The organism is Streptomyces sp. NPDC039465, assembly GCF_055639315.1.
On the sequence record NZ_JBVKAP010000009.1, the window covers coordinates 111,695 to 168,393 of the forward strand.

Here is a 56,699-nt window from a genome sequence, read left to right on the forward strand (position 1 = left end):
GCCTACGCCGCGGCGCGCCGGGCGCTGATCGGCGCCGAGGCGTCGGAGGTGCTGCGGCCGGGTGCGCCGGGCGGCCGGGAGCCGCTGCTGCCGCCGCTGTGGGACGCGTCCACCGCGCCGGCCGAGCCGGAGTGGTTGGCCGAGCTGGAGCAGGGCATCCCCGCGATCGTGAAGCTGACCGCGGCCAAGGGGGACACGTGCTGTGTCACGGCCACCGACGCGGACGGCAACATGGTGGTGGCGACGCCGAGCGGCGGGTGGCTCAAGAGCTCTCCGGTGGTGCCCGGTCTCGGCTTCCCGCTCGGGACGCGCGGCCAGATGGCGACGCTGACGCCGGGGCACCCCAACACTCTCGCGCCGGGCAAGCGTCCGCGCACCACGCTCAGCCCCTCGCTCGTGCTGCGCTACGGGCAGCCGTATCTGGCGTTCGGGACGCCGGGCGGTGACCAGCAGGACCAGTGGACGCTGCAGTTCTTCCTCAACCACGCCGAGCACGGCATGAGCCCGCAGGCCGCCATCGAGACCCGGACGTTCCACACGGAGCACGTGCCCACGTCGTTCACGCCGCGGGAGTACCGTCCCCGGTCCGTGGTGATGGAGCGCGGCTGCTCACCGGAAACGGTGGAGGGTCTGCGCCGCCGCGGGCACGAGGTGCGGCTGGTCGAGGACTACTCCCTGAGCAAGGTCTGCGCGACCGGCCTGACCAGCGACGGAATGGTGTTGGGGGCGGCGAGTCCACGCGGCGGGCAGGCGTACGCGGTCGCCGGGTGAGGGGGCGCACTGCTACCATAGGTTTCCAATTGGAAACCACTTTGGGTGCGTAAGAGAACGCGCAGGGAAGAGGCTCGTCATGACGGCTGACCCGGAGGCGGACCGGGACGACTACATGGTTCTCGGGGACGCGCGGCAGAACAACCTCAAGGGAGTGAGCCTGCGGATCCCCAAACGTAAACTGACCGTCTTCACCGGCATGTCCGGCTCCGGGAAGTCCTCGGTCGTCTTCGGCACCATCGCCGTGGAGTCGCAGCGCCAGCTCAACGAAACCTTCCCGGCCTTCATCCGCAACCGTCTGCCCAAGTACGAGCGGCCCGCCGCCGAGGTGATGGAGAACCTCTCCACGGCCATCGTGGTCGACCAGCGGCCGGTCGGCGGCAACGCCCGCTCCACGGTCGGCACGATGACCGAGATCCACCCGATGCTGCGCGTGCTCTTCTCCCGCCACGGCACCCCCAGCGCCGGCCCGTCGCACATGTACTCCTTCAACGATCCGCGGGGCGCTTGCGCGGAGTGCGAGGGGCTCGGCTCCACGGTCCGGCTGGACCTCGACCGGCTGCTGGACGAGGACAAGAGCCTCAACGAAGGCGCCATCGGCTTCCCCGCCTTCGCGGTGGGCACCTTCCAATGGCAGCTGTACGGCGAGTCCGGCCTCTTCGACCCGGACCTCCCACTGCGCGAGTTCAGCGCGAAGGACCGGGAACTCCTGCTGTACGGCGGGGGGTTCAAGGTCGACCGGGCGGGCCGCAACGGCGTCTACAAGAACGAGTACGAGGGCATCGTCACCCGCTTCACGCGCCGGTACCTCAAGTCCGGTCTGAACTCCCTCAAGGCGGGCGAACGCGCCGCCGTGGAGCGGGTGGTGACCCAGGGCCCCTGCGCGGTATGCGGGGGCGCGCGGCTCAACAAGGCAGCCCTCGACTCCCGGATCGACGGCGAGAACATCGCCGACCACGCCGCGCTCGAGGTCAGCGATCTGATCGGGCGGCTGGCCCGGATCGAGGCGCCCTCGGTCAAACCCGTGGTGGACGGGGCCCTCGCCGCGCTGCGCCGGGTCGAGGCGGTCGGCCTCGGCTATCTGAGCCTGGACCGGCAGACCACCACCCTCTCCGGCGGCGAGGCGCAGCGCCTGAAGATGGTGCGGCACCTGGGCAGCAGCCTGACCGGACTCACCTACATCTTCGACGAGCCCAGCGTCGGCCTGCATCCGCGCGATGTGCGGCGGATGAACGAGATCCTGCTCGCCCTGCGCGACAAGGGGAACACCGTCCTGGTGGTGGAGCACGACCGGGACGTGATCGAGATCGCCGACCATGTCGTCGACATGGGGCCGGGCGCCGGCAGCGACGGCGGCGAGGTGATCTACGAAGGCGGGCTCGCGGGGCTGCGCGCGTCCGGCACGCCGACCGGCCGCAGCCTGCAGACCGTACCGGGGCTCAAGCCGGCCGTACGGACCCCGACGGGAGCGCTCACCGTCCGCGACGCCGGCCTGCACAATCTGCGGGACGTCACGGTCGACATCCCGACCGGGGTGCTGACCGCGGTGACCGGGGTCGCGGGCTCGGGCAAGAGCACGCTCGTCTCGAAGGTCTTCACCGCGCAGTATCCGCAGGCCGTCGTCGTCGACCAGTCGTCGGTCGGGGTGTCGATGCGGTCCAACCCGGCCACGTACACGGAGGTGATGGACACCGTACGGCGGCTGTTCGCGCGCGCGTCCGGGGCCGATCCGGGGCTGTTCAGCTTCAACTCGGCCGGGGCCTGCCCCGAATGCCAGGGCAAGGGCGTGATCGAGACCGATCTCACCTTCATGGATCCGGTCACGACGGTGTGCGAGCGGTGCGAGGGCCGGCGCTTCAACGACGAGGCGCTCGCGCACACCCTGAACGGCCGGACCGTCGTCGACGTCCTCGCCATGACCGCCGACGAGGCCGCGCGGTTCTTCACCGACCCCGGCATCCGCCGCAAGCTGGCCCTGCTCACCGAGGTGGGGCTGGGCTACCTGACCCTGGGGCAGCCGCTGTCGACGCTCTCCGGCGGCGAGCGGCAGCGGCTCAAGCTGGCCCACCGCCTCAAGGAGACCGGCAGCGTCTACGTCTTCGACGAGCCCTCCACCGGACTGCACATGGAGGACGTCAAGCGGCTGCTGACCCTCTTCGACCGGCTCGTGGACGGCGGCAACACCGTCGTCGTGATCGAGCACGACCTCGATGTCGTCAAGCACGCGGACTGGGTCATCGATCTGGGACCTGAGGCCGGCCGGGGCGGCGGGCGGGTCGTCTTCGAAGGCACCCCCGCCCAGCTGCTGCACACGGACGGATCCCACACCGCGCGCTCCCTCGCCGAGGACCTCACCCACTACGCCCCGTCCACCACCCCGTAAGGAGACGCCCCGTGCCGCTCATCCACGTCACCCTGCTCGAAGGCCGTACGGCTCAGGAGATCGACGCGCTGGGCCGCGCCGTCACCGAGGCCGTGCACGCCTCGCTCGGTACGCCGAGGGAGGCGATCCGGGTGACGATCGGTGAGTGCGCGCCGGAGCGCTGGTTCGTGGGCGGCCGGAGCGTGGCCGAGGCGCGGCGGGAGGCGGGGGCCGAGGCGCAAGGGGAGAGCCGCGCCTGACCTCCCCTCAGGCCCCGCCCCGCCCCGTGTAGAGCGCCTCGGCGACCTTCTCGCACAGTTCCGTGAACAGGCTCCGCTCCCCCGGGGTCAGGGCGCCGGTGGCGAGCGCCGCGATCTGCCGGCGGTTGTCGGCCGCACGCAGCAGCAGCGCGGCCCCCTCGTCGGTGAGGGTGGTCGTCAGCTCCCGCCGGTCGCCGTCGGCGACGGTCTGGGCCACGAGCCCGCGGTCCTTCAGGAAGCGCAGCGTCTTGGACATGCTGGGACGCGACACCCCGAGGGATGCGCTGAGCTGCGAGGGCGCCATGCCGCCGCGCCGGCCGAGGGTGTCCAGTACGTCGTACTGGGCCCAGCTGATCGCCTGCGGATCGGCGCGGCTGCGCCGGGCCACCAGCACGCACTGCAGGTGGCAGAGGGCGTCGGCCAGGGAGCCGGGGCCGCTCTCGGGCGGCTCGGCGGTCGGCCCGCTCATCCGCCCCGCCTCACCGGGCGGCGGTGACGGCGGACCGGCCGCCGTCGGCGTCCGCGAAGCGGCGGCGGATCAGGGCGATGCGGTCCGGGTCGTGCGGCGGCAGGTCCCGGTGGGTGAGCCGCCCGCTGCGGGTGAGCAGATGGGCGTTGAAGACCTCCGGGTCGAGCCCGACGCAGCGGTCGATCTCCTCGAACCATTCGAGGCTGGTCATGGCGGTGCGCTGCATCGCCGCCACCGCCGGCTCGCGCTCGGCCTGGTAGGCGGCGAGCGCCTCGGGGACCGTGGCGTGGTCCCGTAGCGCCATGGTGAGGGCGAGGGCGTCCTCCATGGCGAGCTTGGTGCCGGAGCCGATGGAGAAGTGGGTGGTGTGCGCGCTGTCGCCGAGCAGGGCGATGTTGCGGTGGCTCCAGTGACGGTTGCGTACGACGGTGAACCGGCCCCAGCGCGATTTGTTGCCTTCGAGACCGTGCCCCTGGAGGACGTCGGCGAACAGCTCGGCGACCCTGGCGAGGGAGCGCTCGTCGCTGCTGCCGTCCTCGGGCTCGGGGCGGTGGACGGAGTCGGCGAAACCGGCGGCGCGCCACACGGCCTCGTTGACCTCGACGATGAAGGTGCTGCGCCCCGGGGCGTAGGGGTAGGCGTGGGCCTGCATCGGGCCGTACGGCGTCTCGGTGACGGCGAAGGTCAGCGCGTCGAAGGGCCGGTCGGTCCCGAGCCACATGTAGCGGGCGCCGCGCTCGCCGCGCTCGGTGCCGAACCACCCGGCGTGGCGGGTGCGGGTCGCGGAGTTGACCCCATCCGCCGCGACGACCAGGTCGTAGGCGGCGGAGAGCTCGTCCGGGTCGCGGGCCCGGGTGCTGAAGCGCAGGCGCACGCCGAGGGCGGCGCACCGTTCGTGGAGCAGCCGGAGCAGGGTGCGGCGGCTGATCGCCGAGAAGCCGTAGCCCTCGTTGCGTACGGTTCCGCCGCGGTAGTGGACGTCGATCCGCTCCCAACGGGCGAAGTGGCTGGTTATACCGGAGAAGAGGACGGGGTCGGCGGCCTCGATGCCGCCGAGGGCCCCGTCCGAGAACACCACCCCGAAGCCGAAGGTCTCGTCGGCGGCCTGGGCCTCCCAGACGTCGACCTCGTACCGGGGCAGGAGGCGCTTGACGAGCGAGGCCGTATAGAGCCCGCCGGGGCCGGCGCCGATCACCGCGATCCGCATGACACCTCACTTCCGGGGCACGGCGAAGATCGGCGGCCCCCTGGTCCCTGCATCGTGGTCAAGCTAACATCTTATCCGACAGGAAACTATCTTCCCGCGTGAATCTTGGGCGCGGCGGCCATGTCCCCGTTGGTTAAGGATGACTGAGCCATCTTGATTTCCGACTACTTCACACATGGCAAGTTCTCTGCGGTGACGGCCGCGCTCGTCGAGCGGTTGCTGAGCCCCGATCCGCCGCCGTTCGCGCTGCTGCGCCGCCACCGCCCGGGAGCCGACGGGCCGCCGCCCGTGGAGGTGCTGATCGGGGAGATGACGAGTGTCGGCACGGTCGGCGAGATCCCGCAGTCACCGCCCGCACCGGGCGGCGGGCCGTACGCGCTGGCGCTGCTGCCGTACCACCGCCTCGCCGAGCGGGGTCTTGAGTGCCACCAGGACGGCACCCCCCTACGGGTCCTGCGGATCACCGAGCATCACGCGCTGCCCACCGCCGAGTTGGCGGCCGCCCTGCCGCCCACCACGCTCACCCTCGACGACGCGGGCTTCGAGACGGACGACGGGCAGTACGCCGCACTCGTCCGGGACGTCGTCTCCACCGAGGTCGCCCGCGAGGGGCTCAGCGTGCTGATCCGCCGGGACTACACCGCGCGGCTGCGGGACCACCGGCCCGCGCTGGCCCTGGAGTTGTTCCGCCGACTGCTCACCGCCGAGGCGGGCGCGCACTGGACCTTCGCCGTGCACACCGGCGGCCGGCGGGGCCGGGCCCTGGTCGGCGCCACCCCGCAGGGACACGTACGGATCGAGCGCGGCCGGGTCGTGATGAACCCGATGTGCGGGACGTACCGCTACCCGCCCGGCGGGGCGGACCTCGCCGGTCTCCTCTCCTTCCTCCAGGACCCCAAGGAGTCCGAGGAGCTGGCGACCACCGTCGACGCGGAACTGGCCCTGCTCTGCCGGGTCACCGGGCAGGGCGTCCGGGTGGACGGCCCGCGGCTGCGGCCGATGGCGCACCTGCTGCACAGCGAGTGCCGGATCAGCGGACCGGCGGCGCTGTCCGCGCGGCAGACCCTGGCGCGGACGATGTTCGCCTCGACCGCGGTCGGCCGCCCGTTCGCGGAGGCGTGCCGGGTCGTCCGGCGCCGGGAGCCGACGGGCCGCGGCTACTACGGCGGCGCCATCGCGCTCCTCGGCCATGACGCCCAGGGCTGGGAGGAGCTGGATTCGGCCGCCGTGATCCGGACGTTCGACATCGACGGGAACGGGCTGCTGCGGCTGTCGGTGGGCGCCACGCTGGGCCCCGGTTCCAGCCCGGAGGCGGAGACGGCGGAGACCCGCGCGAAGGCGGCCGCCCTGCTGTCGACCCTGCGGCCGGGCCCGCCCGGCCCGGCCGCCCCCGAGGAGACCGCGGCATCCGACCGGGACACCGCCGCCGCGCTCGCCCTGGACGACCGGGTCGCGAAGGAGCTGGATCTGCGCCGCAGACAACTCTCCACGTTCTGGAGCGGGTTCGCCCGGCCGACGGTCAGGAGGCGGGCGGCGGACGCGGTGCTGCTGGTCGACTCCGGCGAGGAGGAGACCGAGGTCCTGGCCCATATGGTGCGCGGTCTCGGCCGGGCCGTCGAGGTACGGCGGTACGACGAGGTCCAGGTGGCCTCGCTGCCCGGTGACCTGGGCCGGATCGTGCTGGCCCCCGGACCGGGCCGGCCGGACACCCCGGACGCGGCCCTGCGCGCTCTGGCCCGTACGCTCCTGGCCGGCGCGGCGGCGGGCGGGCCCGCGGTGAGCGGCATCGGCACCGGCTTTCAGGTGCTCGCCCGCGAACTGGGGCTGGCGGGCGCGCCGGTCGCCCGCTCCAGCCAGGTGGTGCGCCGCACGGTCGACGCGCACGGCCTGCGGGTCACGGCCGCCTTCAGCGACGCCTGCGCCGTGGAGCCGGCCGACCACTGCGAGAAGGTGGCCGGCCGGCTCGGCATCCGGCTCTGGCGCTCAGCGGACCACCGCGAGCTCGTGGCTTTCACGGGCCCGCGGGTGGCCGGTTATCAGTTCCGTCCGGAATCGGTCATCACGACCAACGGGGCGGATCTCCTACGGCTCCTGCTGGTCTGAGCCGCGGCCCAGTTCGAGGACGGTGCGCGCGGCCGACTCCAGGGCGAAGGTCATCGAGCCGCCGTTGGGCTCGAAGGCCGCGTGGTCACCTGCGAAGTGGATACGGCCCTCGGGGCGGCGGATGACCGGCATCAGGGCGCTGTGGCCGAGCTCGGGGAGGATGTAGGCGCCCTCGATGTAGGGCTGCTGGTCCCAGACGACCGAGGTGCCCGTCTCGTAGTGGTCCCGCGCGCCGGGCAGCACCGTCTCGACCTGGTCGAGGACGAAGCGCAGCCGTTCCTCCGCGGACATGACGGCGACCGCGCGGGCCCGCCAGCCGGTCATCAGGCATTCGAGGATCTTGCGGGGGCCGGGGAGCTGGGGCGTGGCGTCGCGGATCCAGCGCACGGGCAGGTCGGTGGAGAAGCTGGCGTTGCGCTGCGGCCAGAACTGGCTGCGCATCTGGAGGTAGACGCGGACGATCGAGGAGTACTTCACCCGGCGCATGACGTCGTGCTTGGCGTCCGAGAGCGCGGCGTCGGTGAAGTCGATGTGGCGGACGGCGCTGAAGGGGACGGTGACGACGACCCGTTCGGCCTCCATGGTCTGCAGGCGGCCCTGGTCGAGGAAGGTCACCCGAGCCCGCTCGGCGTCCTGTTCGACGCGGACCACTGGCTTGCGGTAGCGGATCCTGTCCTTCAGCCGCTCGGCGAACGCCTGCGGGAAGCGGTCGGTGCCGCCCTTCACCTTCGACCAGCGCGGGTCGGCGTTGGTCAGCGAGTGGGGGCTCGCCTCGTGGCGCAGCCAGGACAGCGCGGACGCGGTCTTGAGGTCGCCGCCGCGCATCTCCAGGAAGTGGGGCTCCATCAGGTCGACGGCGACCGCGGATGCTCCCCGGTCGGTGAGGACCTCGTAGACGGACCGCTGGTCGTAGGGCGCGAGCAGCGGGGTGACGGTCCAGTCGGGCGCGGTGATGTCGGGCTGGAGCGCCTCGTAGGTGTCGCGCACATAGCGGTCGATCATGCCCTCGACGCCGAGGGTCTTCTCGTGCGGGGCGAGCGGGAGTCCGGCCTGCTCCAGCGACTCCCGGTCGGGGGTGAATAAGCGGGAGCCCATGAAGTAGGAGAACGTCGTCCCGACCAGGTCCGCGGTCTCCAGGCCCACGCCCAGCTCCCGCAGGTAGTGCATGGCGTAGTGGCAGTGCGGGGTCAGTGTCATGGCGCCGGCCTCGGCGTGGAGCCCGTCGGCGAAGGGCTCGCGCAGGGTGTAGGCGCGTCCGCCGGCGCGGCTGGAGGCTTCCAGGACGGTCACGTCGCAGCCGCGGTTGGCCAGTTCGTACGCGACGGCAAGCCCGGAGAGCCCGGCGCCGATGACGACGACGGACCGGGGGAGCCGCAGGTCCGGCATGCCGCTGTCGAAGTCGCGGCGTACTTCCGTCGGTGTGGCCTCTCGCATACCCGTCTCCTCGCTCGCGCACACTCGTGCATCGTTAACGGCTGGAAACTATATACGCGAGAACTGACCATGGGGAAGGTGAATCATTTTCCGAACGACAAGCGATCTGCAAGCGATGGGCGAGTGAATGGCTTCAGTGGGGGTCCGCGTGCGGCGGATACGTCCGTACGTCGTCGGTGTACATCCGGGCCCGGTCCCGCACCAGTTCGGGCAGGGCCCCGGAGGCCAGGTCCGCCAGCGTGGTGCCCTCCAGGACCTGGCGCAGGCTGGTGCGCACCGCCCGCCAGACGTCCGGCATCGGGGCGGCCGCGCCCTGATAGGAGAGCCCGGTCAGTTTCAGGTCGCGCACGCTGACCAGGGGCCCGTCCATGGCGCGGATGACATCGGCGAGAGTGATCTCGGTCGGCGGTCTGGTCAGGGCGTAGCCGCCGTCGGGCCCCCGCACGCTCCGCACGAGGCGCGCCTGGCGCAGCTCGCTCAGGACGACGAAGAGGAAGCGGACGGGGATGTCCTGACGGCCCGCGACGTCCTCCGCCTTCAGCGGCCGGTCGGGGCAGCCGGCCAGCTCCGCCATGGCCCGTACGGCGTAGTCCGTTCGCGCTGAGATCCTCACCGGCTCAATGTCTCATGACTCGTCCCCGGCCCACGAGATGCCCAAGTGGCGAGAAACGACCGCCACGCCGACGCGGGGTTGTCACTTCACATTGTTCATCTACATAGTGAACTTCATGTGCACCACCCGCCTTTGAGTCGGAGGTATCCGTGGTTCCCGCTCCTCCCCGCCCCACCGTGGCCGTCGTCGGAGCCGGCGCGGCCGGTGCTCTGGTCGCCGTACAGCTCTGCGAGACGGCGGCACGCCGACGTACCCCGCTCGAACTGGTCCTGATCGACCCGGCCGCGGAGGCGGGCCGCGGCACGGCGTACGCCACCGAGGCACCCGAGCACCGGCTCAACGTCCCGGTGGGCGGCATGAGCGCCTACCCGGACGACCCCGGCCACTTCCGGCGCTGGCTCTGCCGCCACGGCGAACCCACCGTCACCGCCGCCGACTTCGCCTCCCGCTACCGCTTCGGCTCCTACCTCGCCGACACGCTCGGCCGGGCCATCATCACGGCCCATGGCACGGTCGCCGTGCGCCGTCTGCGGGCCACGGTCACCCGGTGCGCCGACGCCGGGGCCGGCGCGGGACGGTTCGAACTCGCACTCTCCGACGGATCGGTGCTGCGGGCCGACAGCGTGGTGCTTGCCACCGGTCCGGCACCCGCCACGGCCGCCTGGGCACCGCCCGGGCTGCGCGCATCCGACCGGTTCGTGGCCCGGCCCTGGGCGCCCGGAGCGCTCGACGCGGTCCCGGACTCGGACGACGTCCTGCTGGTCGGCAGCGGCCTGACCGCCGTCGACCTGGCCCTCGTCCTCGACCGGCCGGGCCGTACGGTGCACGCACTGTCCCGCAGCGGTCTGCTCCCCCAGCCGCACGCCGTGGCTCCCCTGCCGCCGCTGCCCGCCCCGCCCGGCCTCGCGGGGCTGCCGCTCGGCCGCCTGCGGACCGCCTTACGCCGGCACCTCGCCGCCGCACTGCGCGACCACGGCGACTGGCGACCCGCCCTCGACGGGCTCCGCCCCCACCTCGTGGGCCTGTGGCAGGGGCTCAGCGACGACGAGCGGGCCGAGTTCCTCGGCCGCGACGCCACCCTCTGGAACACCCACCGGCACCGGATGGCCCCCACCACCGCCGAGGCGGTGGCCCGGGCCCGGGCCGCGCGCCGGCTGCGGATCCACGCCGGGCGGGTCGCCTCCGCCCACACCCTCGACGACGGCCGGCTCGCCGTCGTCCTCGCCGACGGCCGCGAACTGAACGTGGGCCGGGTGGTCGACTGCACCGGCCCCGGCCTGCGCGCGGACGCCGCCGGCGATCCGCTGTGGGCGGGACTGCTCGCCGACGGCCTCGCCGTGCCCGGCCCGCTGGGCATCGGCGTCGCCACCGACGACGGGCGGCTGCTCGACGCCGGGCGGGTCGCCGATCGGCCGCTGTTCACGCTGGGCTCGCCGCGCCGCGGCGAGCTGTGGGAGACGACCGCGATCCCCGAGATCCGCACCCAGGCCAAGGCGGTCGCCGAGGCGGTCCTCGCCCCGCTGGCCACGCCCGTACGGCCGACGCGGCGCCGCCCCACCGACCAGTTCGGGCTGCCGCTGTCGACCCACGCTGCCGCCGCGGCCTCCTACCGCACCGGCCTCGCCCGGGTCGTCACCGTCCGCGGCAAGGCCGCCGAGGCCTTCACCCGGGCCACCGAGCTCGACCCTGGCTTCGCGCTCGGCCACGCCACGCTCGCGCTGCTCGGGCACGAGTGCGGCGCGGAGGTCGACGTGCCCCGGGCGCTCGCCGACGCCCAGCGCAGCGCGGCCGAGCGCGGCGACGAGCGGGAGCGCTCCTTCGTCGACGTGGTCTCCCGCCGGATCGGCGGCCTGGACGGCGACCAGGCCCTGATCGGCCATCTCGAACGCTTCCCCGCCGACGCCCTCGCGCTGAGCGCGGCGGTGCCCACCATCGCCTTCTCCGGCATCGGCGACCTCGACGGAAGCCTGGCCCAGCGGCTGGTGGCGCGGACCGCGCCCGCCTTCGAGGGCCACTGGTTCCACACCTCGCTGCTGGCCTTCCTCCGGCAGGAGGAGGGCCGTTTCGACGAGGCGGGGGTGCTCGCCCGGCAGGCGCTGGCGGCGGAGCCGGCCTCCGGTCACGCCGTGCACGCCCTCGCGCACGTCCATTACGAGTCCGGCGACCACCACGCGGGCCGTGACTGGCTCGACGGCTGGATCGCCGACCAGGGGCGCGGCGCGGTGCACCGCGCCCACTTCTCCTGGCACGTGGCCCTGCACGAGCTCGCGCTCGACGATCCGGCGGCGGTCCGCAGGCGCTGGTTCGCGCAGCTCGCGCCCCGGCAGGTGAACGGGGTGCGGGCGCTGGTCGACTCCGGTTCGCTGCTGTGGCGGGCCCGGATGTGCCACCACTGGAGCGGCCGGATGCCGGTGGACGGGGTGCTGGACGCGGTCGCCCGGGACGTGCTGGAGCAGCCCGCGACGGCGTTCACGGCGCTGCACAGCGCCGTCGCGCTCACCGCGGCCGGGGATCTGCCGGCGCTGCGGCGGCTGCGGGACCACGCGGCCCGGGCCGACACCGTCCAGCGGGAGGTCGTGGCGCCGCTGTGCCGGGCGCTGGAGGACGTCCTGGAGGAGCGGTGGACCGCCGCCGTCCAGGGTCTGCGGGCACTGCTGCCGTCGCTGCGGCGGGTCGGCGGCAGCGCGGCGCAGCGCGAGATCGTGGAGGAGACGCTGCTGTACGCCCTGGTGGAGGCGGGGCAGAGCGACGCCGCCCGGCATCTGCTGGAGGAGCGGCTGGACCGCCGCTCCTCGCCGCTGGACAGCCGGAGGCTTGCGGCGCTCCGCCCCTGATCCTCCGAGGATCCCGCCGGCCGCGGGGAGCGGCTGCCGCTGCGGCGGGATTCCCGGGTCCATGACGGGCGGGCTCCGTCCCGGCCGCAAGATCCGCGTTACTCCTTTCGAGTGAGGGGTTCGGGTGTCCGGCCGCTGCCGTGCGGCCGGACCACCCGTTGCCCCTTTCGGGTGAGTAGGTCCTCGATTACGGTGGTTGTGTACCTCTTCGGCCGCCGGCAGCTCTCCGCCGGGCGGTCTCCCCCCGGCCACCGAACCGGAGCACCATGCGCAGAGCCCGTCTCCTGCCCGCCGCGGCCGTCGCCGCGCTCGTCGGCTGCACCGCCCTGGACACGGGCGCGGCGGCCGACCCGAGGGCCTCGCTGACCACCGCGTCGGCGGCCGCCACGGTGGCCGCCGCGCCGCCCGCGCCGGCCCCCGACGCCAAGCCGAGCGCGCCCGACCCGAGGACCGCCACGGCGCTGCTGTCGATGCCGTCGATCGGCATCAAGGACCTGAAGGTGGTTCCGTACGAGGGAACGACCGACGACCGGGCGGGAACGGTGATCCAGGACCGGGGCGTCGCGGCGAGCCCGTACGGCAAGCGCGGCGGGGTCGGACCCGGCGAGATCGGCAACTATCTGGTGACCGCCCACCGGCTCTCCGCCGGAGGCCCGATGCGCGATCTGCCCGCCCTGAAGAAGGGCGACTCCGTCTTCGTCCGGCTGGGCGGCACGGTGTACGAGTACCGGATCACCGACACCCGTACGACCTCCTTCCGGTCCGAGCGCTCGCTGGCCGAGCAGCGGGCCGCGGTCCCGGGCAAGCCGGGCGAGCGGCCCACCAAGGCGATGATCACGCTCTCCACCTGCGCGACGCCCGAGGACAACGCGGCCGGCAACTTCTGGCGGGACGCCCAGGGCAACCCCGAGCACCGCATCGACAAGATCGGCGTCCTGGTCAGCCGCTGATCAGGCGGTGCAGCAGGTCCGCCGCCGCGCGGCCGAAGGCCGGGTCGTTGATGTGCGTGTCGCTCTCGACCACCTCCACGGCGCTGCCGCGCAGCCCCTCGCGCAGCGCCGTGAAGAGCGCCTCGTCGGCGGTCGGGTCGTGGTACGGGCCGCCCGGCGCACCCAGGGTGGACAGGCCGCGCAGCGGCAGGGCCACCGCGGTCGGCCCGGTGGCGGCCCGCAGCTTCGCGGCGACGCGTCGGCCGAGCTCGGCGCACTCGTCGAGGGTGGTGCGTACGACCGTGACGGAGGGGTTGTGCACCCGGATGTGGCGTTTGCTCATCCGGGCCGGGACGGTGTCGGCCGGGCCGAATTTCACCATGTCGAGCGCGCCGAGGCTCACCACCTGCGGCACTCCCCGGCGCCCGGCGGCGGTGAGCCGGTCGGGGCCGGCCGTGAGGAGGCCCCCGCAGAGGTCGTCGGCCAGTTCGCTCAGGGTCAGGTCCAGGACGCCCGCGAAGAGTCCCTGTCCGGCGAGCGCCTCCAGGGTGCGCCCGCCGGCCCCGCTGGTGTGGAACACCAGCACCTCGTAGCCGTGCTCTGTCATCCGCTCGCGCGCGGCGTCCACGCAGGGAGTGGTGACCCCCGCCATGCTGGCCGCGATCAGCGGCCGCCCACCCGCGCCGTCCAGGGGACCGGCGACCTCCGCGCGTGAGGTGGCGGCGAAGCCCTGGGCCATCCCGGCGACGGCGTCGACGGCGTTGGCGAGGATGGGGGCGGAGACCCGGTTGACACCGGCGATGTCGACCACGCTGTACATCATGGTGATGTCCGTGGAGCCGACATAGGCGGAGACGTCGCCCGAGGCCATCGAGGAAACCATCAACTTCGGTACGCCGAGGGGTAGTTCGCGCATGGCCCGGGTCGCGATCGACGTACCGCCGCTGCCGCCGAGCGCCAGCACGCCGTGCAGCCTGCCTTCGCCGTGCAGCCGCCGTACGGTCTCGGCCGCGCCGCGTGCCATCACGCTCACCGCGGCGCCCCGGTCCGCCTCGGTCCGTAACCGCTCCAGGTCGGCGCCGGCCGCCCGCGCCACCTCGGCGCGCGGCACGTCCGCCGGTATCCGCGGGTCGCCGATCACTCCGGCGTCGACGACCGTGACGTCGACCCCGCGCCGCAGCAGCCGCTCCCGCAGCCATCCGTACTCGAGCCCTTTGGTGTCGAGGGTGCCCACCAGCACAACGGTCGCCATGAACGTACTGTCCGGGGGAACTCCCGTCCCCCACAAGGGCGCTGGCGTCAGGACGCCACGCGGGCACGACAGCATCTGACACGGCGTCATGAAATGACAAATGTCATGCCGCTGTATGAGAAAGATCGTTCCGAGGGTGGACGGCCGGACGTTCGAGGGGCGTTGAGGATGGTTCCACGTGCACGAGCCGATCAGACAGGACCTTCTCATGCGCCTTGCCTCTCCGGGCCGCCGGCCGGCCCGCCTCGCCGCGGTGGCCTCGGTCACGCTGCTATCCCTGGCCGTCGGTGTCCTCCCGGCCCAGGCCTCCCCCGCCGCCCCGGCGCCCGCGGCCGCCGTCTCGGCCTACGCGGGGCTCGACCGGGCCGCGCTGCGCCAGTCGCTGGACGCCATCCACAAGGCCGGGATGTACGGCGCCTATTCATCCGTCCGGGACGGCTCGGACCGGTGGCGCGGTGCCACCGGGATCGCCGACCGCGACACCGAGCGCCCCACCCGGCCCGACTTCGAGCACCGGATCGGCAGCATCACCAAGACCTTCACCGCCGTCGCCGTCCTCCAGCAGGTCGACAAGGGCAAGATCGACCTCGACGCGCCCATCGGCCGCTATCTGCCGGAGCTGGTGAAGGGCGAGCGCGGCCGGAAGGTGACCGTGCGGATGCTGCTCAACCACACCAGCGGCATCGGCGACTACATACTCCCCGCCTTCCCCGGATTGCTGGAGGATCCCGGCAAGTCCCTGGACGCGCACCGGCTGCGTCGTATCGCCCCCGAGGAGCTCGCCCGCCTGGGTCTGGCCGCGCCGTCCCCGGCGAAGCGGGGCAAGCACTCCTACTCGAACACCAACTACATCCTCGCCGGACTGCTGCTCAAGAAGGTCACGGGCCAGAACCCGGAGACGTACATCACCCGCCATGTCATCCGCAAGGCGGGCCTGAAGCACACGTACTTCCCGCGTACGCCGCGCATCACCGGCCCGCACTCCAAGATGTACGAGTCGTTCTACGGCTACATCGACCCCGCCCGCGACTACAGCGTCTACGACATGTCGTGGGGCGGCACGGCCGGTGCGATGGTGTCGACGGTCGACGACCTCAACGACTTCTACCGCAAGCTCCTCGGCGGCAAGCTGCTCGGCGGCGACGAGCTGCGCGAGATGAAGACGACCGTGCCCGCCCACGAGGTCGAGCCGGGCGAAGAGGTCGGCATGCGCTACGGCCTCGGCATCTACACGCTGAAGATGCCGAGCGGCTGGTACTGGGGCCACGACGGCGGTGTCTTCGGCGCCGGCACATGGTCGCTGTCGACCGAGAACGGCCGCCGCCAGGTCTCGATCGGCTGGAACCTGATGAAGTACGAGCGCTTCGACGAGCAGGGCAAGCCCAAGCCGGACCCGATCGGCGCCGCCCTGTTCGAGTACATCGACGGCGCCCTGGCCGGGGCGAAGAAGCCCGCCGCGCCGCGCAGCTCGGCGGCGGCACTCTCCACGCCCACGCCGCTGATCCAGCAGCGGCTGGTCGGCCCCGAGCAGCTGCGTCGCTGATCCGCGCCGGGATCCGCCACCGGCCCGGTGGCGGATCCCGGGCACACGGCTCATCGTGGGAAGAGGGACGGCGAAAGCTTCGATCTGGAGAACGCCGATGGAGCCGTACCTCATCCCGGTCGTCCTCGCGGCGGTGTTCGCCGCCTTCACGGTGTCCGCCGCGGCGGGTTTCGGCGGAAGTCTGATTCTCGTCCCCACCCTGGCCCTGGTCCTCGGCACCAAGTCCGGGGTGGCGCTGGCGGCGCTGCTGCTGGCCGCCAACAATGTGGTCAAGGTCGCCGCGTACCGCAGGACACTGCCGTACCGCAAGGCCGCCCCCGTCATCGTGCTGGTGGCCCTCGGCGCCTTCCTGGGCGCCAAGTTGCTGGTCGCCGCGCCCGAACGGGCCGTCGCCATCGCCGTGATGGTCAGTTTCGTCGTCGCGTTCCTCGTCGAGTCGCTCGACCTCACCCGCTGGCGGCGGATCGGCTCCCCCGTCCTCGCCTTCGCCTCGGGCGCGACGTCCGGCTTCAGCGGCACCTCCGGGCCCCTGAAGGGGCTCGCCGTCCGCGGGCTCGGCCTCGACCGGCTGCATCTCGTCGGGGCGCTGTCGCTGACCTCACTGGTCGGTGACGTGACCAAGACGGCGATCTGGACCGATGCCTCGCTCCTGGGCGGCGGGGACTACCTGGTCGCCCTGGTCTGCGTCCCGCTGATGCTCACCGCCACCTTCCTCGGCCGCCGCTTCAACACCCGGATCGGGGAACGCGGCTACACCGGTCTGTTCTGGGCCGTGATGGTGGGCTACACGGGGCGGCTGCTGGCCACGCTCTGACCCCGTCGTCATCCTTGATCCACGGGCGGTCGCCCGGGATGGCGTCCATGGGGTGAGCGATGGTCGAGATGTCGGTGGTGGTTCCGTGCTTCGACGAGAGCGAGGTGATCGACGCGTTCCACGGCACGCTGGTCGCCGCTCTGCGGCCGACCGGGGTCGCCTTCGAGGTCTGCTACGTCGACGACGGCAGCGGCGACGCCACCGGGGAGCGGCTGCGGCGGCTCGCCGAGGCGGACCCCTGGGTGCGTTACACCTCCTTCAGCCGCAACTTCGGCAAGGAGTCGGCGATGCTCGCCGGGCTGCGGATGGCCCGCGGAGAGGTGGTCGTCCTCATGGACGCCGACCTCCAGCATCCGCCGGAGCTCGTGCCGCGCATGCTGGAGCTGCACCGGCTCGGCTACGACCAGGTCGTCGCCCGGCGCGACCGTACCGGCGAAGGGCCGGTGCGCACCGCGCTGAGCCGGGGGTACTACCGGCTCGTGCGCCGGTTCATGGACGTGGAGGTCGTCGACGGCTCGGGCGACTTCAGGCTGCTGTCGCGACGCGCGGTGGACGCCCTGCTCACCCTCCCCGAGAGCAATCGGTTCTCCAAGGGGCTCTTCTCCTGGATCGGGTTCGACACCGTCAGCTTCAGCTACCGGAACGTCCGGCGGGCCGCCGGGGCATCCAAGTGGGGCGGGCGGCGGCTGCTGAACTACGGCATCGACGGCCTGCTCTCCTTCAACACCCGCCCGCTGCGCCTGGCGATCCACACCGGCCTGTGGCTCTTCCTCTCCGCCCTCGCCTACGCGCTGTGGATCCTCGCGCGGGTGGTCCTGCACGGGGTCGACACACCGGGTTACGCCACGCTGATCACCGCCGTCGTGGCGCTGAGCGGCATCCAGCTCGCCACGCTCGGGGTGATCGGCGAGTACGTCGGGCGGATCTACCACGAGGCGAAACGCCGGCCGCACTACGTGGTCCGGGAGTCCAGCGACACGCCGGCCGCCCGCCCGCCGGCGCCGCGTGTCACGGAGTCCGTGTCCCGCGAGTGACCCGCTCCAGGTGGTAGTAGTCGGCGACGCACTGGGCCGGCCAGGCCCGGCGGCCGTTGTCGCCGAACGGCTCCAGCATCCTCGCGACCTTCACGGGCGTGTACGGCAGCACCGTCGCGCCCCGCGCCGCCCCGGCGCGCAGCGAGGCGTCCTGGCGGTCCCAGCGCTGCGCCCGCACCTTCATGTCCTGTCCCAGGTCGTACAGCGGGATGGCCAGGCCGAGGACGCAGAGCGCGCACACCGCGGCGGCCAGGGCGGTGGGGATCCCGGTCTCCGGCACGCTTCTGCGCATCGCCCGCCCGAGGAGCGCGCCGGCGCCCGTCAGCAGCAGGACGTACAGCAGGAGGTAGTCGTTCCAGGTCCGTTCGGTGGTGACCACCCGCTCCCCGAAGACGGGGTAGGTGATGACGGTGCAGAGGTAGCCGGAGACGAGGAAGGCGGCGGTACCGACGCCGGTCCACAGCCAGGGCCGGGGCCGCAGCAGGGCGGCGTGCCCGGCGCTCCGAGCCGGGCGGGCGAGCAGTCCGAGGAGCACTCCGGCCGCCACGGCGCCGGTGTACTGCCAGGTCGTCAGGACCGTTTCCAGGATCTGTCCGTAGGCGCGCAGCGAGGCGGACAGGCTCTCCGGCGCGAGCATGGAGACGGTCTCGGCGCCGTAGCGCTCGCGGCGGTTGCGTGAGCCGGGGGACGTCACCAGCAGGAGCGTGCCGATGCCGATGCCGGCCATGCCCAGCAGGGCCCAGAGCCGGGCGAATCGCCGGATCCGCTCGGCGAGGAGGCGGTGGGCAAGCAGGACGACGCCGCTGAGGACGACGAGGCAGACGAGAGACGCCTCTTCGGAGAGCGTGCCGAGGAACACCCCTGCCGCCAGGGCGGCGAGCGCCGCGGCCGCCTTGCCGCGGCGGCTTCTGGCCCGCAGCAGCGGCAGGGCCGCGGCGCAGGCGAGGACGGGGGCGAGGGTGTGGGAGACGGAGGCGGCGGGCCAGTAGAACGTCTTGTAGGTGTTGGGGGTCGCGAAGAGGAAGACGGCCGTGACCATGGCGGCGACGAGCAGGGGCACTCCGCGTGGCGCCCGCTGCCCGGCCCGGCGCAGGAGGTGGGCGACGAGGGCCCACAGCACACCGAGCGTCAGCAGGCCGCTGACGGGGGCGAACCACTCGTGCCCGGCGACGGGGTGCTGGGCGTAGAGCCCGACGAGGAGGCCGTTGGCGAGGCGGCCGTTGTCGGTGACGTAGAACTGCTCGACGAGGCCGAGGACTCCGTGGTCCCGGACGACCGGCAGGAAGCACCACTCGTCGGCGCTCGGGCGTACGTGGCGGCCGAGCCAGGAGGCCGCCGCGAGGAGCCCGAGCGGCAACAGGGACAGGGCCAGGACCCAGGCGCTCGTCGTGGGCGGCCGTCGCCGCGGGCCGGGACTCCCCTGCTGGTCCTGGGTGGGGGCGCCACTGGCTACGTCGACGGCCATCGTCCGCGTCACTTCCTCTCGGGGTCGGTCGTCCGGTCCGCGTCCGGTGGAGCGTGAACCGGCCTCTGCCGTTCTACCTCCTGGGCGGTTGACGCGTTGAAGGGCGGCCCCGGCGTGGCCTACTGGACCGCCCGTTCGACCTCGAGCCCGGGCCACGCTGTGGCACTGCTCACAGCACGGCCCGGGACCGGGTCGGGACAAACGGTCTTTGATTCGGCGTCAGGGCGACGGCGAGGGCGCGGGTGCGGTCGGCGGAGTCGTCGGCGAGGGTCCCGTGGGTGACGCCGGGGATGCCGGGGATGCCGGGGATGCCGGGGATGCCGGGGATGCCGGGGATGCCGGGGATGCCGGGGATGCCGGGGACGCCGGGGACGCCGGGGACGCCGGGGACGCCGTGTGCCGTGGCATGGTGGGCACCGGGAGGTTGTAGACGTGGTCTGGGGTCACGATGCGGGTGATCGCCTGGCCGAGGAGGGTGCTGGGCTCTATCTCGCCCTGCAGGATGTCCGTGTTGAGCATCACCGTCAGGGTCGCCTGCTCCTCCGGCAGATACATGGTGACCGCTTCGTACCCGGGCAGGGAGCCGTTGTGGCCGATCCAGCCCTGTACGTTGAACAGGCCCAGGCCGTAGCCGGCGCCGGAGATCCCCGTCGGGAGGGCCTTGAGGCGTTCGGCCTGCGTCTTAGGCGTCAGCAGGGTGCCGGTCGCGAGCGTACGGGCCCAGCTGTGCAGATCGCCGAGCTGGGAGATCATCGCCCCGGCCGCCCAGCCCCAGGAGGGGTTCCAGTTCGTGGAGTCCTCGACCTGCCCGGACTCCGTCTGGTTGGTGTAGCCGTGGGCGTGCGGCTCGGGGAACGTGGCGTCCAGCGGGAAGACGGTGTGCCGCAGCCCGGCCGGCTTCACGACGTTCGTGTCGATGAACTCGTTCAGCGGCATGCCGCCGACCTTCTCGACGACCAGCCCCACCAGGATGAGATTGGTGTTGCAGTAGTCGAACCGCGCACCGGGCTCGAACTGGTTCGGGTGCTTGAACGCGAAGTCCAGCAGCTCCTGGGGCGTGAAGGGCCGATCCGGATTCGATGTCAGCGCCTTGTAGAAGCCCTCGTCCATCGAGTAGCTGAAGAGCCCGCTGCGCATGCCCGCCAGGTTGCGCAGGGTGATGTTGTCCCCGTTGGGGACCCCGTCGATGTACTTCGAGATCGGATCGTCGAGGCCCAGCTTGCCCTGGTCGACCAGTTCGAGCATGGCGGTGACGGTGAACGTCTTGGTCAGGCTGCCGATCCGCATGTACATATCCGGCTCGATCGGCTGCCCGGTCTCCTTGTCGGCGACCCCGAAGGACTTGATGTACCGGCCCTTGCCCGGGGCGGACAGGCTCACCATCACACCGGGTATGTCGGCCTCGCGCATGACCTGGCGGATCGCCGCGTCCAGCCGTGCGGCCACAGCCGGAGTGAGTTCGGGGAAGTCGCCGCCCGGGGAGGGAGAGGCGGGGCTGGTCACGTCCGGGCTCGGTTGTTGACCGTAGGCGGTGCCGGCCGTGGCCGGCAGCATCAGCATCCCGGCCGCCGCCACCACCGCACACGCCCTGCGCAAACGTATCTGTGAGCACTTCACGGCAGCCTCCTGCCTGAAGAGGACAAACACTCTTCCCAGGCTAGGCCCGCACCGTCACCCCCGCACCGCGAGCGGCCGCGCCGAAATCTCCGTCGCCCCGTGGGGAACGGCCCGCATACCCTGTGCCGCATGGGCCATGCGAAGACCTCCTATGTGTGCCTGCCGTGCCGGGCCTCCTACAAGCAGCCGTACGACCGCGGCCGCGAGCGGGTGTGCCCGCGCTGCACGCGCACGCTGATCCATGTGGGGTCCGCGTTCGCCCCGCCCCGGCGCCGGGACACGGCGGCGTGGCGCACGCTTTCGGTGCTGCTGCACGCGGGGGTCCGCTTCCACAAGAGCTGCTGCGGCGGTCCGGGCTACCGCCCGCGCACCCTGCGGGAGGTGAAGGAGCGGATGGCCCGCGCCAAGGCGACCGGGGAACCGTTCGCCCGCTCCCTGACCCGGTCCTGACCCGGACCATGGACCGACTGACGACTGACGACCCACTGACGACCCGCACGAGAGACGCGACGGACATGAGCGGCACCACCGGCACGACGACCACCGGCACGACGACTCTGTGGCGCCCGACCGGCCCCGAGGAGCTCGCTCTGGTCGAGGAGCTCCAGTGGCGCGCGTGGCCTCCCCGGCTGCCGGACCAGCCGATCTTCTACCCGGTCCTCAACGAGGACTACGCGATCAAGATCGCCAGGGACTGGAACGTCCCTCACAGCGGCGTCGGCCACGTCACCCGCTTCGAGGTCGACACCGCCTTCCTGGCCCGCTATCCGGTCCAGCAGGCCGGTGGCCGCACGATTCTGGAGCTGTGGGTTCCGGCGGAGGAGCTCGACGAGTTCAACGCGCACATCGTCGGGCGGATCGAGGTCGTGCACACCTTCCGGTGAGGGGGGTGGGGCATCGGTCTCATGCCCCACCCGCCGTCTCCGTCTCCGACTCGGCGCTCAGGGACAGCTGTTCCAGCGCGCGGCGCGCCGCGTCCGCCGTCCGCTGCACGGTCTTCGCCTCGGCCCGGGCCTCACGCAGCTGATGGGTGGCCCGGTCCGCGTCCGTACGGGCCAGCCGGTGTTCCTGTCTGGCCTCCCGCAACCGGCCTTCCAGGTCGGCGACTCGCTCCCCGCTCTCCTCGGCCCGGCCGGTGGCTTCGGTCTGCGCCGCCTCGGCCTCCCGTACGACGCCGGCGGCACGCTCGGCCTGCTGGGCGGCCTTCTTCGCCTCCGCCCGGGCCCGCTCCAGCTGGGCGGTGCGCCGCTTGTCCGCCGCGCGGGTGGAGCGCTTCGTCCGCGCCGCGTCCGGTGCGGGTGCTGCGGGCGCCGGCTCGCCGCCCGTTGCCTTGGTCGGCGTACGGGCCGGTGCGGCGCCGGGGGCGGGTTCGAGGCCGGTGAAGCCGACCGGCGCCGCCGGGGCCTTCTCCAGGCTTCCGCCGGCCCACTGCCGTGCCACGTCCTCGTCGGTGAGCACCGCGCGCAGGATCTGCTCGATCTCCTGCACGACGCTCTCGCTCACGCTCTGCCCGGCCTCACCGGCCAGATCCCCGGCCTGGCGGGCGAGCGCGGCCATGACGTGATGCTGCTGGTGGCCGAGGTCTCTCAACTGGGCAGCGTCCAGGGACCGGTGGGCCTCCCGGAGCGCGCGGCCCAGTTGCAGGAACTGCTCGGCCTCGGCCGGACGCCGCCGTACGAGCAGGTTCGACGCCCAGACGGCCAGCGTCGGCCTGCGCAGTCCGGCGATCCGCTTCGCCGCCGCCGTGTCCCCGGCCGAGCGGGCCCGGGCGGCGTAGGTGTCACGGGCCGCGATGAACTCCGAGGGCCGCAGCCCGTAGAGCTCCCCGACGACCTCGTCGATGTCCATGTCCACGGCCCCACTGTCGGTCATGGTGGGGCGGGCGGCGCGGATCGTGGGCGTCTCCGCGCGCCGCGGTGGGCCGCGTGGGTCAGCCGCGCAGGAAGCTGTCGCCGTGGGTGGCGATGTGGGCTTCGAGGGCGGACAGCGCCTGCTGGGTGGCGTCGGCGCTGCCGCTGCCGCGCCGCTCCGCGTAGTAGGCGGCGCCGAGCTTCTTCAGCAGGTCGTTGCCCGCGCGCTGCTGCTGGACGTCGTCGAGCTTCTCCTTGCCCTGCTGGAGTGCGCTGGAGGCCTGTTCCTTGGCTCGGTCGAGGAAGCCGGGCATGTGTTCTCCCTGGGGGTGCGAAGCGTGTCGGACGTATCGAGGGTGCGGGGGCGCGGGCCCGCGGGGCGGGCGAACTGCCGCGAGCCACACCAGGCACCCCTCCAACGGACCAACCGCTCCGTGGGTTCCCGTCGGGCAGCCCCGTCAGCGCAGGGTGATCTCCTCCCCCACCCCCTGCTCGCGGGCCGCGGCGATCACCAGCGCCGCCGCGGCGGCGTCCTGCACGGCGACGCCCACGGACTTGTAGAGCGTGATCTGCTCGGCCGAGGTACGTCCCGGTCTGGTGCCCGCGACGAGTTCACCGAGCTCGGCGTGGATGTGCTCGGGGCCGATGACGCCGTCCCGGATCGGCTGGAGGAGGTCGTTGCTGCCGGCGGGGAAGGGCGCGAGGGCCACCTGCCGGGATTCGACGCAGACCAGCGCGTCGGCGATGGTCTCGTCGTCGATCTCCCGGCCCGCCGGGTTGAAGCCGACGGAGGTGACGTGGACGCCCGGGGTCAGCCACGCCCGCCGGACGACGGGCTCGATGGTGTGCGTGGCAGCGGCGACGAGGTCGGCGCCGTCGAGGGCCTGCGCGTAGGAGACCGCGGGGCGGACCTCGATGCCGAGTCTGACCGACAGTTCCTCGGCGATGGTGACGGCCTTGGCCGGGTCGCGGCCGGCGAGTCTGATCTCGCGGACGGGCCGTACCCGGCTCAGGGCGCGGGCGTGCGAGCGGGCCTGCACTCCCGTCCCCAGGACGGCGAGGACGGACGCGTCCTCGCGGGCGAGCAGCTTGGTGGAGAGCGCCGAACCGGCCGCCGTCCGGGCGGTGGTGATGACGGTGCCGTCGAGGAGCGCCGTCGGTTCGCCGGTCTCCGGGTCGAAGGCGACGATCAGGGCCTGGTGGGTGGGCAGAGCGGTGCGGGCGTTCCGTGGGAAGAGCGAGACCAGCTTGGTCATCAGCGTCCCGGTGGACGGGACATGGGCGGGCATGGTGGCCAGGAGCCCGTCCTGCTGTGGTACGAGCACGGCGATACGGTCCGGGGCGTGCGCCCGGCCCGCGCTCAGGTCGGCCATGGCCGTGGCCAGGGCCTCGATCAGCTCGTCCGGATCGAGCAGCGCCTCCACCTGCGAGGGACCGAGAACCAGCACCGTCCCACCTCCACCTCTGCCCACGGCTGTCACCATCTGATGGTCCGAGCATTGCCCCGCGAGCCCGCCGACGCGACGGCGACTCGCGGGGCGGCGCCGCGGAGTGCGGAATCGGTTGCTGCCGGACGGTGCCGGATGCTAGGGCCGTTCGGCCATGATGCCCGCGCGGGCGGCGTAGGCGAGCGCCACGTCGAGGCGGGGAGCGGGGCGGCCCTCGACGTGGGCGGGGGCCAGCAGCTCGGTCACCGCGTTCGCGTCGACCGTACGCGTCTCGGCGAGGGCCACGAACCGGACGAGGGCCTCACCGAGAAGCCGCTCCGCCTCGTACGGGAGGTCGTGCCATTCGGCGGTGCGGGCGACGAACTCCTCCTGCGAGCCGGCCCAGGGCGCGGCTCCGTCCAGCCCGTCCTCGCTCAGCTCGTCCGGGTAGGCGATGCGGTGCCAGGCCCCTCCCTCCCACCAGTAGACGAACCCGAAGAGGTTGCCCTCGGCGTCGTCCCGCAGCAGCTCCCAGGGCAGCCAGTCCGGGCCGCCCGCGAGGAAGTCGATCTGCTCGCCGCCGACATGGGTGTGGCTGCCGTCGGGGTCCTGCCCGCAGAACACGGCGCGCTCCTCCCCTACGAGGGTCAGGCGCCACCAGCCGCCGGCGCCGGTGGAGTGGCACCAGACGCCGTCGTCGTCCAGCGCGAAGTCGGTGTGGTCCGAGCAGGCCGTGTCGACGAGCGCCATCGTCACGGCCCGGGCCCACAGGCGCTCGGGGCGGTCGAGGTCCTCGGGCCGGCTGGGCTTGTGCATCGCTTGTTCCCCCTCAGGTACGTCCGCCTCAGCCTGCCACAGGCCCGGCCGCACGACGCAGGCGCTCCCCCCTGGCCAGGGCCGCCATATTCCGGTCATCGGGCCGCGCACCCATCGGTTGGCGCTCGGTTGTCCGTGGCGGGTTCCCAACACAGGTCGTGGCGGTGCTGCCTGGTCAGCTCGCCACCGCCTCCGACGCCGGGGGCGGGCTCGTCCTCGTGGTCGTACCCCTCGTCATGCTGCTGTGTGTGACCGCCGTCGTCGTCGGTCAGCAGGCTCGGCGGCAGATCCCGGTCCAGTACGCGAAACGGATGATCGGCCGCCGCGCCTACGGCGGGACGGACACGAGGATCCCGATCCCGCTCGCCCGGTCCGGTTTCACCCTGCTGATCTGGGTCACGCTGCTGTCGCAGCTGCCCGCGTTCCTCGTCCGGCTGTGGCCGGACGCCGGCTGGCTGCGTACGGTCGAAGTCCCGCTGCGGCCGAGCGGTGTCGGCTGCATGGCGGCGGTCTTCGTCCTCGTCGTGCTCTGGGCTCAGCTGCGGGCGCTGACGGCGTTCGACGTCGCCGCGGTCACCGACCGGATGCGCGGGACCGGGGCGTTCGTCCCCGGAATCCGCCCCGGCCCGCCGACGGCGGACTACCTCGGGTACGTACTTTCCCGGGTCAGCGCGGTCGGCGCGCTCCTGCTGGGCTGTGTCGCGCTGCTCCCGATGGCGGCCCTCGCGCTCCTCGGGATCGCGGACCGTGTGCCGCTGAGCGCCGCGAGCGTGCTCGTCGTCGCGGGTGCGGCGCTGCGCGCGGCCCGGGGGGTCATGGAGGAGATGCGGCACGAGCTGGTGGCGACCGAGTACGCGCGCCGGGAGACGCGCCCCGTCTGACACACACCAGGAAGACCCGAGCGCGACGTTCCCGAATTCCAGCCGTGGACACCCGGAGCACGCCGCCCACCAGGTGTTTTAGAGTGGCCCTCCATATTCCCTCCGAATGCCCTCAGTTCGGATCGCACCAGGCTGTCCGAGACGACGTCGACGGGACCGAACCATGTCTCCAAAGCAGCAACGCGGTGAGGCCACCGTCGACCGCCTCCTGACCAGCGCGCTCCAGGTCTACGCCACCTCCGGCCAGGAGGGGTTCACGGTGAACGCGGTCACCAAAGCCAGCGGGGTGAGCCTGGGCAGCCTGTACCACCACTTCGGCAGCTTCGACGGCCTCGCCGCCAGCCTCTACTGCCGTTGCCTGGAACAGCTCTGCGACACGATGAACGCCGCGCTGTACCGCAGCCGTACGCCACGTACCGCCATCCGCGCCCTGGTCAAGGCGTACTTGGGCTTCACCGTCGAACACCGCGACGCCGCGCTCTTCCTGCACGCCTCGGCCTACTCCGGCTATCTCGCCTCGCACGCCGAGGAGATCAAGGCCCTGAAGGAGGTCAACTTCGCGGGCATCACGGACTGGCTGCGCCCCAAGGTCGAGGCCGGCGAGATCCTGCCCACCCCGGAGCACCTGCTCGAATCGCTGGTGATCGGCCCGCTCGCGGAAACCGCGCGCCGCTGGCTCTCCACCACGTACGACGAGGTCGACCTCGCCGAGGCCGAGCGCATCCTGCCGGACCGCATCTGGCGAACCCTGCGACCGGACTGAGCCCGGCCCGAGACCGGACCGGCCCGGCAGCGGCGGCCGGCACCTGCGCGGTGACTGAATTGACAGGCTTTGGGCGCGGAGAGACCCTGAAATCAGAGCACGTCCCGATGGCCCATCAGAAGTTTGCCATTCACACAATCGGTGATCGTCGTGCCGAATTTCCTGCTCGTCCGTTCCGCGGATCACGTGCTGCTCGGTGTGAGCTGGTCGGGTCTGAGCATCACCGAGACGCGCGCCGACGGTATGCCGGTACTCAAGGCGGTCGGGGACGACGCTCAGCTGGTGCTCACCTTTCCTCCTCAGCATGTGGCCGAGGAGACCTCGCGGCGCGGGCAGGCGGCGCCGCAGACCCTGCCGTCGGGCTCCGGCACCCTCGTGCCGGTATGGCGGGCCGCTCTCTGCGGACCGAGCCGGCTCGCCTTCAGGCTGCCGCGCGGCACCACCTTCGTCCCGACGGTGGACGGCGTCCTGCAAGCAGTCGGACGAGGCCGGCCGATCCCGCCGGGCTCCCCTCCGGGGGCCGCTGACACGGCTCTCGAACTGCCCTGGCGCATGATCTTCTCAGTGGAGGACCGTCTGGGCGGTCACGCATGGAGCTCCGTCCATCCGGTGCTTCCCGTGACGGTCGCCGGAGTCTCCGGGCTGTGGCGGGCCCGGCTTGTCGCCGACCAGCTGGACCCGACTGCCCCGGCACAGGACGCCTGCCTAGCGCTGCGCGCCATCGACCGGGACACCGCGCAGTCGGCCGACCCCGGCTTCTCCCTTCCGCTGGGCCTGGTGGAACGGACACGGCTCGCCGACAACGCCCGCTCGCGTCCCGCACCGGCCACCCGGCTCGAACTGAGCTCCCTGGGCGGCACGTTGTCGGCCGTCGGCAGGTGGGAGGCCTTCGAGTGGGAGCACGAGGCGGTACTGGGCCGGGACGTCCGGGTCCGTACGGTGACCTCCGGCGTGCTCTACCCCCTGGGCCACCGGGCGAAGTACGTGGAGCTCAGCGAGCGGATCTTCGATCAGACGGCCGGTCATGCGGCCGTGCTGCGGAGCACGTACGTACTCACCGTCATCGAGCCGGTGCGTCACCCGCCGCCCGAAGGACCCGCCACTCGTGCCTTCCCCTTCGGGGACGTCGAGATCACGACGCTCGGGTATCCGGACATCGAGGAGGCGGTCTGGCAGGACTTCAGACACCCGGTCACGGGGCAGGTGCACCGCGGCGTCTATTTCCAACCCTGCACGCCCGCGCCGAACCGCCGGCCGGTGTCCTTTCCCGTCCGGTGCGCGGCCTCACCCGGCGACGTGCACTTCGAGCTTCCGTTGGTGTTCGTCGCCGATGTGTCCCAGCCCGGCTTCACGTCACTCACCGACCCCGCCCTGGCCAAGCATCTCTCGGACACGGTCTACAAGCCGCATCCCGTCGCCCTTCCCGGGCTTTCCCTCGATCTCGTCCGCGCGCCCCAGCGCGGCGGCGGCGATGTCCACGAGGTGCACGGCTTCACCGTCAAAGGCAGCTCCCATCCCACCGGGTACCGACCGGTGCTGAGCGCTCTCGCGGTGCGGCTGCCCGCGCTGCGCACCCTGCTCGGCAAGGACGACCTGCACGAGGCCAGCTTTACGGCGACCTACGTGAACCAAGGCGCCGGCCAGGACGTGCTGCTGGAGCTGACCACGCCGTTCGACATCAGCTTCGTCGGCCGCTCCGACCGGTCCGGTGGTCTCGTGGCCCCCTGCTTCAAGGTGAACGCGCTTTCCCGTACCGAGGGGCCCATCGATCTGGACGCCCGGCCCGCCCCGGGAACGGGGCTCATAGACCCGGCTCGCCTCTTCCCCGCCGACGCGACCCTGCTGGGATTCGCACTCAAAGATCTGATCACCGACCTCAAGGCACCGCCGACGATCACCTCTGACCTCCACCCTGGCCGGCCTCCGGAAACGACGATGAAATGGACAGGGGTCAAGCTCAAGGAGAGTGGTCCGTTCACACCGGCCGACGGGAGCACCCTCGACCTGGAAGTGACGGCCTCGGCCGACGGCTCGGACACCGCCTGCACGGTGCACGACTTCGCGCTGGTGCTGCCGACTCCGGCCAAGCCCTTGCTGCGACTTCGGTTCGCGTCGCTGTCCTTCACCCACCACAGCGGAGGCCCGCCCAGGGTTCAGGTCGGCGAGGTGGACGTGACGTTCCTCGGCGAGCTGGAACTGCTCCAGAAACTGGGCGAGGCCGTCGACCTCGGTGGCACCGGTCCGCAGATCGATGTGACACCGGCGGGTCTTGTCGCCCGCTACTCCTTGCCGCTGCCCGTGGTCTCGGCGAGTGCGTTCGTGATGCGCGACTTCGCGGTGAACACCGAGATCGCCGTGCCGTTCGACGGGCGGCCGGTTTCGGTGACCCTCGGCTTCGCGAGCCGGGAGAACCCGTTCACCCTGACCGTCCTGATGTTCGGCGGCGGCGGGTACCTGGAGCTGGAACTCGACCACACCGGGCTGCAGCGGCTGGAGGCGGCTCTGGAGTTCGGCGCGATGCTGGCCGTCGACTTCGTGGTCGCCCGCGGTGAGGTCCATGCCTTCGGCGGTGTCAGGTACGAGATGGCCGGCCGCGAGGTCACGCTCACCGGCTACCTGCGGATCGGCGGGTGCGTCGAGGTTCTCGGGCTCGTGTCGGTCTCGGTCGAGCTGTGCATCACGCTGGCCTACCAGTCCGCCACCAAGGCTCTCGTCGGCCGGGCGACCTTGGTCATCGAGATCGACCTCACCCTGTGGTCGGACAGCATCGAACTCGACAGCGGGACATGGGTGCTGGCCGGCGGCGGAAGCCGGGAGCGAAGCTTCGCCGCCGCCCCACGCGACACCGCGCAGGGGCTGGAACGCTGGCGGGCCTACCAGGCCGCCTTCGCCCACACCAGCTAGGAGCCGGAGATGAGCAAGATCGGTGAGGTCCTGGCCACGGCGACTCTTTCCTTCGCGCCGAGTCAGGTGGTGTGGAGCCGGAACGGGCAGAGCCTGGCCGCGTTCGGCTCCCATCCCACGCACACGGGGTACAGCTCTCAGGTGGGCATACTCAACGCCGCGACGGGCGAGACGCGCTGGTCGAGGGAGACGGTGGACACCAGATCCGTGGCGATCAGCTCCGACGGAGGACGGGTGGCCGTCGCGGCCCGGCTGGGGCGCAAGGAGCCGATCTTCGTACCGTACCTGGACTGCAGCGATCTGCCGCCCGATAAGCGGGAGGAATGCGAGCGGTTCAACAGGGAGGAGGCCGGCACCATCACGGGCTATGAGGTGCCTCCCGATCGCATCAGTGTGCTGGCCGCCCCGGCCGGGGCGGTGCTCTGGGGGCGGGACGACCCGGATGCGGCGGCACGGCACATCGGCTACAGCCCCGACGACAAGCTGCTGGCCGTGACAGGGCAGGGGACGCTCCTGCTCGACGCGGACAACGGCGATGTACGGTTCGAACTCGGCTCCCTGTCCTCGCCCCTGCTTCCCGCGGCCTTCAGTGCGGACTCCCGATCGCTGGCGGTGGCCGACTCCACCCGCATGGTCCTCGTCGATGTCACGGCCGGCGCGACCCGGTGGGTCACCTCGCTCCCGGAAGCCGTCGCGCAGTTCGCCTTCACCGAGAACGGCACCGCGCTGGTCGTCGTGACCGAGCGGCAGGTGCTGACGCTCAGCGCCGATACCGGTGACACCCGTACGTCGGTGCCACTCGAAGACCCGATCCTCGGCGGTCGACCGACCCTGCTGAGCGCCGACGGCCGGAGTCTGGTCAGGGTCGGGACGGAGTCGATGGCGTTGTGGAACGTGGCGGACGGCGGCCGGCGTTTCGAGACACCGGTGCAGAGCCCCGCCGAGGTCCGGTTCAACCCCGTGCTCCCGGAGATCGCGATCGTGTCGGCGAATGGAGTGAGAGTGCTGAACTCCAAGCTGGGCGCCACGGTATGGGAACACGGCACCGATCCCCTGAAGGGTCTCGCGTTCTCCCCGGACGGGCGGCGGCTCGCGCTCTGCGGAACGGCGCTCCACGGCTCCGGCTTCGTCCACGTACACGACATGAACCCCACCAGCGTCTCCCATCACGTCTGCGAAGGCCCGGTGGCGAAGATCGCCCTCACCTCTTCTCTCGGGCAGCTCGCCGTCGCGGCGAGCCATGACCCGGAGGCGAAGTCGTCGGTGTTCCACGCCGACACCGGCGAGCTGGTGCTGGAGAAGGCCCAGCCCGGGTCGATCACCTGCCTGTCGTTCAGTCCGGACGGTCGCCACTTCGCCACGGGTGGCACCGACGGTGGCGTCCGGCTCTACACCTCCCTGACCGGTAACAGAGAGTGGATGGTCGCCCACACCGCCAAGGTGAACGGCGTCGCGTTTCTCTCCGCCGACGGGGAAGACGCCGTCGTCACCGCCGGCGGGGACAAGACCGTACGTCTCCTCGCCCGTGCCACGGGCGACGAGAACTGGCAGGTCACCCACCCGCAGCCGGTGACACTGGTGGCCGCGAGCCCCGACGGGCGCTGGATCGCCACGGCCTGCGCGGATCGTTCCACCCGGATCCTGAGCCCGGCCACGGGCGCGGAGCTGTTCAGCTTCCCCCACGACGGGAAAATCAGGGCGATCGCCTTCAACCCCCAGGGCTCAAGGCTGGCCACCGGCGGCGACGACGGGGTTGTGCTGATCATCGACACCGCCACCGGACGAGAACTCGGCCGCTCCCTCCACACCCGTGAAGTGACCGCAGTCGCCTTCCGTCACGACGGAACCCTGCTGGCGACCGCGGGCAAGGACCACGCGGTCAATCTGTTCGATCTCGCGGTCGACCCACCGAGACTGGTACGAGGTCTGGCCTTTCCGCAGACGGTCACCACGCTGGTCTTCCACCCGACCGAGGCGGAACTGGCGCTCGTCAACGACGAACCGACTCCCACGGTGACGATCATCGATGCGGACGAAGGGACCGAACTCGCCCGGCTCGCCCACCCCGCGACGGTGAACGACCTGGCGTACAGCCCCGACGGGAAGCTCCTCGGGACGGCCTGCGCGGACTCGTTGGCCCGTGTCTACCCGGGACGGCGAGGACCGTGAGCACCCTTGTGTGGGTGGCGGTACCCGCCGGGCTGTCCTCGCCGTCGACGCTGCGGATCCGCGTCATGGTCGTCCCCCGGCTGGGCACGGGCTCTCTCACCGACCTCGACCTGCGGGACTGGCCGGCCGCGCTGGCCGACGCGTCGTTCTCCCTGGAGGTCAAGACCGCCGACGGCGTCCATGAGGTGGACCGTGCTCCGGGGTACGAGCACGTCGCGGACAGCGACGCCTGGCACGCGTTCTTCGACGGGGACGCGGGACTGATCGAGGAGTGGGCCCCGAAGGAACAGCCCACTCCACAGGTCCGTCCGACCTATGCGGATGCCCGGGCCGTCCTCACCGCCTACCGGGAGTGCACGAGCATCCTGGCCGACCCCGAATCCGACGGCGAGGCGGCCGTCCGGCAGCGGATCGAGCGGTGGAACAGCCCGTTGTCGGCCACCGTCCAGGAGGAGGAGCCGCTCCCGCCGCTCCCACCGGCGATCGACTTCCACCAGGCTGTGGCGACGCTGCGCGAACACCCCACCGTACTGCGGGCCCTGGGCCTGATCTTCGAGCTGACCGCCGAGGTGAACGACCTCGACATCGGCACGGCTCCCCGGTTCCTGCGCGTCCGCGGCGCGGACCTGCCGGTGGGCGTCACCTCTCCCTGGACCAAGTACGACCTCGCCGACGGCGTGTTCTGGCCCGCCCCCGCCGACGGATCGAGCGGGATCCGGCGGGGATTCCTGGATCTGAGGGGTGTCGGCCTGCTCGACTGGGCGGGCGCCACGACCCCTCGGTGGGCACTCAGTACGGTCGACGTGGACGGAGCCGTACGCGCGCTGCGTACGGAGGCCAGGGCGCTGGACGCCGCCGGCGAGCGCCGCCCCGCGCTGCCGGGCCTGCGGACACCCGGACTCATGCTGATCCGTCCCGACCGCCAGTCCGACTTCACCGCCCGCGCCGGGATAGCCGCCGGCCGGGCCGGAGCCGCCCTGTCCAACGCCGAGTTCACGGCCGAGGACCTGGTGCTCGGCTACCGGGTGGACATCCGGATCGGAGATCCCCTCGTCTTCCATCCCCTGTGCGCGCGCGAGGCCACGTACACCGTCGAGGATTCGGACGGCCGGCTGATCACCTTGGGCGAGGCCGCTCAGTGGGAGGAGGGCCACATCGCGCCCTACGCGGCGGTCAAGACCCCCGACGGGCGGCTGCACGCCGACGAGGTCGTGGTCCGTTGGGACGGGTGGGGGCTGGCGACGCCCGTCATCGACCTGCTCGACGACTCCCCCGGGCCCGTACCCAGCCCCGCGGCGGCACTTCCGTACGCGTTCCGCTGGGACTTCGCCCCGCCGGACCGCACTCTGCCGCGGCTGCGGTTCGGGACCCGCTACCAGCTGCGGATCCGGATCGCCGACCTCACCGGCGGCGGGCCGAGCCTTGAGGACACCCGTGACGACACCACTCACGCCACGAAGACGATCCTGTACACCCGGAGCGAGCCCATCCAGCCGCCGCGGCTGAGCCACGACGGCCCGTTCCTCGCCGGGTCCGCCCTCGACCGGATGGTCATCCGCAGCGACCTCGGCATGAACGTCGCTCAGTTCGCTCTCGCCAACCCGCAGTACCCCAAGGTCGAACGGCGCACGCTCCGCCCGCCGGCCACCACTTTCGCCCTCGCCGAGCAGCACGGCGCCTTCGATCCGTCGCGCGACGAGGACCCCGACCCGCAGTTCCTGGAGCGCACGTGGGAACGGGCGCAGCGCGCCCTGCGCGCCGAGACCACAGGCGACCTGGCGGACGCGCTCCCCGATTGTGCGACCAGCGGTATCAGCGCCCACATTCCCGCCGAGCCCGGCGGACTCACCACCTCGATCACCGAGCGGACCGCCTGGGAAGACTGGCCCTCCAGTGCCCCCAGATTTGTCGATCTCTCCGACCAGCCCTCCGCGAGCCCGCCCCTCTGGCTCGACTGGAACGGCGCCACGCTGGAGATCCAGCTGGCCAAGGGCGAAGAGGCGGTCCTCGAACTGTCCTCCACCGTCGGTGACAAATACATCGGCCACTTCGCCGTCACCTCCTGGCTGAAGCAGCCGGAGGGCGTGCCCCTGCCGGTCGACGAATGGCAGGTCGCCGTGCTCAACGGGCGGCATCCGCTGCTCTCACCCGTGCGCAGGATTCACCTGGTCCATGCGGTGAGACGGCCGCTGGCGCAGCCGCTCTGGCAGCTTCCGCGGGAGAACGTCGATCGTGCTGCGAACGACACCAACGCCGTTCTGCGGCCCGTCTTCTCGTCCACCGGCCTGAACACCGACAGCACCGGCAGGCTGGAGATCTCCGCGACCTGGCGTGAATGGTCGAACGACGGCGTCACCGATCAGACCGTCCCCTACCTCTACGGGGAGACGATCGCCCGCGGCGATCCGCCCCGCCTGGCGATCCGCCACGAGTTCGGCGACACCAAGCACCGGAAAGTGACCTACACGCTGAAGGCGATCAGCCGCTTCCGTGCGTACTTCGACGAGGACGACCCGGACGAGGCCTTCCAGTTGAGTGCCCCTCAGGCGGCCGTCAGCATCCCCTCCAGCGCCCCTCCGCCCGCCCTCTCGCTGTGGTCGACGACGCCTTCCTTCCGTGTGCAGCAGCAGGCGACGTCCGACCGGATCGAGCGGTCCAGGGCGTCGCGGCGGCTGCGCGTGGAACTCGCGAGCCCGTGGTACGAGACCGGTGAGGGCGAACGCCTCGCGGTCCTCGTCGCGGCCGACGGGGCCACGCCCGGCATCCCCGTGACCCGGCTCGGCAGAGACCCCCTCTTCGCGTCCGCGCCGCTCCCGACGACAGCCGCCAAGAGCTGGTTCACGGGCTTCAGCGAGCCTCCCGTCACCTCTCCGGACCTGGGACCGTCGGTCTGGATCATCCCCTACCTCGTCACACGCGATGGAGACCGGTGGTACGCGGACATCGAGATCGCTCCGCCGTCGACGGCCCCCTCCTACGGTCCCTTCGTCCGGCTCGCCCTGGCCCGCTTCCAGCCCCACACTCTGCGGAGCCTGTCCCCGCTCTCCCCCGTCGTGGTGTCGGACCCGGTACGCCTTCTGCCCGACCGCCGTCTGATCGTCGAGCGGACCGGCCCGGATCTGCGTCTGTCGCTGCTTGGAGCAGGACCCCATCCGCCCAACCGTCTGGAAGCCGTCCTGGAGGAAGCGCACACGCCTTCGGGAGCCTTGGCGCCCGACGCGATCGACCTGGTCGACCTCACCGTCCCGCCCGCCGCCGGCATCCCCGCCTGGCGACCGCTGCCGTCCGCCACCCTCGCGAGCGGTCAGCCGGAGACCCCGGCGACGCTGCGCATGCCGGCCGGCAGCCGCCCGCTGCGGCTGCGCGTCCGTGAGGTGGAGCGGCTCGACGCGCCCCCAGCCTCGACCGCACCCGTCGAGCTCCGGGACCGGACGGTGTTCGTCGACGTCGTTCCGCTCCCCGCCGACTGGCGGCCGAGCTGATCCGCGCCGGCGCCCGGCCCTAGGAGCGGCGGCGGGGCTTGCCCCGCTTGGCTGCCTTCGGGGCGCCGGAGCCGCCGCGTGCGTTCTTGGTGGTCGGCTTGCCGCCGGACCTGGCGGGCGTCTTGCCGGAGGCGGGCTTGCGCTGTGCGCCGCCCGTGGCGGGGCGCTTGGTCTTCGGCTGGGGCGGGGTCTGGGGGCGGCCGCGGGTGCTGTTCACGGTCCGGCCGCGGACGATGCCGATGAACTGCTCCACCAGGTCGGTGGTCTCCTCCTGCGGCCAGGACAGCGCGACCCGGGACTCCGGGACGCCGGTGACCGGGCGGTAGGTGAGGTCCTTGCGGTGGTGCAGGCGGGCCAGGGACTGCGGTACGACGAGGAGGCCGATCCCGGCCGCCACCAGCTCGACGGCGTCCGCCGTCGTGGCGGGCCGCTCGAAGGCGGGGCGGCCCGGCGGGGTCTCCCAGTCGAAGACGTCGTCGAGGGGGTGCAGCACGATCTCGTCGGCGAGGTCCTCGGCGGACACCTCGTCGACCGCGGCCATGACGTGGTCCTTGGGGATCACGACGACCGTGGTCTCGGTGTACAGGGGGATGGCGCTGAGGTCGTCGCGGTCGACCGGCAGCCGGACGAAGCCGGCGTCGGCGCCCGGCCCGCGCAGCGCCTCGCACGCCTCGGCGGCGGGCACGGCGACGAGGGTGAGGGGGACGTCGGGCAGCCGCTCGTTCCAGATCCGCACCCACTTCGTGGGCGTCACTCCCGGGACGTACGCGAGCCGGAACGAAGGGGGTACTTCCGAGCCTGTCACCCCGCCAGATTACCCGCCGTGGTCGGAGGTCGCGCACATGCTCGATACCCTGGAACCATGACGTCGCACCAGACCACCCAGACGATGAAGCCCGCGACCGCGGCGAAGAAGCTGGGTGTGTACCTCGAGGCCACCCCCGCAGAGTTCCAGGAGGGTGTCGTCTCACGCACCGAGCTCAACGCCCTCCAGGCCGATCCGCCCCAGTGGCTCCAGGACCTGCGGCGCAACGGCCCGCACCCTCGCCCGGTGGTCGCGGCGAAGCTGGGCATCTCCATCGCGGGCCTGGCCCGCGGTGGCATCACCGAGCCGCTGACCACGGAGCAGATCGAGGAGCTCAAGCGTGAGCTTCCCGAGTGGCTCCAGAAGGAGCGCGCCACCCAGGCCGAGGTCCGCAAGGAAGCGGTCCGGATCAAGGAGAAGCAGCAGGAGAAGGCGGCGCGCGCGGAGAACGACCCGCGGCGCTGACCCGTATCCGTACCGCTGGAACAGCGGAAAGGGGCCGGACAGGCATGTGCCTGTCCGGCCCCTTCCGTGTTCCCGGGTGCTACTTCGGGACGACCCAGACCTGGGCCTTGGCCGTGGTCGCCGTGTAGAGCTGGATCTTGGTGCCGTTGGCGGTCTGGCCGCCGGTCACGTCCAGCACCTTCCCGGACGCGATGTGCACGATCTGGCCCTTGGGGTTGACCGACCACCGCTGCGCCGGCTGCCCATGGCAGTCGTAGAGCGAGATGGTGTTGCCGTTGGTGCTGGCGTTACGGGCGTTGTCCAGGCACTTGCCCAGGGCCCGGATCGTCCCGTCGTTCTGGAGGATCCAGGACTGGGCCACGCCGCCGTTGCAGGTGTAGAGCTGGATCTGCGTGCCGTTGGCCGCCTTGCCGCCCTTCACGTCCAGGCACTTCCCGCCGAGCCCGCTGATCCTGCCCTGCGGGGGCAGTGCCGCGCCGGCGCCCTTGGCGAGGTACCGCAGGCCCTGGACGTCGAACTGCTGGACGTAATTGCCCGCCCGCTTGTCCATGTACGCGTAGGCGGGCGTGCACATGACCGGGAACTGGCCCGAGTCGGTGCCCTTGACGCAGTCACCCCGCGTCAAGGTGCGGTTCGCGTGGGTCAGCCCCAGGGTGTGCCCGATCTCGTGGCTGATGTGGTTGCGCATGTACATCTCGCCCATGGCGGCCGTCGGCTTCCCGTCCGCGGTGAAGAACGAGTCGTCGATGTACGCGTCTCCGCTGGTGACCGTGGCGGGTATGGACGAGCGGGTGAAGCCGCAGCTGAGATTGGCGGTGCCGGACCCGTCCCGGACCACCTTCCAGCCGGTGCTGCCCATGGTGCCGCTGCCCGCCGGCGGTACGCAGGGGCGATGCAGCAGACCGATGACCACCTCGCCCTTGGGCCGGACGTAGTCCCAGCCGACGGGCCGGGTGTCGACGGTGACCGGGAGGCTGGTGATCCGCTGGAGGTCGGCGGCCGACGCCTTCACATAGCGGGAGAGCCAGTCCGCGGACTTCTGGTCGTAGAACTTGATCGTGTAGCCGGTCGGGAGCCACTGAGTCGCACCGCTCAGCTTCCACCCCACGCCCTCCGGGGGCGCGGCCGCGGCGGCGGCGGCCGCCCTGGGCGCGGGTGCCGCACCCAGGGACATGACGCCGTCCTTGAAGGGGGTGTGGTCGGTGCGGAAGACACCGGAGTCCTCCGCGTGGGCGTCGGGCACCGCGGTGGGTGCGGGCGCCGGCGCCGCGCTCGCGGCCTTCGGCTCCTCCTCGGTGCCGAACGCGACGGGCGACAGCTGGAGCCCTCCGACGATCGCCGCCGCGGCGCACGCGGCGACGACGGATATTCGACGCTTACCTGTAAGACGCCTGTGTGTGGATCGCAAAGTCCCCGTTGGCCTTTCGTCGAAAGCACGATTGCCGTCCCGGGCCGTCACCAAGGGACGCCCGGGGCCGGTGTGATGATAGAGGTCACCGTCGGCCGGGCTGCGCGGGCACCCCGGCACGGACCTGGGGGCCGAATCCCGGCAGGGGCCGCAACACCCCGGTCTGCCGGGCCAGTTCGGCCGCGTAGAGGCGGGTCAGTTCGTCCATGCGGAAGGTCGTCTCGGTGACGGGTTCGACGAGCCGGGCGTCGACCAGTTCGTCGAGGGCGCCGGCGGCCCCGCGCGGGTCGGCGCCCACCAGCCGGGCGACGTCGGTGAGGCCGAACTCGTCGTGGTCGAGGAGTCCGAGGAGCTGGAAGGCGCGTGCCGCGCGGGTGCGGCCTGCGAGGGGCGAGGCGAGGAGGCGGCGGTAGCTGCGGTCGATGCAGGCCCGCACGGAGAGGCCTTCGGCCTGGAGTTCGTCGAGCCGGTGGGCCCGCCGGCTCAGCCGGTCGGCGAAGCCCCGCAGGGACCATTCGGGCCGCGCGACCAGCCGGGCACCGGCGATGCGCAGGGCGAGGGGGTGGCGGCCGCACATCCGGGCGATGTCCACGGCGGCGCCCGGTTCGCGGGCGAACCGCTCCCCCGTGCCGAGCAGCGCGAGGAGTTGGACCGCGCTCGCCTCGTCGAGGACGGGGACAGGGACGCGGGTGGCGAAGAGAGTGGGGAGGGTGGAGCGGCTGGTGGCGAGGACGGCGCAGGCGTTGTTGGCCGGGACGAGGGGCCGTACCTGCGAGGCGTCGCGGGCGTTGTCGGCGACGATCAGCAGGCGGCGCCCGGCGAGCATCGACTGGTAGCGCAGGGCGGCTTCGGCGGTGGAGTCGGGGATCTGCGCGGGTGGCAGGCCGAGGGCGCGCAGGAAGCCGCTGAGGACGTCGTGCAGCCCAGGCGGACGGCCGTACGGGGCGGGGCCGGCGAAGTCGGCGTAGAGCTGGCCGTCGGGGTAGAGCGGGGCGAGGTCGTGGGCGTGGCGGAGCGCGAGGGCGGAGGCGCCGCATCCGCCCTGTCCGTGGAAGACGACGGTGGGTGCGCCGACCGTCGTGGTGGGGGCGGCGTGCAGGGCTTCGCGCGCCAGCCCGATCTCGCGGCGGCGGCCGACGAATACCGTTGGCTCGGCCGGGAGTTGACGAGGGGCTGGGTGGGCGGTGAGGGCCGGGGACGTGAGGGGTGCTCCATGGCCCAGGGCGGGGTCGCGGTCCAGGGATGGGTCGCGGTTCAGGACGGCGCGGTGCAGCCGGGTCAGTTCCTCGCCGGGGTCCATGCCGAGTTCGTCACGCAGTGCCGTACGGGCTTCGTCGAACACGCCGAGCGCGCCCGCGACGTCGCCGTTGCTGTAGAGGGCGAGCATGAGGCGGCCGCGGAGCCGTTCGTGCAGCGGATGGAGTCCGACGACGTGGCGCAGGCGCTGGATGACGCTGCCGTGGCGGCCGAGCGCCGCCTCGACCCCGACGTGTTCCTCGACGACGCTCAGATGGAATTCGGTGAGGTGCTGGGTGAAGGCGCGCAGGGCCACGCCGTGGGTGACGTTCTCCAGGGGGAGGCCGCGCCACAGGTCGAGCGCCTCGGTGTAGAGCTCGGCGGCCTCGGCCGGGCGCCGCTGGGCGACGGCCCGGCGCGCGTCCGCGGCCTTGGCGCGGAAGCGGGGAAGGTCGACGTCGCCGTCGTCGACGCGCAGGACGTAGCCGGTGCGGGAGGTGGTCAGCAGGGCCCCGGTGGCCTGGAGGTGGCGGCGCAGCTGCATGACGTACGTGCGCAGGTTGGCCACGGCGGACGGTGGTGGTTCGTCGCCCCAGATCTCGCGTACGAGCGCGGAGACGGGTACGGGTCGCCCGTCGTGGGCGAGGAGCATGGCGAGCAGGACGCGTTGTTTGTCCGCGCCGATCCGGACCGGGACGCCTGCCACACGTAGTTCGAGCGTGCCGAGGGTACGGAAGGTGACGGCCTTGGGTCTGGGACAGTCGCTGTCCGCGGAGGCGCTCATATGCGGGTGCCGCCGAGTCTGCGGACGGCGGTGCCGAGGAGCTGGTCGCCAGGGAAGAAGCCGCGCTGGCGGGAGTCGATGCTGTCGGGGTTGTCGCCGCGTACGACGAGGGATCCGGCGGGGACGCTCGCGCCCGGGGCGGCGCCCGCGATGCCGTCCGGGACAGGCTCGCCGGGCAGCGCGGCGACCCGCTTGATGTTCCAGCCGACGCCGTGGCGGTCGGTGGCGTACGGTCCGTCGATCCGCGGCGGTTTGAGCACGACGATGTCGCCGCGGCCGACCGCGGCCAGTGGCCGGCGGCGTACGAGGACGCGTTCGCCGTCTCGCAGAGTGGGCGCCATGCTGTCGCCCCGCACGGAGACGACCACCAGCGATTTGCGCATGCGAAGGGTCGCAAGTGCGGCGGTCACAAGTGCGGCACCAAGTCCGGCGGTCAGCCGTCCCACCCGCAATTGCACCCTCCTTAGGCAGCTTTGGCGGTGATCAGGATCCTGCGTCGCCGAGCGCCGGGTGTCAATCCCTCGCCGGCACAGCCTTCGCTCGCATGCCATTGCCAATGGCCGGGCGCTGTATATCGGCTGTACGCCCGGCTGTACGGGCCGCTCGTAGGGTCCTGAGCCGCACCGCACCTGTCAGCGGTGATACGGAAGGGGCTCACATGAACAAGATGCTCAGGAAGCTCGGCGACCGCGTGCTGGAGGGCCTGGTGCCGAGCACCACCGCCCAGGCCGACACGAGTTTCTACAAGTTCTGCTACTGCAGCGGGCCGTTCTACTACCGCCGGCTGTGTCACGTCGCCAGCGGTGTGACCAGCTGCGGGGCGTGCTACCGCTCCGGCGAGTGCTGAGAGAGGCAGACCGCCGGTCCGTCGCTGGGTTCCAGCCGGCGGACCGGCACCTCCCGAGCACGTGGGGACGAGACCGTACGTCGAGGAGCTGAGGGTGTATTACATCGGGGTCGCGGCCCGTCTCCTGCTGATCGTCGTCTTCGTCGCGGCGGCCGCTGGAAAGTCCTGGCGCCGTGCGTCGTTCACCGCCTTCGCCTCGTCACTGACCGCGCTGCGGCTCTTCCCGCGGCGGTGGAGCACCGCCGCGGCGGCGGCGACGGTCGCGGCGGAGGCCGCCACGGCCGTTCTGCTCGTCCTTCCCGCGACGGCCGGTGCGGGCTTCGCGCTGGCGCTGGTCCTGCTGGGCGCGTTCGTCGCCGGGATCCTGGCCGCGCGCCGGGGCGGTCGGCAGGTGCCGTGCCGGTGCTTCGGCGCAACCAGCATGCCGCTCGGCCTGCCGCATGTGATCCGCAACGCCCTGCTCGCGGCCGTCGCCGCGGTGGGGCTCGCCGCCCTGGCCGCGCCGTCCGCACCCGTACACCCGGGCGGGCTGGTGATCGCGGGTGTGACGGCGGCGGTCGGCGCCCTGCTGGTGGTGCGGATGGACGATCTGCTGACTCTCGTGCCGCTTCCTCGCTGACCGCCGGAGCTCTCCGGTGGACCGACCCGGCCGGCCCGTTCGGCCGGACCGCTGACTGGAGTCCGTGATGGCCTTTGTCGTTGTCGCGCTGGTGCTCGTCGCCGCGCTCTGCCTCCTCCTCCTCGTGCTCGTCCTCGCGGTGCTGCGCCGGTTGCGCGAGCACGAGGAGCGGCTCGAGCAACTGGCCCGCGCCGGTGGGCCGATGGGCGCGTACGACCCGTCCGAGCTCGTCGGCCGCCGGGTCCCCGAGCTCGCCGAGCACACCGGCGGCGCGCCGCGCACGGTCGGCTTCTTCTCGGTCGGCTGCGAGGCCTGCCACGAGCAGGCGCCCGCGTTCGTCGCGGCGGCGGCGACCGAGGCCGCCTCCGCGGTGGTGGTGGGCAGCCCGGCGGACGAACTGACCGCGCTGCTCAGCGGCGTACCCACGGTCCTCGGCGGCACGCAGGGCGACGCGCTGATGAAGGCGGTCGACATCAAGGCCTTCCCGACCTTCCTCCAGGTCGACGAGGACGGGCTGATCGTCGGCGCAGGCATCGCCGTGGCGGAGCTGCCCGCCCGGGCGCCCGCGCTGTGACGGGCGGGCCGGGGGCCGGGGACGGGACGAGGGCCAGGAGCAGCGTCCGCCACCTGCGGACCGCCTGGGGCTACTGCTGGGCGGCGGCGCCGGGCGTCTGGGCGGGTCATCTGCCCCTCGCTGTGGTGGCCGGGCTCGTTCCCCCGGCCACGGCCTGGCTCACCAAGCTGCTGGTCGACGACCTCGCGGGCGGCCAGGGCACGCACACCCTGTGGTACGCGGCGGGTCTGGCGGGCGTGGGGCTCCTCAGCGCCTTCCTGCCGCAGCTCGCCGAGTACCTGCGCAGCGAACTCGGCCGCAGGATGGACCGGTTCCTCCAGGACCGGCTGCACACCGCCGTCAACGGCTTCCACGGCCTGTCCCGGTTCGAGGACCCGCGCCATCTCGACCGGCTGCGGATGGCGGCGCAGGCGTCCGGGGGCACGCTGCAGCCGGTCACCGGCGGGGCGGCGGAGACCGGACGCAACCTGATCGCGCTGATGAGCCTGCTCGCCACGCTGTTCGTGCTCAGTCCCGTGATGGCCGTGCTGGTGCTGGCCGCGGCGGTGCCGGTGCTGATCGGCCGGCTGGCGCTGTCCCGACGCCGGGTGGGCATGCTGGCCGCGACCTCGGCGGCGATGCGCAGGGAGCTCTTCTACTCGGCGCTTCTGACGGAGGAGCGGGCGGCGAAGGAGGTGCGGCTCTTCGGCCTCGGGACCTTCCTCAAGGACCGGATGCTCGGGGAGCTTTCGGGGATCCAGTCGGCTGAGCGCCGGCTCGACCGCAGGGAAGCGGTCGTGCAGGGGGCGCTGTCGGCCCTGTCCGCGGCGGTGGCCGGCGGCGGTTTGGTGTGGGCCGTGCACGCGGCGACGACGGGCCGACTGACCGCGGGCGACGTGACGGCGTTCGTCGCCGCCGTCGCCGGGGTGCAGGCCGCGCTGATCGGGCTGGTCGCGGGGCTGGCCCAGGCGCATGAGGCGCTGCTGATGTTCTCGTACCACGTCGCCGTGACCGAACTGGCCGACGACCTCGCCCCGCCGCGGGCGCTGACGGCGGGCGAGGGCGTACGGAACCTGCCGGCGCTGCGGCGGGGTGTGGAGCTGCGGGACGTGTGGTTCCGCTACGACGAGCGGCAGCCGTGGGTGCTGAAGGGGGTGGATCTCTTCATCCCCTTCGGGCGGTCGCTCGCGCTGGTGGGACTGAACGGCGCGGGCAAGAGCACCCTGATCAAGCTGCTGTGCCGGTTCTACGATCCGGTGCGCGGCTCGGTCCACTGGGACGGGACCGACCTGCGGGACGTCCCGCCCCAGGAACTGCGGGCCCGGATGGCGGTCCTCTTCCAGGACTTCATGAGCTACGACCTCACCGCACGCGAGAACATCGGCGTCGGCGCGCTGGAACTGCTGGGCGACGACGACGAGATCCGCCGGGCCGCCGCTCTCGCCGGGGCGCACGAGCTGGTCACGGCGCTGCCGCGGGGGTACGACACCCTGCTCAGCCGAATCTTCTTCGCCGACGGGGAGGGCGAGGAGGAGGACCCGGCGGCGGGGACGACCCTCTCGGGCGGTCAGTGGCAGCGGCTCGCGCTGGCCCGGGCGCTGCTGCGGCAGGGCAGGGATCTGCTGGTCCTGGACGAGCCCAGCGCGGGTCTGGACGCCCAGGCCGAGTACGAGGTGCACGCACGGCTGCGGGCCCATCGGGCGGGGCGGACGAGTCTGCTGGTGTCGCACCGGCTCAGTGCGGTTCGGGAGGCCGATGTGATCGTCGTCCTCGACGGGGGACGGATCACCGAACAGGGCACTCATGACGAATTGATGGCGGCCGGCGGCGCCTACGAGCGGCTGTTCACCGTGCAGGCGCGGGGGTATCTGCCTCAGCCCGCGGCGGCCGAGTCGTGAAAGGCGTCCGGACGCCGGCGCCGGGCACGGGGGCCGGCGCCGGCGGCCGGCACGGTCACGGCTGGGCCTGGAGCCAGTCGAGCTTGTAGCCGTAGAGGCCGCGCTCGCAGAGCGCGGTGCACGTCCCGGACCAGGCCTGCGCGCCGACGGTGGGCGCCGGGGCCTCCTGCGCCCTGGGCTCCTGGATCGTGGAGTCGGTCGCGCTCGGCGGGGTGGGCTCCTCGGCCTGGGCGGGTGCCGCGAGTCCGGTGAGGGTGAGCGTGGCCGCCGTACACGCGGTGAGCCACGCGCGGCGTATTCGACTACGGGACAAGGCTGTTCCCCTCCGTTGCATCTGCTACATGCGAATCGAACGGAGGGTTTCAGAACGTCAGCACGAAGTGCAAGATCGCACCGTCGGGCCGATCGATGGCCGGGGCATGGACATTGCCGGTGTGACGAGATTGTTCTGGTGCGCGCGCGGTCAAAAAAGGCAGCATCCGACCCGTACCGGCTCGGATGCTGCCTCCGCGAGAACGTCAGGCCTTGGCGCCGTCCAGTTCCCACGCGTGGAGCTTGAACTCCCGGCGGAAGTCGGGGTGGTCCTCCCAGTTCCGGGCGACACCGCGCAGCACGTCCCAGTTGTGCTCCAGCGCGTGGTCGATGGCCTCGCGCAGCGCCGGCTCGGCCGCCTCGCGCTGTTCGGCGAGCCCACGCACGGCCGCGGCCGCCTTGACGGTGTTGAGCAGGGCACGCAGGGCGCGCGAGGTGTCGTCCATGCCGAAGCCGTGCTCGCTGCCGGTCTCGGCGTCGAACAGCGGCCGCAGCCGGGCCTCGATGAACGCGTTGATCCGCTCGAAGTTCTGGACGTCCACCGGTTCTCCATCTCCTGCCGCCCGCGCTCGGGTGCGGCACCTCAGGGTTTCGCTCTGACCAGTGATTATCGCCGGTCACAAACCCGGCCCGTCACCCGGCGCCAAGCCGCTATGACCGGTTGTTCGACGGGCCGAAGAACTCGACCTCGGCGATGGCGACCTGCTTGTCGGCGGCGGCTCCGTAGGCCGAGCGCAGGACGAACCGGACAGCGGTGACCTCGCCCACCCGGAACGCGCGGCGCTGGCCTCCGGCGCCCTGGTCGAGGGTGAGGACATGGGTGACGGTCTTGCCGTCGGCGGTGGTGACCACGGCGTCGACGCGGTGCGGCAGGGCCGAGCGGGAGAGCTGGTCGGGGCGGGTGGAGACGCCCGGGGTGATCACGAGGTCCAGGAGGCGCGTGGGGCGGTCGAAGCGGGCTTCGAGCCATTCGCCGTCACCGGACTGGGTCACGCCCGGCCCCCACCAGGTGTTGTTCAGCTTGTCGAAGGCGAGCTGCGGCGCGTGGCCGGGGAAGGACCGCGAGGCCTTGAAGCTCTCCGGTCCGACCGGGGCACGCTTGGCGAAGTGGTCCCGGACCGCGTTCACGGCCCGTTCCGTGTTCAGTCCGGCGGTGATCAGCAGGGCCAGCACCAGCACGCCCACCACCACGTTCATCACCCGCCCAAAGCCGCGCCGCAGCCGCGGCCGGTCGCCGGCCCAGGGCGTCTCTCCCGTGCCGGGGCCGAACAGCCGCCGCCACCAAGGCCGGTGGGGCCGACCCGCAGCCTCGGGGGCACGGGACATCGGCATGGCGCAGCGTCCGCAGAAGTGCCGGTCGGGTCGGTTGGGGGTGGCGCACCAGGGACATGGCACGCCGCCTTCGGTGCCCGCTTCCTGGCCCGGGGCCCGTACCTGCGGGCGGTTCGCAACCGGGCGGCCCGGCAGTACGGGCTCCACGGACGGCCGTGCGGCGGGCCGGGGTTCGGGCTCGGTGACCGGTACGAGCAGGGACCTGGCCCGGGCGACGGTGTCGTCGGGCGCGGCCTCGGGAACCGGCCGGGTGGGGGCGGTGTCGTCCGCCGCTTGGGGCGGTACGGGGGCGGTCCGCTCCCCCGGCGACGGCTCCGCGGGCGGAGGCGCGACGGATGCTCGCGCTGTTCCCGTTCGTTCCGCAGCCGGGGCCGGGGCCGGGTCCTGACCGACGGGGGCGGGGGCCGGGGCGGTGCCGGTGCCGGTGGCCGTGCGCGGCGGCGCGGCGGCGTCCCCTCCCGGCCGGGTCTCACCGGCGGCCGGGGCCGGGGCCGTGGCACGCCCGGAGTCCGGGGCCGCCGGGGCGTGCCGTTCCGGCTCTTCGGACGTCCAGCCCAGCACCGCGCCGCAGGAGTCGCAGAAGGACTGGCCGGGTTCCGCCCGGGTCCCGCACTCGGTGCAGTTCGCGGCCCCGGGGGTTCGCCTGGTCATCTCTCGGGGTTCCTTTCGGAGGCGGTCACCTGGACCGTGTAGGGCATGTGGGCGGGGCGGGCGGCCGCCACGAGGCTGTCGAGCCGGTGCTCGTCCGCCGGGGTCGGATGGGGCAGCCGCAGGGTGACGTGGAGCCGTGGGCGGCGCTCGCCGGGGACGGGGCCGAGGGGTCGGGCGTGCCAGTCGGCGGCCCCGCTCTCGCTGATCTCCGGTTCCACCCCGAAGGCCAGCCGGATCGCCTCGGACAGGCCGCGGCGGGTGCCGCGGACGCGGTGCAGGTACGCGGCGGCGGCGACGGCCGCGCGCAGCCGCGCCTCCGGCTCCGTACCGTCGGTCTCGGCGCCGACCCAGCCGCCGAGCCATTGGGTGAAGTCGACCGGGGCCAGGGCCGGGGTGAAGTAGGCGTCCAGGCAGTCGAGGACACCGAGGATGGGCGCGATGACCTCGTCGAGTCCGGCGACGAAGCGCTGTGCCAGGTCGTCGTCGGCGAAGACGGCCGGCAGCATCGCGCCGATCGGCGCGGAGGATCCCATTCCGTCGATCGAGCCTCTCACGCGCCGTCTCCGATCACGCGGACCCGGTGGTCGAAGGAGAAGACCAGCGACGGCGCTTCGAGGTCGATGCGGTCCGTCGCCTCGCCGCGCTTCCCGGTCAGCGGGTCGGCGGGGTGAAGCCGGACCTCGTCGACGAGTTCGACTCCGGGGACCCGCTGGAGCACGGCGAAGACCTCGCCGGACTGGACCGGGCGGCCGAAGGGCCACCCCTTGCCGTCGGCGCCGCCGGTGAGCGGGTCGAGGTGGCGGTAGAGCGCGTCGTGGGCCTGGCGGCGTACGCGATCCGTGTCGACGCCGCGGAAGGCGTGCACGGTGGCGACGACGGTGACGCCCTGGTAGAAGGGCGGGCCGACCGCCAGCCGGGTCCCGATGAGGCGTCGCTCGTCGAGATGCCGGGTGATCCGACTCAACAGCCCCTTGCCGGGCACGAGTTGTTCGAAGCGCAGCCGCCCTCCCGGGTCCGGCACCGCCTGCGGGACCACCAGGACCCGTACGGCATAGGCACCGTGCTCGCCCTCGTCGCCCTCCAGGCAGGTGATGCGGGCCGTCTCCGGAGCGGCCCGGCGGGCCAGTTCCTCGTAGTCGCGCAGCGTCACGGCCCGTTCCTGCGCCCGCAGGGTGATGGGGGCACGGACCTTGGCCTCCTCGACCGTCTCGCCGTCGACCCCGCCGCGTGCCGCCTCACGGTTGACGACCTCGGACACGTACGGGACGGAGCTGCGCAGCACCTGCACGGCGCCGCGGGCGACGTTCCCGGCCCGCCCGCCGCCGGTGCGGTAGCGGCGCGCCCGGACGACGGCGCCCTTGGGGGGCGCCGCCCCGAACTGCCGCAGGGTGCCGTCGGGTTCGCGTACGGCGGGGCCGAAGGCGATCTCGCCGGTGGCGGCGTCCAGGGTGATGTGGCGGTCGTGCGGTCCGGAGGCGGCGAAGTGCGGGACGACCGTCCAGTCGGCCCACCCGTCGTGCTCGGCGGTCTGCAGGTGCAGCGGCGGGTCGTCGCCGACGACGGGCGCGTGGGCCAGCCGCAGCCGCTGGCCGGGCAGGCCGGTGGACTCGCCGAGGGCCTCGTCGTGGACCGTCTCGGCGTGTACGGCGCGGGTGGTGCCGCCGATGGTGAAGGCCTCGGCGGACCGTACGGTCGGTGACGTGGTGTAGAAGGGCTGGCCGGGCAGCGGTTCGGTGACCCGGCAGCGCAGCCAGCCGGCCTGGCGGCCGCCGGTACGGGAGACGGCGTGACCGCCCGGGACGTGGAGCACGACCTCGCCCGGCCGGTTGAGGCCGCCGGTGCCGTCCCGGTCGACCTCGCACTCCGCCCAGCCGTCCTCGGTCCACGCCTCCCACACCAGCGGCGGCTGGCGCGGGTCGACGCCGACGCCGTCGACCCGGCTGTCGAGTTCCAGCGCCACCGCGCAGTGCGGCACCGCGGCGCTGAGCCCGAGCAGCAGGCAGTCACCTGCCCGCGGCGCCTCGGCGAAGCACCGTACGTCCTTGCCCTCGGTCAGGTCAGCGGTCCGGTCCTCGACGGCGTCACCGCTGTTCTGCACCACCACATGCGTCAACTCGCAGGATATGACGTCGAGTTGCCGCTCGGTCGCGAAGACGACGGCCTCCTCGCTCTCGGTGCGCAGGGTGGCGACCTCGGTGCCGGCCGGCAGGACCACCGCCTCCTCCTGGGGGGCGGAGAGCCAGAACGTGACGTCGGCGCGGGCGGCCGAGGGCGGGAAGAGCGAGATGCCGACGAGGTCCAGGAAGGCCAGGTGGTTCTTCTCGGGCACGCGGTTGAGCCGGTAGACGATCTGGTCGGCCATGTGGGCGACGGTTTCCACGAGGGTGACGCCGGGGTCGGACACGTTGTGGTCGGTCCACTCGGGGGCGCGCTGCTGGATGTAGCGCTTGGCGTCGTCGACGAACTGCTGGAACCTGCGGTCGTCGAGGTTCGGGGAGGGCAGGGCCATCAGTGGTCGCTTTCCGGAAGGGTGCCCGGGTCGCCCGGGCCGGGCTCACCGTGGGAGGGGATGACGTAGAAGGGGAAGACGAGGCTGCGCGGGTTGTTGGTGCCGCGGATCGAGTAGCGGACGTCGATGTAGAGGACGCCCTGCTCGACACCGGCCGTCACCTCGACGTCGTTCACCTCGATCCGGGGCTCCCAGCGGTCGAGGCTCGCGTACACCTCGTGCTGGATACGGCCCGCGGTGGCTTCGTTGACCGGGGCGAAGACCAGGTCGTGGATGGCGCAGCCGAACTCGGGGCGCATGGGCCGCTCGCCCGGCGCGGTGGCCAGCACGAGCCGGATCGCCTCCTCGATCTCCCGCTCCCCGCTGACGAGGGCGATGGCTCCGGTGGGACCGATCCGCAGCGGGAACGCCCAGCCGGATCCGACGAATTGCTCGGCCATCAGCGGACCACTCTCCTTCCGGGTGATGTTCCGGCCGTCACGGCAGCGGATACGGCTTGTTGTTGACCAGCACCACGCCCTGCAGCAGGAGGGTCGCGGCCCGGATGCCGACGTTGGCGACGGAGTTGACCTGGACGGTCCCGCCCGCGCTGACCGTCGCGGCGCCGAGCGCCTTGAGGCTGAGCGCGCCCATCGCATCCACGTTGACCGCGCCGCCGAGCGATTTGAGGTTGACCAGGCCGCGGCCCTGGATGGTGAGGGGTCCGCCGCTCTTGATGGTCAGGGCCCGGCGGGCGCTCAGCGTGAGGTCGGTACCGGCCTCGATCGACACCGAGCGGGAGCCCGTGATGCTGACGGACCCCTTGCTGTCCACGGTGATCTCGGTCTTGGTGCGGTCGAGGTTGATGGTGAGCCGGTCGTTGCCGGTGGCGATCCGTACGCCTTGCTTACGAGCCCCGGTCTGCTGGCTCAGCAGGTCGACGCGGTTGCCCTGCCGGTCGGACAGGGTGTGCCGGATCGCCTGCTTCTTCAGCCCGTCGTGCAGCGGCACGTCCTTGACGACGGTCGGCTGGTCGCGGCCGTTGTAGAGGCCGCCGATGACGAAGGGATGGTCCAGGGCGCCACGGTCGAAGGCGACGAGTACCTCGTCGCCGACGTCCAGCGGAAAAAGCCCGCCGCCGCCCTTGCCGCCCAGCTGGACCGTACGCGTCCAGTCGCTGACGTACGTGTCGTCCAGCCAGGGGAACTGGAGCTTCACCCGGCCCTGCTTGAGCGGGTCCTGTACGTCGGTGACCAGGGCGTTCGCCACGCTCGGCAGCCGGGGCGCGGTGGCCGCCGCGCCGCCGGACGTGAGACCGAAGAGGGAGCGCCACTGCCGGCCGCTGACGGTCACCCACGTCACGTACTCGCTGTCGTCACCGAAGACGTGCCGCGCCGAGGTGACGGTGTACTTGCCCTCGAACGGGGCGCCCACATCCCTGAGCGTGACCGGCACACCGGGGCGCAGCTTGGGGTTGCCGCGGACCGTGACCTCCAGTTCGGCGAAGGAGGAGGTGATGTCGTCGGCGAGGGCCTGGGCGGCGAAGCGGACCTCGGACTGGCGGTCGTAAGGGGTGTCGGTCTCGACCAGTTTGGCGGCCTTGAAGCGTGCCCCCGCCTTCTTGGGGGTGGTGCCGATGGCGACGGCCGCGTTGGCCGTGGCGGGCGCGAGGGCCGTGAGCTTCCGTTTCGTGGTGACGTCCCAGCCGCGGGATTCGACCTTGCCGACCTGGTCGGCGGCGGTGACCGCGGCCCGGCAGCGCAGCACGTCCTGCCCCGCGTGCAGCACGAACGGACTCTTCTGGCCGTCGGTGCTCGCCGGGGGCGCGCCGGACGCCGGGTCGGGCCGGACGAACTGGAACATGCCCTTGCCGTCGAGCGACATCACCATCTCGTTCTCGTCGGCGAGCCGGGCCAGGAAGTCCCAGTCCGTCACATTGGCCTGGCTGATGAACTCGTAGACCGTCTTCGTGGCCTGCACCTTGCCGACCGGAATACCGCTCATGCCGGCCAGCCTCCGGGCGATGTCGGAGGCGGTCTGGTTGCGGTACGCGGCGACCCGGCGCTGCCGCATCAGCCGGTGCCCGGGGTCGTAGCCGCGGACGACGGTGAAGGTGCCGGTGCCGTCGTAGTCGGTCTCCATGCCGGTGACCTCACCGGTGAGCAGCGGGGAGCCGGCGCCCTGCCCGGCGGAGACGGGGGCCAGGACGACCTTGGTGCCGAACTGGATCTTCAGTTTGCCCAGAAGCAGCCCGTGCGGATCCCGGAAGGTGAGCCGGAAGGCGCCGGGCACCCCGGCCCCGAGGTCGACCCAGGCGCCGACGAGGTCGTTGGCGAACTCGTCGGGGAGTTTGGCACCGTCCAGGGTGAGGTGGATGACGTTGGAGAAGGAAGCCTGAACCATCAGAAGCCTCCGACCTCTTCGGCGGCGGGGAGCACCAGCTCCGCGCCGGTCCGCAGCCGCGACGGGTCGTCGATGGCGTTGGCCTCGGCGATCGCCCGCCAGGCGGTGGCGTCGCCGTACTCCCGCCAGGCCAGCGACTGAAGCGAGTCGCCCGCGACGACGCGGTGCACGCGCTGCGCGGTGAGCGCGCCCGACGTCGGGTTCTGCCCCTTGGTCTTGCTGGGGATCTCGTGCAGGTTCACCTGGCAGGTGGCCCGGATCGGCACGCCGGTCGTCCCGAAGAGGGAGTAGGTGGCGTCCACGGAGGAGACGTACGCGGTGAAGCGGGCGGTGGAGAACGCCCCCCACTGGAAGACCACCCAGGGCGTGGACGGCTGCTTGGCGGCGATGCTCTTCGTGGTCACCTCGCAGCAGGAGAAGAGGGCCTCGACCTTCTTCAGGACCGAGTTTCCGCTCGGGTCGTCCGAGGAGTCGAGGAAGATCTCCACCGTCATCTCCCGGGGCTCCGGCCCCATGAACTCGGGCAGGGCGCCGTCGCGCACGGCGGCGGTGGGGGTCGTCTTCCATCGTGCGCGACGGCTCAGCGCGAGCTGAGAGGGGTTGAAGTCGAAACTGAAGTTCTTGATGAGACCGCCGGGTGTGGTGCTGTGCCCGATCGGCGGCTCGTGGATGGCCAGCGTGGCCCGTACGAGACTCTTGCCCGCGCCACCCTTGCCGCCCTTGCCTGCCCTGCCTGCCATGTGCCGCGACCCCTCAGTCCGTGAACCCGTGGTGCGTGATCTCCAGGACCTCGGTGGCGACCCCGGGGTTGGCCGGGTCCAGGGATGGCCCTTGCCAGTTGACGGGCAGCACGTCGATGAGGCCCCAGCGGGCCACCTCGGACCCGTCCGCGCGCAGGGCGGCGATCTGGGCGGTCGGCCGGGTGACCCCGGTGGTGACGGAGGAGATCCAGGCCGCGACCTTGGCGGTGTCCGGGGTGAGGGGCCGGGTCAGCCGGATGGTGGAGAAGGTCACCCGGGACGGAAGCTGCCAGACGAACCCGTTGTTGCCGCCCTCTTGGTGCTGCTCGATCTCCACGGAGGAGGCGAGCCCCTCGCACCCGTTGAAGAATCCGAGGCTTTCGCCGTCGATGGTGAGGGTGAAGAAGATGGTGGATCCCGGGTCGAGATCGCTGGGCATCGGGTGCGCCTTTCTGGGGACGGTGGGTGGGGGTGGGGGCGTTGGGGGGCTCTAGTTGCGGGGGTCGCGGAGCCTGCCAATCCGCTCCCGGTCGAGCCGGAGCTCGGTCCGCAACAGCCGGGTCAGCGGCCCGATGAGCCTGTGGGTCAGCTCGTCGACCTGGGCGCCGGTGAGGGCGCGGGCGTCGAAGTCGACGGGGGTGTAGGCGGGCGGGGGTTCGTCGGTGGTGGGGGTGGGGGTGGGGGTGGGAGGGGAGTACGGAGGTGGGGGCTCCGCGTGGGGGGTGCGCTGGACGGTGGGGGGTGCGGCGGCGGTCGGCGAGATGGGCTGGGGTGCGGGCGGGGCTTTCACGGCACGCTGCACCGCGGGCGCGGCGCCGGGAGCAGGTACGGGTGCGGTTGCGGGTGCGGTAGTGAACGTCGGGGGCGTCAGGCTCACCGCCGGTCCAGGCTTGGCCCCTGGAGCTTGTACGGGCGTGGGCGCGAGCCCCACCGGCGGCGGAGATGTGGTGGCCGCGGCCGTACTCGCCTGGCCTGGCACGGCAGCCACTGCGCGCTGCGCCGAAGCCGCGTCCGCGACACTCCCATGCCCGGCCACCGGGGCGGACGGGACCGGACGACCGGACGGGACCGGGGGCGTCAGGCGCACGGTCGGCCGAGCCTCCGGCCCAAGCACGGGCCCTGCGGCCTGCACGGGCATCGGCCCGCCCGGCGCCGGACGGCCGGACGGCATCGGGGCCGCGAGCCCCGGCCTCGGCGAGGACGTGTTGATGGCGCCGACGCGCGGCTGGGTGGTCGGGACAGCTGCTGCGCGCTGTACCGAAGCCGCGTCCGCGACGCTCCCATGCTCGGCCGCCGGAGCGGGCGGCAGCGGACGACCGGACGGAACCGGGGGCGTCAGGCGCACGCTCGGCCGAGCCTCCGGCCCAAGCACGGGCCCTAGGGCCTTCACGGGCATCGGCCCGCCCGAGGCCGGACCGCCGGACGGCATCGGGGCCGCGAGCCCCGACCTCGGCGAGGACGTGTTGATGGCGCCGACGCGCGGCTGGGTGGTCGGGACAGCTGCTGCGCGCTGTACCGAAGCCGCGTCCGCGACGCTCCGGTGCTCGGCCGCCGGAGCGGGCGGGACCGGACGACCGGACGGGACCGGGGGCGTCAGGCGCACGGTCGGCCGATGCCCTGGAGCCTGCGTGGGCCCGCCCGGCGCCGGACGGCCGGACGGGAGAGGGGGCGCAAGCCCCGGCCTCGGCGGAGTCGTGTTGGCGGCGGCAGCGGGCGGCTGGGCGGGCGCGGCCGCAACAGCACGCTGTACCACCGGCGCTGGAGCAGTGACCGGCGCAGGGCGGACGGGCGGGATCGGGCCCGTCTGCGGGGCGGTGGCGGGAACGGGCGCCACGTCAGCGGCATGCTGCACCATGGGCGCAGGTCCGGACCCCGAAGACGGGTCCCCGGCGCCCGATTGCCCGGCTGCCGAAGCCTGTGGGGGCGCACTAATGAGCGGGGCCGGGCTGCCCTCGGCAGCGGCGAGTGCCTGGCCGGGCGCCGCGCTGCGGCTGACCGCGGCGCGCTGCACCACCGGTGCGGCCGCGTCGCCGCGGCCGGACTGGATCGGTGACGTGGAGCCGGCCGCATTCGTCACCGCGGGGGAGACACGCTGCACGTTCGACGCACGACGCCAGGGTGCGGCCGGGTCGGTGCCGCCGTCGCGGCCGGAGGCCGGTGGGTGCACGGGCACGGCTGCCGTGGCCCGAGGCCCGCCCGGATCGGCGTCACTGGTCGCCGTACGGCGAGGTACGGAGCCGTTTCCGGCAGTCGGTGACGGCTCATCGCCAACGAGCCGCCGCGCCACAGGGGCGCCGAGACCAGGCCGCGGCCGCGCGGTCGGGGCGGCGAGCCGCTGTACGCCCTGGGCAGCGGCGCGGGAGGGGCCGTCGGCTCCCGCAGTCGGTGACGCGTCGGACTGCGGGGCGGGAGAGGCGACCCCAGGTCGGGAGGGGGCAGGCGCCTCCTCCGAGCGAGGCGCGTCGGGCGTGTTCGTGCCGGTGACGCGCCCTGCTGAGGGGACGGCGGACGCCACGGCGGGGCGGCGCTGCACGGGCGGTACGGCCGGTGTCGGGCGGGGTGCCGGCGCCACCGACCGGGCCCGTCGGTGCTCCACGGACGGCGTGGCCTCCCCCGGTCGAGGCGACTCGGGCAGCGGCGAGTCAGCAGCGAACGTCGCGGGCCGGGACTCCCCCGGCCCAGACGACTCCGGAACCGGCCCAACCGCCGCTCCCGACCGACGCTGCACCGACGGCACGCCCAGGGCAGGACGATGCGGCTCGGGCGCGGGACCCGCCGGCGCTCCTGAAGCGGTCGATCGGCGCCGCACGGACGGCGCGGCCTCCGTCGACACCGGGCGCACCGGCGTCACTGACCCGGCCGGTCGGCGCTGGACAGTCGGTACGACCGCCCCCGGGCGAGGCGATTCGGGCAGCGGCAAGCCAGCCACGAGCTTCGCGGGCCGGGACTCCCCCGGCTCAGACGACTCCGGAACCGGCCCAACCGCCGCTCCCGACGCGGCCGACCGACGCTGCACGGACGGCGGCTCGGGCACGGTCGAGGCTGCCGCGGAGCCCGCCGGACGGGCCTGTGCCGAGGGAACTCGGCGCAGCGGTACGGCCGTCGGGGTCGACTGGCGGGACCGGGCAGGGGTTGGCGGCGTGGACGGCAGCGCGGGGGTGAGCGCTCGGGCCGGGGCAAGGGCCCGTACCGGAGGGGGAAGGGGAAGCGGTCGCGGCTGGGAGGGCCCCTCGGAGCCCGGGCCCACGGCGGCGCGCTGGACAGGCGGTACCGCTTCGGCCGGGGTCTGCGGTGCCGCCGGGGGGCCGCCCGCGAGCGGCCTCGCGTCCGTCGGCACGGCGGTCAAGGGCGCGCCGAGCAGGGGCCGTTGACGTGCCGCTCCCGTCGCCGACGCGGGCCTCGCTTCCTCGGGTGCCGGGGCACCCGCGCCCGTCGCCGACGCAGGCGTCGCCTCCCGGGCTGCGGGGGCACCCGGGCCCGTCACCGCTCCCTTCACCAATCCCGGCCCCGACGTGGAGCTCGCCCCGTCCCGCGCCGGGGCACCCGACCCCACGCCGGAGCCGCTCCGCCGTACCGGCGCCAGACCCGCCGCAGCCGGCAGCGTGCGGCGCTGCACAGCGGGGGCGGCCGAGCGGTGGGACTCAGGCGACAGCGGGGTGACCGTGACGCCCGGCGGGGTCCACGCCCGTACGGGTGGCGTGCCGTCCGCGTCGTCCTCCGCCGCCACCGGCAGGGAGAGCGACGGCAGTTCGAGACCGGAGGCGGGCGACGACGCCGCGGTGAGGACGCCGTGGACCAGCCCGCCCGGCGCCCCGTCGAGCACCGCGTGCGACAGCGGGCCGGCGAAGGCCGGACTCTGCCAGGTCGTGAGCCGGGCGCCGAACCCGGCGTCGGCGACCGGGCCCGCCGACGCGGCGGTCACGCGCTGGATCGGGGGCAGCGCGTACCAGCCGCCGGGCCGGGCCACATCCGGTCCGACGCCTGCACCGGGACGGGGGTCCGCACCCGCCCCCGTACCGGACGGAGCCGAGCCCGCCGCCCGTCGACGTCGCCCACCGTCCCTGAACCTGCTGAGGAGTCCCACGCCCTACCCCTTCGCCGAGGCGCGCGTGACGAGTCCCGCGATCTGTTCGGTGTACCGGCGGCGGTCGCGGTGTTCGAGGTTCAGGATCTCCTCCTGGCTCCAGTGGAAGTGGTAGGCGATGTACGCGATCTCCTCGTGGAGACGGTCGGTCGCGTACGTCACGATTCCCCCAGGCGGCTCCCGCCGAGTTCGACCTCGAACGGTTGCTCGCAGTGGGGGCAGGTGACAGCCGCCCTGGTGTGGCCCTCGGCGTTGATCTGGCGGTAGAAGTCCTGGAGGAACGCCAGGTCGGAGGCGAACATGTTCTCCACCACCCCGTCGTGCACCAGCGGCAGGGTGCCGAGCCGGGTGATCACCCGGCCGAGCAGGACCACCGACAGGTAGGCCGGGTTCTCCTGCACGCGCATGTCGCGCAGCGGCACCAGCTCGTCCCGGGCGGTGGCGAGGCGCATGACTCCGTGGCGGTGCACGGTGCCGGACTCGTCGACGTAGCCGCGTGGCAGCTCGAAGGCGAACTCCGTGAGCAGCCGCTCGGCCGCCGGGGCGGGAGCCGGGGCGGCGGTCTGCCGCTCCGGCTCCGTCCCGGTCTCGGGCGGGCCGTCCGCGAGCGCCGCGGCCGGACCCAAGCCCGCGCCCGCACCCGCCCTGGGAGCAGTACGCCGCATTACTCGATGACCAGTTCTTCGAACGTGATGGTCACGGTCTCGGTGAGCGCGGACGCCTCGCCGGCCTTCACCGTGCTGGTGTCGATCTTGCTGCACCAGGCGTTGCGCATGTTGTACCGCTTGACCGGATTGTTCTGATAGTCCATCACCATGATGGTGGCGTTCTTCCGCGCCGTGGACATCGCGCCGTTCACCGACTCGGTGATCCACTGGTTGAAGGCCGCCGACTGCGTCATACCGCGCACGACGGTGCACGTGCCGGCCTTCTTCACACCGGGCAGCTTCTTCGTCACGGGCTTGCCCTGCGCGGAGACCTGCTGGTACTCGATGACGTCCTGTTCGAGGCTGAGGCCGCTGACCTCGGCGAGGTACTCGACCATCACGCCGTCGATCTGGAGGCCGAAATTATG

General features: G+C 72.6%; 49 protein-coding genes (2 of these 49 running past the window's edge). 21 read left to right on the plus strand and 28 right to left on the minus strand.

The window, feature by feature from the left end; all coding sequences use genetic code 11:
• The 3 genes from ACZ7LT_RS27295 to ACZ7LT_RS27305 all read left to right on the plus strand — a co-directional run.
• On the plus strand, window positions 1-771 hold the 3' end of the coding sequence (locus tag ACZ7LT_RS27295; protein ID WP_471238754.1) for a gamma-glutamyltransferase family protein. Its footprint begins 1,023 nt before the window's first position; only the last 771 of its 1,794 coding nucleotides appear in the window; its start codon lies beyond the left edge, outside the window; it ends in the stop codon at window positions 769-771.
• A gap of 79 nt (window positions 772-850) precedes the next feature.
• Window positions 851-3,154: an ATP-binding cassette domain-containing protein gene (locus ACZ7LT_RS27300; protein ID WP_471238755.1), complete on the plus strand. Its 2,304-nt coding sequence runs from the start codon at window positions 851-853 to the stop codon at window positions 3,152-3,154.
• An 11-nt stretch (window positions 3,155-3,165) separates the two neighbouring features.
• On the plus strand, window positions 3,166-3,393 hold the full coding sequence (locus ACZ7LT_RS27305) for a tautomerase family protein (protein WP_471238756.1): 228 nt from the start codon (window positions 3,166-3,168) through the stop codon (window positions 3,391-3,393).
• A gap of 7 nt (window positions 3,394-3,400) precedes the next feature.
• Here the strand turns inward: ACZ7LT_RS27305 and ACZ7LT_RS27310 are convergent, their stop codons facing one another.
• Both ACZ7LT_RS27310 and ACZ7LT_RS27315 read right to left on the minus strand, forming a co-directional pair.
• Window positions 3,401-3,862, minus strand: coding sequence for a MarR family winged helix-turn-helix transcriptional regulator (locus ACZ7LT_RS27310; protein ID WP_471238757.1), 462 nt, complete (start codon window positions 3,860-3,862; stop codon window positions 3,401-3,403).
• A 10-nt stretch (window positions 3,863-3,872) separates the two neighbouring features.
• Window positions 3,873-5,069, minus strand: a complete 1,197-nt coding sequence (locus ACZ7LT_RS27315) for an FAD-dependent monooxygenase (protein ID WP_471238758.1) — start codon at window positions 5,067-5,069, stop codon at window positions 3,873-3,875.
• 153 nt (window positions 5,070-5,222) lie between these two features.
• Here ACZ7LT_RS27315 and ACZ7LT_RS27320 point away from each other — a divergent pair, with 153 nt between their 5' ends.
• Entirely contained in the window at window positions 5,223-7,172 is a 1,950-nt protein-coding gene (locus ACZ7LT_RS27320) for a chorismate-binding protein (RefSeq protein WP_471238759.1), read from the plus strand.
• Here the strand turns inward: ACZ7LT_RS27320 and ACZ7LT_RS27325 are convergent.
• Window positions 7,152-8,606: a flavin monoamine oxidase family protein gene (locus tag ACZ7LT_RS27325; protein ID WP_471238760.1), complete on the minus strand. Its 1,455-nt coding sequence runs from the start codon at window positions 8,604-8,606 to the stop codon at window positions 7,152-7,154. The two genes, ACZ7LT_RS27320 and ACZ7LT_RS27325, sit on opposite strands and share 21 nt — an antisense overlap.
• A gap of 133 nt (window positions 8,607-8,739) precedes the next feature.
• The gene (locus tag ACZ7LT_RS27330; protein ID WP_471238761.1) at window positions 8,740-9,219 is read right to left on the minus strand and encodes an RrF2 family transcriptional regulator; all 480 of its coding nucleotides are present in this window, start codon (window positions 9,217-9,219) and stop codon (window positions 8,740-8,742) included.
• Window positions 9,220-9,368: 149 nt separating this feature from the next.
• On the opposite strand from ACZ7LT_RS27330, the gene ACZ7LT_RS27335 reads away from it, so the two are divergent.
• Window positions 9,369-12,053: an FAD/NAD(P)-binding protein gene (locus tag ACZ7LT_RS27335; protein WP_471238762.1), complete on the plus strand. Its 2,685-nt coding sequence runs from the start codon at window positions 9,369-9,371 to the stop codon at window positions 12,051-12,053.
• A 266-nt stretch (window positions 12,054-12,319) separates the two neighbouring features.
• On the plus strand, window positions 12,320-13,003 hold the full coding sequence (locus tag ACZ7LT_RS27340) for a class E sortase (RefSeq protein ID WP_471238763.1): 684 nt from the start codon (window positions 12,320-12,322) through the stop codon (window positions 13,001-13,003).
• Here ACZ7LT_RS27340 and ACZ7LT_RS27345 read toward each other — a convergent pair.
• Window positions 12,993-14,234, minus strand: coding sequence for a Tm-1-like ATP-binding domain-containing protein (locus tag ACZ7LT_RS27345; RefSeq protein ID WP_471238764.1), 1,242 nt, complete (start codon window positions 14,232-14,234; stop codon window positions 12,993-12,995). The genes ACZ7LT_RS27340 and ACZ7LT_RS27345 overlap by 11 nt on opposite strands.
• A gap of 208 nt (window positions 14,235-14,442) precedes the next feature.
• Here ACZ7LT_RS27345 and ACZ7LT_RS27350 point away from each other — a divergent pair, with 208 nt between their 5' ends.
• From ACZ7LT_RS27350 to ACZ7LT_RS27360, 3 genes are all read left to right on the plus strand, one after another.
• Window positions 14,443-15,777, plus strand: coding sequence for a serine hydrolase domain-containing protein (locus tag ACZ7LT_RS27350; RefSeq protein WP_471238765.1), 1,335 nt, complete (start codon window positions 14,443-14,445; stop codon window positions 15,775-15,777).
• 97 nt (window positions 15,778-15,874) lie between these two features.
• Window positions 15,875-16,591 (plus strand): TSUP family transporter, encoded by a 717-nt coding sequence (locus ACZ7LT_RS27355; protein WP_471238766.1) that lies wholly within the window; start codon window positions 15,875-15,877, stop codon window positions 16,589-16,591.
• A gap of 59 nt (window positions 16,592-16,650) precedes the next feature.
• Window positions 16,651-17,625 carry a glycosyltransferase family 2 protein gene (locus ACZ7LT_RS27360; protein ID WP_471238767.1) on the plus strand — a complete coding sequence of 325 codons (975 nt, stop codon included), beginning with the start codon at window positions 16,651-16,653 and terminating at the stop codon, window positions 17,623-17,625.
• Here the strand turns inward: ACZ7LT_RS27360 and ACZ7LT_RS27365 are convergent.
• Window positions 17,600-19,090 carry a DUF6056 family protein gene (locus ACZ7LT_RS27365; RefSeq protein WP_471238768.1) on the minus strand — a complete coding sequence of 497 codons (1,491 nt, stop codon included), beginning with the start codon at window positions 19,088-19,090 and terminating at the stop codon, window positions 17,600-17,602. The genes ACZ7LT_RS27360 and ACZ7LT_RS27365 overlap by 26 nt on opposite strands.
• Window positions 19,091-19,309: 219 nt before the next feature.
• On the minus strand, window positions 19,310-20,650 hold the full coding sequence (locus tag ACZ7LT_RS27370) for a serine hydrolase domain-containing protein (RefSeq protein ID WP_471238866.1): 1,341 nt from the start codon (window positions 20,648-20,650) through the stop codon (window positions 19,310-19,312).
• A 186-nt stretch (window positions 20,651-20,836) separates the two neighbouring features.
• Between ACZ7LT_RS27370 and ACZ7LT_RS27375 the strand changes: the two genes are divergently transcribed.
• Together ACZ7LT_RS27375 and ACZ7LT_RS27380 are read left to right on the plus strand one after the other, a co-directional pair.
• Window positions 20,837-21,157, plus strand: coding sequence for a deoxyxylulose-5-phosphate synthase (locus ACZ7LT_RS27375; protein WP_471238769.1), 321 nt, complete (start codon window positions 20,837-20,839; stop codon window positions 21,155-21,157).
• A gap of 65 nt (window positions 21,158-21,222) precedes the next feature.
• Window positions 21,223-21,591: an ADP-ribosylation/crystallin J1 gene (locus tag ACZ7LT_RS27380; protein WP_471238770.1), complete on the plus strand. Its 369-nt coding sequence runs from the start codon at window positions 21,223-21,225 to the stop codon at window positions 21,589-21,591.
• 19 nt (window positions 21,592-21,610) lie between these two features.
• Here the strand turns inward: ACZ7LT_RS27380 and ACZ7LT_RS27385 are convergent, their stop codons facing one another.
• The 4 genes from ACZ7LT_RS27385 to ACZ7LT_RS27400 all read right to left on the minus strand — a co-directional run bounded on the left by ACZ7LT_RS27385 (window position 21,611) and on the right by ACZ7LT_RS27400 (window position 24,800).
• Window positions 21,611-22,579 carry a hypothetical protein gene (locus tag ACZ7LT_RS27385; protein WP_471238771.1) on the minus strand — a complete coding sequence of 323 codons (969 nt, stop codon included), beginning with the start codon at window positions 22,577-22,579 and terminating at the stop codon, window positions 21,611-21,613.
• 58 nt (window positions 22,580-22,637) lie between these two features.
• The gene (locus tag ACZ7LT_RS27390) at window positions 22,638-22,871 is read right to left on the minus strand and encodes a hypothetical protein (RefSeq protein ID WP_471238772.1); all 234 of its coding nucleotides are present in this window, start codon (window positions 22,869-22,871) and stop codon (window positions 22,638-22,640) included.
• Between the two features lie 144 nt (window positions 22,872-23,015).
• A complete protein-coding gene (locus tag ACZ7LT_RS27395) occupies window positions 23,016-24,005 on the minus strand; it encodes an ornithine cyclodeaminase family protein (RefSeq protein ID WP_471238773.1) in 990 nt (329 codons plus the stop codon).
• Window positions 24,006-24,143: 138 nt separating this feature from the next.
• Window positions 24,144-24,800 carry a hypothetical protein gene (locus ACZ7LT_RS27400; protein ID WP_471238774.1) on the minus strand — a complete coding sequence of 219 codons (657 nt, stop codon included), beginning with the start codon at window positions 24,798-24,800 and terminating at the stop codon, window positions 24,144-24,146.
• A 164-nt stretch (window positions 24,801-24,964) separates the two neighbouring features.
• On the opposite strand from ACZ7LT_RS27400, the gene ACZ7LT_RS27405 reads away from it, so the two are divergent.
• The 5 genes from ACZ7LT_RS27405 to ACZ7LT_RS27425 all read left to right on the plus strand — a co-directional run bounded on the left by ACZ7LT_RS27405 (window position 24,965) and on the right by ACZ7LT_RS27425 (window position 34,999).
• Entirely contained in the window at window positions 24,965-25,681 is a 717-nt protein-coding gene (locus tag ACZ7LT_RS27405) for a hypothetical protein (RefSeq protein WP_471238775.1), read from the plus strand.
• A gap of 163 nt (window positions 25,682-25,844) precedes the next feature.
• Window positions 25,845-26,444, plus strand: a complete 600-nt coding sequence (locus ACZ7LT_RS27410) for a TetR/AcrR family transcriptional regulator (RefSeq protein ID WP_471238776.1) — start codon at window positions 25,845-25,847, stop codon at window positions 26,442-26,444.
• Window positions 26,445-26,594: 150 nt separating this feature from the next.
• Entirely contained in the window at window positions 26,595-29,348 is a 2,754-nt protein-coding gene (locus ACZ7LT_RS27415) for a hypothetical protein (protein ID WP_471238777.1), read from the plus strand.
• A gap of 9 nt (window positions 29,349-29,357) precedes the next feature.
• Window positions 29,358-31,517 carry a WD40 repeat domain-containing protein gene (locus ACZ7LT_RS27420; RefSeq protein WP_471238778.1) on the plus strand — a complete coding sequence of 720 codons (2,160 nt, stop codon included), beginning with the start codon at window positions 29,358-29,360 and terminating at the stop codon, window positions 31,515-31,517.
• Between the two features lie 14 nt (window positions 31,518-31,531).
• Window positions 31,532-34,999, plus strand: coding sequence for a hypothetical protein (locus ACZ7LT_RS27425; protein ID WP_471238779.1), 3,468 nt, complete (start codon window positions 31,532-31,534; stop codon window positions 34,997-34,999).
• A gap of 19 nt (window positions 35,000-35,018) precedes the next feature.
• Here ACZ7LT_RS27425 and ACZ7LT_RS27430 read toward each other — a convergent pair whose 3' ends face one another.
• Window positions 35,019-35,804, minus strand: a complete 786-nt coding sequence (locus tag ACZ7LT_RS27430; RefSeq protein WP_471238780.1) for a LysR family substrate-binding domain-containing protein — start codon at window positions 35,802-35,804, stop codon at window positions 35,019-35,021.
• Window positions 35,805-35,861: 57 nt separating this feature from the next.
• Between ACZ7LT_RS27430 and ACZ7LT_RS27435 the strand changes: the two genes are divergently transcribed.
• Window positions 35,862-36,269: a DUF5997 family protein gene (locus ACZ7LT_RS27435; protein ID WP_471238781.1), complete on the plus strand. Its 408-nt coding sequence runs from the start codon at window positions 35,862-35,864 to the stop codon at window positions 36,267-36,269.
• Window positions 36,270-36,348: 79 nt separating this feature from the next.
• Here ACZ7LT_RS27435 and ACZ7LT_RS27440 read toward each other — a convergent pair whose 3' ends face one another.
• The 3 genes from ACZ7LT_RS27440 to ACZ7LT_RS27450 form a co-directional block, all read right to left on the minus strand.
• Complete coding sequence (locus ACZ7LT_RS27440; protein WP_471238782.1) at window positions 36,349-37,677, minus strand: ricin-type beta-trefoil lectin domain protein; 1,329 nt, start codon at window positions 37,675-37,677, stop codon at window positions 36,349-36,351.
• Window positions 37,678-37,762: 85 nt separating this feature from the next.
• Window positions 37,763-39,697 (minus strand): AfsR/SARP family transcriptional regulator, encoded by a 1,935-nt coding sequence (locus ACZ7LT_RS27445; protein WP_471238783.1) that lies wholly within the window; start codon window positions 39,695-39,697, stop codon window positions 37,763-37,765.
• Window positions 39,694-40,248 (minus strand): S26 family signal peptidase, encoded by a 555-nt coding sequence (locus ACZ7LT_RS27450; RefSeq protein ID WP_471238867.1) that lies wholly within the window; start codon window positions 40,246-40,248, stop codon window positions 39,694-39,696. Before ACZ7LT_RS27450 ends, ACZ7LT_RS27445 begins: the two co-directional genes overlap by 4 nt.
• Before the next feature lie 107 nt (window positions 40,249-40,355).
• Between ACZ7LT_RS27450 and ACZ7LT_RS27455 the strand changes: the two genes are divergently transcribed.
• The 4 genes from ACZ7LT_RS27455 (at window position 40,356) to ACZ7LT_RS27470 (ending at window position 43,614) form a co-directional block, all read left to right on the plus strand.
• A complete protein-coding gene (locus tag ACZ7LT_RS27455; RefSeq protein WP_471238784.1) occupies window positions 40,356-40,544 on the plus strand; it encodes a hypothetical protein in 189 nt (62 codons plus the stop codon).
• 94 nt (window positions 40,545-40,638) lie between these two features.
• Window positions 40,639-41,163, plus strand: coding sequence for a MauE/DoxX family redox-associated membrane protein (locus tag ACZ7LT_RS27460; protein WP_471238785.1), 525 nt, complete (start codon window positions 40,639-40,641; stop codon window positions 41,161-41,163).
• A 67-nt stretch (window positions 41,164-41,230) separates the two neighbouring features.
• Window positions 41,231-41,737, plus strand: coding sequence for a hypothetical protein (locus tag ACZ7LT_RS27465; protein ID WP_471238786.1), 507 nt, complete (start codon window positions 41,231-41,233; stop codon window positions 41,735-41,737).
• Window positions 41,734-43,614 (plus strand): ABC transporter ATP-binding protein, encoded by a 1,881-nt coding sequence (locus ACZ7LT_RS27470; RefSeq protein ID WP_471238787.1) that lies wholly within the window; start codon window positions 41,734-41,736, stop codon window positions 43,612-43,614. The genes ACZ7LT_RS27465 and ACZ7LT_RS27470 overlap by 4 nt, the downstream gene beginning before the upstream one ends.
• 55 nt (window positions 43,615-43,669) lie before the next feature.
• On the opposite strand, the gene ACZ7LT_RS27475 is transcribed toward ACZ7LT_RS27470, so the two are convergent.
• The 13 genes from ACZ7LT_RS27475 to ACZ7LT_RS27535 form a co-directional block, all read right to left on the minus strand.
• Window positions 43,670-43,927 (minus strand): hypothetical protein, encoded by a 258-nt coding sequence (locus ACZ7LT_RS27475; protein ID WP_471238788.1) that lies wholly within the window; start codon window positions 43,925-43,927, stop codon window positions 43,670-43,672.
• A gap of 205 nt (window positions 43,928-44,132) precedes the next feature.
• A complete protein-coding gene (locus tag ACZ7LT_RS27480; RefSeq protein ID WP_471238789.1) occupies window positions 44,133-44,468 on the minus strand; it encodes a hypothetical protein in 336 nt (111 codons plus the stop codon).
• A gap of 109 nt (window positions 44,469-44,577) precedes the next feature.
• Window positions 44,578-45,909 carry a zinc ribbon domain-containing protein gene (locus ACZ7LT_RS27485; protein WP_471238790.1) on the minus strand — a complete coding sequence of 444 codons (1,332 nt, stop codon included), beginning with the start codon at window positions 45,907-45,909 and terminating at the stop codon, window positions 44,578-44,580.
• Complete coding sequence (locus ACZ7LT_RS27490) at window positions 45,906-46,442, minus strand: phage tail protein (RefSeq protein WP_471238791.1); 537 nt, start codon at window positions 46,440-46,442, stop codon at window positions 45,906-45,908. The genes ACZ7LT_RS27485 and ACZ7LT_RS27490 overlap by 4 nt, the downstream gene beginning before the upstream one ends.
• 17 nt (window positions 46,443-46,459) lie before the next feature.
• Window positions 46,460-48,418 (minus strand): putative baseplate assembly protein, encoded by a 1,959-nt coding sequence (locus ACZ7LT_RS27495; protein ID WP_471238792.1) that lies wholly within the window; start codon window positions 48,416-48,418, stop codon window positions 46,460-46,462.
• A complete protein-coding gene (locus ACZ7LT_RS27500; RefSeq protein WP_471238793.1) occupies window positions 48,418-48,858 on the minus strand; it encodes a GPW/gp25 family protein in 441 nt (146 codons plus the stop codon). Before ACZ7LT_RS27500 ends, ACZ7LT_RS27495 begins: the two co-directional genes overlap by 1 nt.
• 37 nt (window positions 48,859-48,895) lie before the next feature.
• Window positions 48,896-50,800 (minus strand): VgrG-related protein, encoded by a 1,905-nt coding sequence (locus tag ACZ7LT_RS27505; RefSeq protein ID WP_471238794.1) that lies wholly within the window; start codon window positions 50,798-50,800, stop codon window positions 48,896-48,898.
• A complete protein-coding gene (locus tag ACZ7LT_RS27510; protein ID WP_471238795.1) occupies window positions 50,800-51,540 on the minus strand; it encodes a CIS tube protein in 741 nt (246 codons plus the stop codon). Before ACZ7LT_RS27510 ends, ACZ7LT_RS27505 begins: the two co-directional genes overlap by 1 nt.
• 13 nt (window positions 51,541-51,553) lie before the next feature.
• Entirely contained in the window at window positions 51,554-51,979 is a 426-nt protein-coding gene (locus tag ACZ7LT_RS27515; RefSeq protein ID WP_451483652.1) for a phage tail protein, read from the minus strand.
• A 51-nt stretch (window positions 51,980-52,030) separates the two neighbouring features.
• Window positions 52,031-52,330 carry a hypothetical protein gene (locus ACZ7LT_RS27520; RefSeq protein WP_471238796.1) on the minus strand — a complete coding sequence of 100 codons (300 nt, stop codon included), beginning with the start codon at window positions 52,328-52,330 and terminating at the stop codon, window positions 52,031-52,033.
• Between the two features lie 3,297 nt (window positions 52,331-55,627).
• Window positions 55,628-55,786, minus strand: coding sequence for a DUF6760 family protein (locus ACZ7LT_RS27525; protein WP_471238797.1), 159 nt, complete (start codon window positions 55,784-55,786; stop codon window positions 55,628-55,630).
• On the minus strand, window positions 55,783-56,289 hold the full coding sequence (locus ACZ7LT_RS27530) for a hypothetical protein (protein WP_471238798.1): 507 nt from the start codon (window positions 56,287-56,289) through the stop codon (window positions 55,783-55,785). The genes ACZ7LT_RS27525 and ACZ7LT_RS27530 overlap by 4 nt, the downstream gene beginning before the upstream one ends.
• A protein-coding gene (locus tag ACZ7LT_RS27535; RefSeq protein ID WP_019884204.1) for a phage tail protein crosses the window boundary here: on the minus strand, window positions 56,289-56,699 show its 3' portion. Its footprint extends 33 nt past the window's final position; 411 of the gene's 444 nt are visible here — the last part of the coding sequence; the start codon falls outside the window, past its right edge; it ends in the stop codon at window positions 56,289-56,291. Before ACZ7LT_RS27535 ends, ACZ7LT_RS27530 begins: the two co-directional genes overlap by 1 nt.

Excerpts from the sequence above, each read along its gene's own strand:
- ACZ7LT_RS27300 (WP_471238755.1), top strand. The coding sequence starts at position 851 with ATGACGGCTGACCCGGAGGCGGACCGGGACGACTACATGGTTCTCGGG.
- ACZ7LT_RS27310 (WP_471238757.1), bottom strand. The coding sequence starts at position 3,862 with ATGAGCGGGCCGACCGCCGAGCCGCCCGAGAGCGGCCCCGGCTCCCTG.
- ACZ7LT_RS27315 (WP_471238758.1), bottom strand. The coding sequence starts at position 5,069 with ATGCGGATCGCGGTGATCGGCGCCGGCCCCGGCGGGCTCTATACGGCC.
- ACZ7LT_RS27325 (WP_471238760.1), bottom strand. The coding sequence starts at position 8,606 with ATGCGAGAGGCCACACCGACGGAAGTACGCCGCGACTTCGACAGCGGC.
- ACZ7LT_RS27340 (WP_471238763.1), top strand. The coding sequence starts at position 12,320 with ATGCGCAGAGCCCGTCTCCTGCCCGCCGCGGCCGTCGCCGCGCTCGTC.
- ACZ7LT_RS27345 (WP_471238764.1), bottom strand. The coding sequence starts at position 14,234 with ATGGCGACCGTTGTGCTGGTGGGCACCCTCGACACCAAAGGGCTCGAG.
- ACZ7LT_RS27350 (WP_471238765.1), top strand. The coding sequence starts at position 14,443 with ATGCGCCTTGCCTCTCCGGGCCGCCGGCCGGCCCGCCTCGCCGCGGTG.
- ACZ7LT_RS27355 (WP_471238766.1), top strand. The coding sequence starts at position 15,875 with ATGGAGCCGTACCTCATCCCGGTCGTCCTCGCGGCGGTGTTCGCCGCC.
- ACZ7LT_RS27360 (WP_471238767.1), top strand. The coding sequence starts at position 16,651 with ATGGTCGAGATGTCGGTGGTGGTTCCGTGCTTCGACGAGAGCGAGGTG.
- ACZ7LT_RS27365 (WP_471238768.1), bottom strand. The coding sequence starts at position 19,090 with ATGGCCGTCGACGTAGCCAGTGGCGCCCCCACCCAGGACCAGCAGGGG.
- ACZ7LT_RS27370 (WP_471238866.1), bottom strand. The coding sequence starts at position 20,650 with ATGCTGATGCTGCCGGCCACGGCCGGCACCGCCTACGGTCAACAACCG.
- ACZ7LT_RS27375 (WP_471238769.1), top strand. The coding sequence starts at position 20,837 with ATGGGCCATGCGAAGACCTCCTATGTGTGCCTGCCGTGCCGGGCCTCC.
- ACZ7LT_RS27380 (WP_471238770.1), top strand. The coding sequence starts at position 21,223 with ATGAGCGGCACCACCGGCACGACGACCACCGGCACGACGACTCTGTGG.
- ACZ7LT_RS27385 (WP_471238771.1), bottom strand. The coding sequence starts at position 22,579 with ATGACCGACAGTGGGGCCGTGGACATGGACATCGACGAGGTCGTCGGG.
- ACZ7LT_RS27390 (WP_471238772.1), bottom strand. The coding sequence starts at position 22,871 with ATGCCCGGCTTCCTCGACCGAGCCAAGGAACAGGCCTCCAGCGCACTC.
- ACZ7LT_RS27400 (WP_471238774.1), bottom strand. The coding sequence starts at position 24,800 with ATGCACAAGCCCAGCCGGCCCGAGGACCTCGACCGCCCCGAGCGCCTG.
- ACZ7LT_RS27410 (WP_471238776.1), top strand. The coding sequence starts at position 25,845 with ATGTCTCCAAAGCAGCAACGCGGTGAGGCCACCGTCGACCGCCTCCTG.
- ACZ7LT_RS27420 (WP_471238778.1), top strand. The coding sequence starts at position 29,358 with ATGAGCAAGATCGGTGAGGTCCTGGCCACGGCGACTCTTTCCTTCGCG.
- ACZ7LT_RS27435 (WP_471238781.1), top strand. The coding sequence starts at position 35,862 with ATGACGTCGCACCAGACCACCCAGACGATGAAGCCCGCGACCGCGGCG.
- ACZ7LT_RS27445 (WP_471238783.1), bottom strand. The coding sequence starts at position 39,697 with ATGAGCGCCTCCGCGGACAGCGACTGTCCCAGACCCAAGGCCGTCACC.
- ACZ7LT_RS27450 (WP_471238867.1), bottom strand. The coding sequence starts at position 40,248 with ATGGCATGCGAGCGAAGGCTGTGCCGGCGAGGGATTGACACCCGGCGC.
- ACZ7LT_RS27455 (WP_471238784.1), top strand. The coding sequence starts at position 40,356 with ATGAACAAGATGCTCAGGAAGCTCGGCGACCGCGTGCTGGAGGGCCTG.
- ACZ7LT_RS27465 (WP_471238786.1), top strand. The coding sequence starts at position 41,231 with ATGGCCTTTGTCGTTGTCGCGCTGGTGCTCGTCGCCGCGCTCTGCCTC.
- ACZ7LT_RS27485 (WP_471238790.1), bottom strand. The coding sequence starts at position 45,909 with ATGACCAGGCGAACCCCCGGGGCCGCGAACTGCACCGAGTGCGGGACC.
- ACZ7LT_RS27490 (WP_471238791.1), bottom strand. The coding sequence starts at position 46,442 with ATGGGATCCTCCGCGCCGATCGGCGCGATGCTGCCGGCCGTCTTCGCC.
- ACZ7LT_RS27495 (WP_471238792.1), bottom strand. The coding sequence starts at position 48,418 with ATGGCCCTGCCCTCCCCGAACCTCGACGACCGCAGGTTCCAGCAGTTC.
- ACZ7LT_RS27500 (WP_471238793.1), bottom strand. The coding sequence starts at position 48,858 with ATGGCCGAGCAATTCGTCGGATCCGGCTGGGCGTTCCCGCTGCGGATC.
- ACZ7LT_RS27505 (WP_471238794.1), bottom strand. The coding sequence starts at position 50,800 with ATGGTTCAGGCTTCCTTCTCCAACGTCATCCACCTCACCCTGGACGGT.
- ACZ7LT_RS27510 (WP_471238795.1), bottom strand. The coding sequence starts at position 51,540 with ATGGCAGGCAGGGCAGGCAAGGGCGGCAAGGGTGGCGCGGGCAAGAGT.
- ACZ7LT_RS27515 (WP_451483652.1), bottom strand. The coding sequence starts at position 51,979 with ATGCCCAGCGATCTCGACCCGGGATCCACCATCTTCTTCACCCTCACC.
- ACZ7LT_RS27530 (WP_471238798.1), bottom strand. The coding sequence starts at position 56,289 with ATGCGGCGTACTGCTCCCAGGGCGGGTGCGGGCGCGGGCTTGGGTCCG.